We start from the raw sequence: 44,294 nt of genomic DNA, 5'->3' as shown, positions 1-44,294 counted from the left end.
TTAAATTTTTGTTCCATTCTCTAAATCAATTATTCTATATTATTTCACAAAGATAAAAACATAATACCATAAAAAAAGGAAAAAAGAAGAAGAAAATCCTCATTCTGATAAAGAATCTACAATATTTAGGAATACAAATCTTATATGCTTAATCTCTTTAACGGTTAAAGTGTATTGCCTGAAAAATCTTTATGAATAAGTATGATTACCAATAATAGTAAAATTTTCATTTTAATCAGGAAGTCTTTTTAGTCATAGCGTATGATATATTTTTTGAAAAGAACTGGCAATTTCATATTAAAATTTACTTACATTTTAAAGCACTTTGCTTTACTAAATTTTTTACAGTGACAAAGCTTTCACAATAATGTAACCTTTCTAATTTCAATTGAATCCACAAGACTTTTAGACAATATTCCATGAACTATACTTTTTCTTCTGCCAAGAAATCGTATCTTTGTTGAGCCCTTACAATCTGATAGTGAAAAAGATACTAAGACGTAGTCACATCTGCACTTAAAAAAACTTTTCTCACGCAGCAAAAACAAGGAATAGAATATAAAAAATCATTAACATTTTAATATTAAGAGAAACAAGAATGAAGACATTTTATCTCATGGCAATGGGATTTTGCCTGACTTTAAATCTCAATGCTCAGCGAAGTGAATACTTGCTGGAAAAAGGATGGAAGTTTACGAAAGGAGAGGTGAGCGACGCCGAAGCTACCGGGTTTAATGATACCAAGTGGGAAACTGTAACCATTCCGCACGACTGGGCTATTTTCGGACCTTTCGACAAGAATAATGATTTGCAGAATGTAGCTGTTACACAGAATTTTGAAACTCAGGCAAGCCTGAAGACCGGACGTACGGGAGGGCTGCCATACGTGGGTACGGGATGGTATCGTACAACATTCCATTCTACTCCCGGCAAACAGACCACACTGATTTTCGACGGGGCAATGAGTGAGGCACGAGTGTTCGTCAACGGAAAGGAGGCTTGCTTTTGGCCTTATGGCTATAATTCGTTTTATTGTGATGTTACCGGACTGGTAAATGAAGATGGTAAAAATAACGTACTTGCTGTGAGATTGGAGAATCGTCCTCAGTCATCGCGCTGGTATCCGGGTGCAGGACTTTACCGGAATGTGCATGTGGTAACGACGGAAAAAATTCACGTACCGGTATGGGGTACTCAAATTACGACTCCGTTTGTGAAGGATGAATATGCTTCTGTCTGCCTCCATACTACGATTCTGAATGCAGAAAAGACGGAGCTAACTGTGACGACGGACATTGTGGATGCCGATGGACAGGTGGTTTCGACCAAGACTAATAAGGGATACATTAATCACGATCAGCCTTTTACGCAGAATTTTATTGTGGAGCAGCCGAAACTTTGGTCGCCCGAAACTCCAATATTGTATAAAGCGGTGTCGAAAATCTATGCAGGCGATACGTTGCTCGATACGTATACTACACGTTTCGGTATTCGTACCATAGAATATGTGCCCGACAAAGGTTTTTACCTGAACGGGAAACGCCGCAAATTTCAGGGAGTGTGCAATCATCACGACCTGGGGCCTTTGGGAGCGGCTGTCAATGTGGCGGCACTCCGTCATCAGTTGACGTTGCTCAAGGACATGGGATGTGATGCGATCCGTACTTCACATAACATGCCTGCGCCCGAGTTGGTTGAGCTTTGCGATGAAATGGGCTTCATGATGATGCTTGAGCCGTTCGACGAATGGGATATTGCCAAGTGTGACAACGGGTATCACCGCTTCTTTAACGAGTGGGCGGAAAAGGATATGGTGAACATGCTCCGCCAGTACCGGAACAATCCGTGTGTCGTGATGTGGAGTATCGGCAACGAGGTGCCTACACAGTGGAGTCCGGAAGGCTACAAGGTGGCGAAGTTCTTGCAGGATATCTGCCATCGGGAGGATCCGACGCGTCCGGTAACTTGCGGTATGGATCAGGTGAAGAGTGTGCTGGCAAACGGCTTTGCTGCTATGCTGGATATTCCGGGCCTGAATTATCGTGCACACATGTACGACGAGGCTTACGAGCGTTTGCCGCAAAATCTCATTCTTGGGTCGGAAACGTCGTCTACCGTCAGCTCACGCGGCGTATATAAGTTCCCGGTGGAGCGTAAGGCAGGTGCGATGTACGATGACCATCAGTCGTCGTCGTACGATCTGGAGTATTGCAGTTGGTCGAATATTCCTGACATTGATTTTGCTCGTGCTGAAGATCACGACTGGACCATCGGACAGTTTGTATGGACGGGCTTCGATTATTTAGGTGAGCCAAGCCCGTATGATACGAATGCATGGCCGAACCATAGTTCGATGTTCGGCATCATCGATCTGGCATCTATTCCGAAAGATCGTTATTATCTGTATCGTAGTGTATGGAACAAGGAGGCTGAAACGCTGCACATCCTGCCGCACTGGAACTGGGAAGGACGTGAGGGAGAAAAGACTCCGGTGTTTGTATATACAAATTACCCTTCGGCTGAGTTATTCATCAACGGAAAGAGTTACGGGCGGCAGACCAAGCGTAAGGATGGAACGGTGGAAAACCGCTACCGGTTGATGTGGTACGATGCGGTTTACCAGCCGGGAGAGGTGAAGGTGGTGGCTTACGACGAACAGGGTAATCCGGCCGCCGAAAAGACTATCCGCACAGCAGGCAAGCCGCATCACATTGAACTGGTAACGGATCGTACTTCGCTTCAGGCGGATGGTAAGGACTTGGCGTATGTTACGTTACGTATTGTCGACAAGGATGGCAACTTGTGTCCGAACGACGGACGGCTGGTCAGCTTCAAAGTGAAGGGAGCAGGTAAGTACCGTGCTTCGGCAAACGGCGATCCTACCTGTCTCGATTTATTCCACAAGCCGGAAATGCATGCTTTCGGAGGTATGCTTACGGTGATCGTTCAGTCGGGAGAAAAGGTTGGCGATATAGAACTTCAAGCCACGGCCAAGGGCGTGAAGGCCGGAATTATCCGCATTCCGGTAAAATAAGTCTGTTTTAAGAAATTAATTACCCTTTTTGCCCTTCACGTCCTTCACGCTGCTGCTGAAACAATCGGAAATCGGCAGTATCTATGAAGGAGGTGAGGGGTAAATTGTATCTTTGTCATCCTGAATAAACCTACTGAAACAGACAGGCAAAGAAGTTAATCTAAAAATCCTGAAAAGCTGCAAGCTGGATATAAAATTCGAACAGATGTTTGTAAGGAAAAATTTAATAGAATGAGAAGCCGCAGATCTTCTGCAAAAAACGTCAGCACGTTTTGGACAATTTGTCTCGACGTTTTTTTAAAATTTGTACAAAAAATATTTTTTTCTCGGCACGTTTTTCACAACCCCTGCAGAGAGTGCTGTAGAGGCATCCGGAGGAATTTTCCAGCAGAGAAGCCGGATTTGAATCATGTAAAGATATTTTCAATATAAAAGCCGGAATGTATAAATAAGAAAAGAGGGAAATATCCTAAATCTTACAGGATATTTGCCCTCTTTCTTTTATGGAATTTCTAACAATTAATTACAGAATAGATTTTACTGTTTCCAGCATACCTTTAGACTGAATGCTGTCCAGGTCAGCTTTTACGGCAGCGGCCAGTCCCGGGATGTTGTTCAAGTTTTCGCCCCAGATGAATTCTGCTCCCAATACGCCTTCGGTAACTTTCTGAGTATCGCCTGTAGCCCAAAGCTCTTTCAGCAGATCCATAATGTTCTGTGCGTCGTTTGGTACGATTTCTGCTCCATCTTCACGTACGCCACCTTTATAATAAGTGATGATGGCAGCAAGACCCAGTACAAGTCCTTTCGGAAGTTCGCCCTTACGTTCCAGATATACTTTCAATCCCGGCAGATCACGAGTCTGGAATTTCGGGAATGAGTTCAGCATGATAGAAGTAACCTGATGGTCGACAAACGGATTGTTGAAACGTTCCAATACATCGTGAGCAAATTTCTCGAGTTCTTCTTTCGGAAGATTCAGCGTTTCCATCAGCTCGTCGAACATTACTTTGTGGATGTACTTGCCGATAACCGGATGCTGGCAGGCATCGCGGACAATATTCACGCCCGACAGGTAAGCTACCGGTGACAATACGGTGTGAGGACCGTTCAGCAAGGTAACTTTTCTTTCATGGTAAGGAGCTTCAGACGGTACAAACAATACGTTCAGTCCGGCCTTGTCGGCAGGGAATTCTTTGGCAACTTCCTGCGGAGCTTCGATAACCCACAAGTGGAAAATTTCGCCCTGTACAACCAAGTTATCATCGTACTGTAATTTTTCTTTAATCTCAGCAATTTCCTTACGCGGGAATCCCGGTACGATACGGTCTACCAGTGTAGCGTATACGCCGCAGGCTTTTTCGAACCAGTTCTTGAAATCGTCGCCCAGGTTCCACAATTCGATGTACTGGTAGATGGTTTCTTTCAGTTTATGTCCGTTCAGGAAAATCAATTCGCACGGGAAAATGATCAAACCTTTTGACATATCGCCGTTGAAGGTCTTGTAACGGTGATACAATAACTGAGTCAGTTTTCCGGGATAAGAAGAGGCAGGAGCATCGGTCAGCTTGCAAGAAGGATCGAAAGCGATACCGGCTTCGGTTGTATTTGAGATTACGAAACGCATTTCAGGCTGTTCGGCCAGTTTCATGAATTCGTCGTTTTGTGTATAGGGATTCAGTGCGCGGCTGATAACGTCGATAAGTGTCAGGCTGTTTACGGTTTTGCCTTTATCGAGTCCTTGCAGGTTAACGTGGTACAGGCAGTCCTGTGCGTTCAGCATGTCTACCATACCTCTGTCGATAGGCTGTACGACAACTACACTGCTGTTGAAATCTGTCTTCTGGTCCATGTTATAGATAATCCAGTCTACAAATGCACGCAAGAAATTACCTTCACCAAATTGAATGATTCTCTCAGGACGAACTGTCTTGTTTGCAGTTTCTTTGTTTAATGCTTTCATACTTGTATATTTTAAGTTCCGTATTTTTACAATTAAAATTTTCTCTTTATAAGAAAGGTATAAAGACGAAAATATTATTTAATCAGCAGTAAAAAATATTTATAGTTGACGTTTTATTTCTGTTTTTCAGAGATTAATTTTATTAAATAATCGCTGCAAATATACGAAATATTTTGTTATTCCAAATAAAATTTCTACTTTCGTGTTCGATAACGGCAAATAAAACGGAATAGATGTTGAACAACACAAATTCTACTACCGTTATTCGATTTTTATGAAAATACCGAACAAAATACATAAACTCAAAAACAAAGCTTTATGAAAAAATTTATGGATGAAAATTTCCTGCTCAAAACAGAAACAGCGCAGGAATTGTATCACAATCATGCAGCCAAGATGCCTATTATCGATTACCATTGTCACTTGATTCCGAAAATGGTGGCCGACGACTATCAGTTCAAGTCTATTACAGAAATCTGGCTGGGTGGCGATCACTATAAATGGCGTGCAATGCGTAGTAATGGTGTGGACGAACGTTACTGTACAGGAAAAGATACTACCGACTGGGAAAAATTTGAGAAATGGGCTGAAACGGTTCCCTATACTTTCCGTAATCCGCTGTATCACTGGACTCATCTGGAATTGAAAACTTGCTTTGGAATTGAAAAAATATTGAATCCGTCTACTGCCCGCGAAATCTTCGATGAATGTAATGCTAAGCTGGCAACTCCTGAATATTCTGCTCGTAACCTGATGCGCCGTTATCATGTTGAAACAGTATGTACTACCGATGATCCGGTCGACTCGCTGGAATATCATATCGCAACACGCGAAAGTGGTTTTGAAATCAAGATGTTGCCTACATGGCGTCCTGACAAGGCTATGGCTGTGGAAGTTCCGGCAGACTTCCGTGCGTACATGGAAAAATTGTCGGAAGTAAGCGGTGTGACTATTTCTTCATTCGACGATATGGTAGCTGCTTTGCGCAAACGTCATGAATTCTTTGCCGAACAAGGCTGTAAGTTGTCCGATCATGGTATCGAAGAGTTCTATGCTGAGGATTATACTGACGCAGAAATCAGAGCTATCTTTAATAAAGTGTATGGTGGTACGGAACTGTCTAAGGAGGAAATCCTGAAATTCAAGTCGGCTATGCTGATTGTATTTGCTGAAATGGACTGGGAAACTGGATGGACTCAGCAGTACCACTACGGTGCTATCCGTAACAACAATACGAAGATGTTCAAGCTTTTGGGCCCTGATACCGGTTTCGATTCTATCGGTGAGTTCACGACTGCAAAGGCTATGGCGAAGTTCCTGGATAAACTGAATACTGAAGGCAAGCTGACAAAGACTATTTTGTATAACTTGAATCCGTGTGCCAACGAAGTTATTGCTACTATGCTGGGTAACTTCCAGGATGGTTCTATCCCGGGAAAGATTCAGTTCGGTTCAGGATGGTGGTTCCTCGATCAGAAAGATGGTATGGAAAAACAGATGAATGCCTTGTCACTGCTGGGCTTGTTGAGCCGTTTTGTTGGTATGCTGACAGATTCTCGTTCGTTCCTGTCGTATCCGCGTCATGAATATTTCCGCCGTACTTTGTGTAACTTGCTGGGTAATGATGTAGAAAACGGAGAAATTCCGGAATGTGAAATGCCTCGTGTACAGCAGATGGTGGAAGATATCTGCTACAACAATGCGAAAAAATTCTTCGAATTCTGATTATAAAAGAATAGTAATTTGTGGAAGGGGGTCTGCATGGATATTGGCAGGCTCCTTTCTTTTTTGTACTTTTGTGCTTCCAAAAAATAAAGAATACAATAATATATGGAGGTACGATTTCTTAGTCTGGGTAGCGGAAGCAGCGGCAACTGTTATTACCTGGCGACAAAAACATGTGGAATATTGATTGATGCGGGTATTGGCATACGAAATATAAAGAAGATATTCAAGGATTATGCGTTGAATCTGGATACTGTGCGTGCAGTATTTGTAACCCATGATCATGCTGATCACATCAAAGCGGTAGGTCATCTGGCGAAGAAGCATAATATTCCAATCTATTCAACTCCGGAAGTGCATGCCGGTATCAACCGGAGTTATTGCATGACAGAAAAGCTGGATGCCGAACATACTCGTTTCATACGCAAGGGGGAAACTGTTGAGCTGGGGGATTTTAATGTAACGTGTTTCGAGGTGCCTCATGATGGTACGGATAACGTTGGATATTGCATACAGGTGGAAGATAAAATATTCTCTTTCCTGACTGATATCGGTCATATTACAGATACGGCGGCTACATATATTGACCGTTCTGATTATTTGGTACTGGAAGCTAATTATGATGAAGCTATGCTGCAAATGGGACCTTATCCACGGTACCTGAAAGAGCGTATCGCCGGTCCTAACGGACATATGAGTAACCGGGAAATGGCTAATTATCTGGCCGAGCATTTCCCTTCCCGACTGAAATATCTCTGGCTTTGCCACCTGAGTAAGGATAACAATCATCCGGACTTGGCATATAAAACAGTGGAAACGGCATTCAAGCAATATGGTATATCAATAGGAGATGGGGGAGTTCAGGTTATCCCGTTGAAACGAACTACGCCTTCCGAATTATATTGCTTGAAATAATTCTCAGGCCAATCTGCAAAACGGCATTGCATTTTTAATTTTATATGTAAAAATCTCTCTGCTCTTTCTGCTTTTTTATGTAATATCAGATAAGAGCTGGGAGATTTTTCTTTGGATATAGCATGGGAGTTTACCGTTCTTTCTGCTTTTGCCTTGAAACGGCTTACACTTTATAGTACCTTTATTTTCTGTAAAGACTTATCATAAGGTAAATGCTACCTGAAAATCTGAGATAAAAAATATGCAGGTAAACCAGAATTTGTTTTCCCGATTTACCTGCATTCTGATTATTATGCAAGAAAGTATTATTTCTTATTCATACGTTCCTGACGTTCTTTCTGAAGGCGCTCCTGCTCTTTCTGCAGAGCTTCCAGCTTAGCCATCAGTCCGCTTGTCTTTCTCTCTGAAGGAGCTTTCTTATTAGCTTCAAGTTGTGCCAGCAATTTCTTTTCATCGGTCATACGGCGCATAATCCACATGGTAATAATACCGATCAAACCTGAAATGAAATAATAGTAACTCAATCCGGAAGCATACTCATTGAAGATGAAGAAGAACATGACAGGCATGATGTACATCATCCACTTCATGGCAGCCATTTGAGGATTGTTGCCCATATCTTGCTGTTTCATCATGATGATCTGATTCAAAACTGTTGTTATACTAAACAACAGACAGAACAAACTCAGGTGAGTTCCCAGCAAAGGAATATGGGTACTCCAGCTGATTAAGTCATCGTATGCGGAAAGGTCGCTTGCCCACAGGAAGCTCTGCTGACGCAATTCAATAGCGTTAGGCACAAAGAAGAACAGTGCCATGAACACCGGAGTCTGGATAAGCATAGGAAGACATCCTCCCATCGGGCTTACACCATACTGACTGTATAGTGCCATTGTTTCCTGTTGTTTCTTCAACGCATCTTCCTGTTTCGGATATTTAGCATTGATCTTATCGACATACGGCTTCAATGCACGCATCTTTGCCGACGAAATGAATGATTTCCAAGTAGTCGGAAGTACCAGAATCTTAACAATAATGGTCATCAGCAAGATTACGATACCCATACTCAGTCCCCAGCTTGACAGCCAGTCGAAAAGATTGATGGTGAACCAGCGGTTAATCAAACGAATAATCGGCCATCCCAGATAAACCAAATCTTCAAGTTCCTGATCTTTATCCTTGAACGACAAATCATTGGAAGCTAAAAGAGTTTTAAAGTGATTCGGTCCGAAATAGAACTGGAAATGACTGGGCTGTGCTCCTGTCGGATCGAAAGCCGCCTTCATTTCAGCTGAATAGCTCTTCATGTAACCACTTCCTTTTTGTTCCATCTTTGACTCGAGCGTTGCATTTTCAAAATTCTTTTCTGCCATGAAGACACACGAAAAGTACTGATTCTTGAAAGCTACCCAGTCAAGAACTTCTGGAATGGTTTCTTTTTCATCCTTTGTTTCACTCAAGTAGTCGAAACTGTCGTCTACAGGCTTGTAAGTAAGTGAGGTATACCGCTGTTCGAAAGTGTAACCTTTTTCCATCTGACGAGCACGCTGTTTCCAGTCTACGCTCATGGTCTTAACAGAAGGAGAGAAGAAATTCTGCAAGCCGTTTGCTTGAACGGTAAAGTCTACTACATATGAATTCGGGAGCAACTTATAGATGAAATCCAGATGACCGCCATTGGCTGCGTTCAGACGCATGGTAACAGTGCTGTCTGTTACATCTGTAGCCTGAAAATACATTTGGCTGCTCAGTATGTTTTCATTTTTACCATCAAAGCCAAGGCTCAGAGAAGCATCTTTTCCATCGAAAAGAACCAAAGGCTGATGCTGCTGGTCGTTGTATTCCTTTAGCATGGCCTTGCAAACCCGTCCACCTTTGTTCGAGAAGGTAAGTTGAACCAAATCGTTCTCTAACGTAGTAAATTGCTCTGTTCCCTGCGAAGACTGAAAGAACAGAGATGTAGAATCCGGCAATACAGGCTGTGATGCTGCAATTTCTTGAGCTTTACGCATCTGCTCTTGTTTTTGTGCTACAGCCTGAATTGAATCCTGATAATGTTGTGCACGTGTCATTTCCTCCTGACTGGGGCGATTGTAGATTCCGAAACCTACAATAACCGCTCCAATTAAGGCAAATCCCACTAACGTGTTTTTGTCCATTTCTTTCTATTTACAAATTAATACCTATTATTTATCGATAGCCGCTTTGACGAACGATAAGAAAAGAGGATGTGGTTTCAATACCGTACTGCTGTATTCCGGATGGAATTGTGTTCCGATATACCATTTCAAAGTAGGAATTTCTACGATTTCTACCAGATCAGATTCCGGATTGATACCTACACATTTCATGCCAGCTTTCTCGAATTCAGCTTTATAATCATTATTGAATTCATAGCGATGGCGGTGACGTTCCTGGATATGTTCAGTCTTATAAGCCTGATATACCTTTGAGTTCGGATCGAGTACACATTCATAAGCACCCAGACGCATCGTTCCACCCATATTAGTAATAGACTTTTGTTCCTCCATGATATCAATTACATTATGAGGAGTCTTTTCATCCATTTCACGACTGTTTGCATCTGCATATCCCAATACATTACGAGCAAATTCAATAGCCATGCACTGCATACCCAAGCAAATACCGAAGGTCGGAACATCGTGTGTACGACAATATTTCAAGGCAACGAACTTTCCTTCAATTCCACGCTGACCAAATCCCGGACAGATAATAACGCCATCCATATCCTTCAGCATTTCCTCAACATTTTCATCATTCAACTTTTCACTGTTGATGAAGTGGATGTCTGCTTTGCGGTCGTTATATGTTGCTGCCTGTGACAATGCTTCCAAAATAGACTTGTAGGCATCCTGCAAATCATATTTTCCAACCAATCCGATTGTAACCTTTTCAGTTGCATTATGACGGCGGTTAAGGAATTCTTTCCATGGACCAAGTTCTGGAGTTTCACCGACAGGAAGTCCCATCTTTTCAAGGATAGTTACATCCAGCTTCTGTTCCTGCATGCGGAGAGGCACTTCGTAAATTGTCGGCATATCCATTGACTGTACTACAGCATTGTCGTCTACATTACAGAATAAAGCAACTTTTTTCTTCAGATTGGTATTAAGGTTATGCTCCGTACGCAATACCAGAATATCAGGCTGAATACCTACCGATTGAAGTTCCTTTACAGAATGCTGAGTCGGTTTAGTCTTCAGTTCACCAGCAGCAGCCAAATAAGGAACATAAGTAAGGTGTACACACAAGGCATTCTTGCCCAATTCCCATTTCAACTGGCGTATACTTTCCAGATAAGGCAATGATTCGATATCACCTACTGTACCACCAATTTCTGTAATGACAAAATCGAACTTATATTTATTTCCCAGCAATTTGACATTACGCTTAATTTCATCGGTAATATGAGGGATAATCTGAATTGTTTTGCCCAGATAGTCACCACGACGTTCCTTATCGATAACACTCTTGTAGATACGGCCGGTTGTGATATTATTCGCTTTGGTTGTCTGAATACCAAGGAAGCGTTCGTAATGTCCCAAGTCCAGATCGGCTTCATGCCCATCGACTGTCACGTAACACTCTCCGTGTTCATAAGGGTTCAAGGTTCCCGGGTCAATGTTGATATACGGGTCGAACTTTTGTATAGTTACGCTGTAGCCTCTGGCCTGCAGCAATTTACCGATAGATGATGATATAATACCTTTACCTAATGAAGAGGCAACACCACCTGTTACGAAAATGTACTTTGTTTCTGCCACAATATAATTGTTTTAAAGTGATTTATTAATCTAACACTACTATTCAAAGTTGCAAAATTATAAAAAAAAGCCAAATCTCCCACAAGGAAAACAACAAAACATTACAAAGAACTAATTAGTCGACAAGAACTTGAGTAAAAACAAGGACACAATTTGTTATAATATCATTTTATATGACTAAATTTAATTGTATTTTTGCAGGAAAATTGACGAATAAGAATAAGAATAAGAATGAAAACACTAGGTATGTTTATAACTATGTCCTTCCTGATAAATGAAGCGAGTCAGGCTAAGGAATTACAAGACTTAACATTAGCTAACGATACGATTGCAGAAAGTATCAAGCAAGCAGAGGGTCTGAAACAAGCTAGTTCCGCCGATACAGTATACCGTAAGAAGGTTGTAGAAACTGTGAAAGCGAAAATGGCGCAATCAGCGTCTTTACGGATTAACCCTTCCGTAAAAAAATTCCAAGCTTTTTTATACGGTTTCCGTCAAAATTATCAGGATATGCTGGACCGCTGGGATGATATTTTCTTACCGGAGGCTCCATCGTGGATTCGTTCTAATCCAGATTTTTACAAGCTTATTGTGCCGGCTACTTATTATTCAGAACCGATTGAGCAGGCTTTCTCCATAGACGACTGGAAACCTGTTATTCCTTTTGTAAAGGAAGATGCCATAAAAGATTCTGTTTTTCAGGTTCCACGGCTGACACAATCGGCTGATATTAATAAGGAGGTAAACAAACAGTTGCTTACGTTCTATCTACAGTATCCTAATCTGGTGCATAAAAATGAAAATGATTTGAAGGGAATTGAACCTTTATCGGATAAGTTGAAGGTAAGAAAGCCCAAAAAAGAAAAAGTATTTTATCTGGTGGGAGCAGCTTCGCAAACCGGACAGGTGAGAGAAAAGGACTTGCTGGTTGTAAAACCGAACTTCTGGTCTTTCAGCGGAAATGGATATGCACAATTCTCACAGAACTATATTTCAGACAACTGGTACAAAGGAGGTGAAAGTACGGTTTCGTTACTTTCGGGAGCTGTATTGCAGCTTAACTATGACGACAAGCAAAAAATACAATTCGAGAACAAACTGGAGTGGAAACTTGGTTTTATCTCAGCTCCGTCTGATACCGTGCATCAATATAAGACAAGTGAAGACTTGATCCGTTTAAGTTCAAAATTTGGTTATAAAGCCATTACCAACTGGTATTATACGGTTTCGGCAGAATTTAAGACACAGTTCTTTTCCAATTATGAAACGAACTCCGACAACTTGGTTTCTTCTTTATTATCTCCGTCTGAGTTGAATATCGGTATCGGTATGGATTATAAGTATACAAGAGACGCAGTTTGTAATTTGTCTGTACTGATTAATCCGTTCAACTACACACGCTATAGTGTGGCAAGTGATAGAATCGATCCTACAAAGTTTAATATCGATGCGGGAGAGAAAGTAAAGAACCAGTTGGGTTCCCGATTGGAAGCTACGTTGAAATGGATTGTCCTGACTGGTCTGACATGGGAGTCTCGTTTTTCTTATACGACAAACTATGAACAAGTCTTGTCGGAATGGGAAAATACCTTCACCTTTGCTTTCAACAAATACTTCTCTACGAAACTGTTTGTTCATACTCGTTTCGACGATTCAGTTTCTAAAGCCGATCCGGAAGACAGTTACTTCCAGTTACAGGAACTGCTTAGCTTTGGTGTAAGTTATACTTGGTAATTATTAATAAACTCAATATAAAATGCCATCATTTGTTCAGATACTTGATTTTATAGGAACATTTGCTTTCGCCATCAGTGGCATCCGCCTGGCATCAGCTAAACGATTTGACTGGTTTGGCGCATACATTGTAGGTCTGGCAACAGCAATCGGTGGAGGAACCTTGCGTGACGTTATGCTAAACGTCACGCCTGTCTGGATGACAGACCCTATTTACTTGATCTGTACTGCCTTTGCAATGTTCTTTGTTATCATTTTTGGGAAATATCTTATTCACTTGAACAACACCTTCTTTCTTTTCGACAGTATCGGATTGGCCTTGTTCACCGTTGTAGGCTTTGGAAAAAGCATTTCGTTGGGCTATCCTTTCTGGGTAGCTATCATCATGGGTAGTATAACGGGAGCGGCAGGAGGAGTCATTCGTGATGTATTCATCAATGAAATTCCATTGATTTTCCGTAAGGAAATCTACGCAATGGCATGTGTCATAGGAGGACTGGTTTACTGGATTTGCCTGCAGATAGGACTGGAAACGTACATTTCACAAATAATGGGAGGGGTTACGGTTTTCATCGTTCGTATTCTTGCCGTTAAATATCAGATAACCTTACCGATACTGAAAGGCGATGAAACCAGAACAGAAGAGTGAGAAAGATAAATTCTCTTTTTGTAAAGACATAAAAAATCCAACTGAAAATCGTTCCAGATTATTCAGTTGGATTTTTTATTTTCAGGAATAGCTGAGTTTTACTTCAATGTTCCAGCTTCTGCCTGCTGAATCATTTGCTGGCTGGCATACATATATACTTCTACACGACGATTTTCTTTTCGTCCCGCTTCAGTACTATTGTCTGCAACAGGATTGCTTTCTCCCATACCTTCTACACTTTTAATCTGTGAAGTTGCAACGCCGCATCCCAGCAGATAACTTGAAACGCTCTGGGCACGTGCCTGAGACAGCTCCTGATTTTTCTGTACACTTTCGGCAGCTGTACTGTTTTTCCAGCCAGTATTGTCAGTATATCCGTAAATGGCAACGTCCATGTCCGGGTTCTGGTTCAATACATTGTTTGCGAACTTGCTGAGTGATGCCTTGGCAGAAGTACTCAGAGATGAACTGCTTGTACTAAACAAGATACCAGAATCGAAAGTAACTTTTACTGCCTGCAAGCCATTGTTGTCAGTTACCTGTTCTACTTCAGCACCCTGAATCTGGGCAGCCTGTTCTGCAGCCTTGTCCATTTTCTTTCCAATCAGGACACCGGCACCTGTACCGACGGCAGCACCTACTGCAGCACCGATAGCAGCTCCTTTGCCCTGTCCGGCAATACCACCGATAATAGCGCCCAATGCAGCACCACTTCCGCCACCAATCATACCACCTTTGGCAGTATTATTCAAAGAACCGCAACTGCTAAGTACCAAGCATGAGCTCAGTAAAATAGCCATAAAACTCGTTTTTTTCATATATTCATATTTTATTAAGTACCGTCAGAGAAACAATTTATCAGGACATTTGTTTACCTTTTCCTCCACATTCCTGATAAAAAACAGAAACGGACTTTATTAATAAGCAAAAATCGGATAGTTCTTCATCGTATCGTTTACACGTGCACGAACGGAAGCAATAACTTTCTCATCGTCTACGTTCGACAATACGGTTTCTATCATTTCTGCAATTTCGTACATCAAATCTTCTTTAGCACCACGGGTCGTTATAGCCGGAGTTCCCAAACGAATACCTGAAGTCTGGAAAGCAGAACGAGTATCAAACGGAACCATATTCTTGTTTACGGTAATATCGGCCGAAACCAATGCCTTTTCGGCTACCTTACCCGTAAGATCTGGATATTTGCTACGCAAGTCTACCAGCATAGAATGGTTGTCTGTACCGCCGGAAACGATGGTAAAACCACGGTCCATCAAAGCCTGTGCAAGCACAGCTGCATTTTTCTTAACCTGCTTCTGATATTCCTTATATTCAGGTTGCAGACATTCGCCGAATGCTACAGCCTTGGCAGCGATGACATGTTCCAGCGGTCCACCCTGAATGCCCGGGAATACAGCAGAATCGAGCAACTGAGACATCATCTTGATTTCTCCCTTAGGAGTCTTTTTGCCCCATGGGTTAGGGAAGTCCTTACCCATCAGAATTACACCACCACGCGGACCACGCAAAGTCTTGTGAGTAGTAGAAGTAACAATGTGAGCATACTTCAACGGATTATCCAGCAAGCCAGCGGCAATCAAACCTGCGGGATGAGCCATATCTACCATGAAAATAGCACCTACCTTGTCGGCTATTTCACGCATACGCTTGTAATCCCATTCACGCGAGTAAGCAGAACCACCACCGATAATCATCTTAGGATGTTCGCGCAATGCGATTTCTTCCATCTGGTCGTAATCTACACGTCCGGTTTCTTTATTCAGATTATATTCACACGGAGTATAAATGATACCCGAAGTATTGACAGCCGAACCATGAGAAAGATGACCACCATGTGCCAGATTCAGTCCCATGAACTTATCTCCCGGGTTCAATACAGCCAGAAATACGGCAGCATTGGCCTGTGCACCAGAATGAGGCTGTACGTTTGCCCATTCGGCTCCGAAGATTTGTTTCAGACGGTCGATAGCAATCTGTTCGCTCTGGTCTACCACCTCGCAGCCGCCATAATATCGTCTGCCCGGATAACCCTCTGCATATTTATTGGTAAGGCATGAACCCATAGCCTGCATAACCTGATCACTCACAAAGTTTTCGGATGCAATCAATTCGATACCTTTCAGCTGGCGCTGATGTTCTTTTTCAATGATGTCAAAAATCAAATCGTCTCTTTTCATGTTATAGCATTTTAAAAAGGTAATATTATGTTCGTTAAAAAATTACTCCCAATGAAAAACTCAGTACATTCTTTCGTCGCTTGAGAGATATATCCTGGTCGCAATAAGGAGATTCGGTAAGATTCTTGTCGAACGTTACCGCTTTCACCATATTATGCAGGGCTGCTTCGTAACGGAAGTCAAAGAAGATATTCGAAACATTGACCGCAAGTCCCACTACGGCACTGTAACAAAACGGATGGAGTTTTTCTGTTATGTTTTGCTGATAGAAGCCTGAATATTCGTTCTTGCAATGTTTTCTCCAATTATACGACACTTTCGGACCGAGAAAGAATGCCATTCCATACGGGCGTGCATCCACAAATTTATACCCATAAAGCACAGGCAGGTCGATGGAATTTATGGAAGTCTTTACCAGTGCACTATGCTGCAAGATATCCCGGTTGTCGGCCGTACTGGCAACGGAAATACTTCCTTTTGAAACATTGTAAGAAATTTCTGTCTGAAGATAATGATGCTTTTTCAGGTTAAAACGGCAAAAAAATGCCCCGAAATAACCTACTTTGTAGTTGTTTTGGATATCGTTTAGTTCCTGTCCTCCTACCGAGAGGCGGTCTATAAAGAACATCGACGAATTAAAGCCTGCTTTTACCCCCACGTTGACCAGCGGGTCGCGCGAGGCATCCCGTCTGCTCCCTCTCGACTGGCCTTGAAGATTCGTTGCCAGCAGGAGGCTTGCCATGAGGATAAAAGCAGCTTTTTTCATATTAACGCTCTATTTTTTCTTTTCTACCGACCAGCCGAATTTCCCGATTTTACTGCCCATTTCGTAGTAGCCTCCATGCGCATAAACCAGTAAATTCGATTTTGCCAAGTCGAACTTTCCCGTATCGGAGTCCAGGTATTTCTCGTCAGCCTTTACGTTTACCACATCGGCGATAAACATATCGTGCGAGCCTAGTGATACAATTTCCTTTACCCTGCACTCGATGCACAAGGGCGACTCCTCGATGATCGGGGCCCGTACCACAGAAGCCGGTCCCGGGGTAAGATGCATCTCCTCGAACTTGTTGAAGTTCTTGCCCGATCGCACCCCACACCAGTCTGTTGCGTAAGCCATATCTTTAGTCGTCAGGTTAATCACGAACTCCATATTCTTCTTCAGAATAGGATAGGAGTGCCGTTCCGGCCTGACAGATATATAACACATTGGCGGATTGGTACAGATGGTTCCTACCCACGCCACAGTGATGATGTTATATTCTTCTTTACAACTACCGCAGCTGACCAGCACGGCTGGCAACGGATAAATCATTGTTCCTGGCTTCCAGTCTTGCTTCATACGGTTATCAGATCAGTTTGATATTATCCTTCTGTTGCTCTTTTTCGCAATAGTGGCATTTCAAGATACCCTGTTCCTTATCGATAACATGGAACCACGTCTGCATCGGCTCGTTATTGGTAATACATTTCGGATTGTTGCATTTCACGATACCCTTCAGCTCGTCGGGCATCAGCACCTGCTTTTTCTCCACTACTTCGTAATGGCGGATAATGTTCAGCTTTACGTTGGGGGCAACAACCGACAGGCGGCTCACTTCTTCGTCAGTAAAATATCTGTCGGCCACCTTGATAATGCCTTTCTTTCCCAGCTTCTTGCTTTCGAAATTATTTCCGATAGTGATGTTGCTGTCCGTGTTTTCCAATCCGAGCAGTGCAACAACTGTAAATACTTTATCCGAGGGTATATGGTCGATAACCGTTCCATTCTCAAGGGCGGCTACCTGCAGTTCTTTCTTTTCGTTCATAATCTTTCTTGATTAATTTGTTTAAAAAGTTTATTTATCTTTCGGTGTCCGCCTTAACTTCGTCCAGTGTAATGCCCAGTACGTCGCACAAAATAGCTTCGCGGGCATAAAGTCCGTTCTGAGCCTGCTGGAAATAGTATGCTTTTTCGTTGTCGTCTACATCGTAAGCAATCTCGTTTACACGAGGCAGCGGATGAAGAATACGGAGGTTGGGGCGAGTATGTTCCAGCATCTTATTGCGGAGGATATACACATCTTTCACCCGTTCGTATTCCATCAGGTCGGTAAAACGTTCCCGCTGTACGCGTGTCATGTACAAGATGTCCGCATCGGCAATGGTTTCTTCCGTGAAATCCGTATGCTCGATATATTTAATGTTGTGCTCCTTGCAGTACAGTTTGTATTCTTCCGGCATTTTCAGTTCTTCGGGTGCGATGAAATGGAAGGTCGGATTAAAGTGGCGCATGGCCATCAGCAGGGAATGTACCGTACGACCATACTTCAGGTCGCCCACCAGATAAATGTTCAGGTTCTCCAGTGTGCCCTGTGTTTTATATATGGAATAGAGGTCGAGCATTGTCTGAGAAGGATGCTGGTTGGCTCCATCGCCGGCGTTGACAATAGGCACCGGAGCAATTTCACTGGCATAACGTGCCGCTCCTTCCAGATAATGACGCATTACGATGATGTCGGCATAGTTGCTTACCATCATAATGGTATCTTTCAGTGTTTCACCTTTTGAAGAACTTGTCACCTTCGGGTCTGTAAATCCGATAACCTTGGCACCCAGTCTGTTTGCCGCAGTCTCAAAACTTAAACGAGTACGCGTGGAAGGTTCAAAGAAAAGGGTTGCAACGATTTTTTCATCCAGTAAGTGACGGTTGGGTTTCTTTTCAAACTCTCTTGCCATTTCCAAAAGATAAAGGATACGTTCTTTAGAATGATTGGCAATGGTTACTAAACTTCTATTTTCCATATTTTCGGTTTTATGAATTGTTTTTATAATACCGGAGTTCAAAGGTAGGCAAAAAAAATAAAAGCGCCACTCTTTTTTCATATAAATTCACTGAAGTTTTTATTTCCCCGTCATTGTGTTTTCTTATTTTTTGTACGAAAAATTTTATCTTTTGTACAAATCATTCTATTTTTTGTACAAAAACTCAGTAACTTCTCATATTGTTTTATTCGTTTATTCCAGTGAATTTCCTTATTTTTGCACGTTTTCTTAATTCATTCTGCCGGGAACAAATTTATTTCCGCAGAAATTGTTGTAAATTAAATAGGTATAGCATATTAATTTATCATGAGGAAGAAATTTATATACGTGTTGTGGGCATTGCTCGCATTAGGAGTATTATCGGTAACTGTAGTCTTTACAGCTATCGCAAAAGGGTGGATTGGTTATGTGCCTCCGGTGGAGGAACTGGAAAACCCGAATCTGAAATTTGCAACCCAGATTATATCCGACGACGGTCAGTTGCTGGGTACCTGGTCTTACAGTAAGGAAAATCGTGTATATGTAGGCTACAATGATCTGTCGCCTAATCTGGTACATGCACTTGTTGCAACAGAGGATGTACGTTTCAGCGAACATTCCGGCATAGACATCCGTGCGTTTATGCGTGCTGTTATCAAACGTGGTATCTTTATGCAGAAACATGCAGGAGGTGGCAGTACCATTACACAGCAGCTGGCTAAGCAGTTTTATTCGCCTACTGCAGATAATGTAATGGAACGTTTGCTGCAAAAGCCGATAGAATGGGTGATTGCCGTAAAACTGGAACGTTATTACACCAAGGAAGAAATCCTGACTATGTACCTCAACAAGTTCGACTTTCTGAACAATGCAGTAGGTATCAAGACTGCCGCCAAGACTTATTTCTCGAAAGACCCGAAGGATCTTACAATAGAGGAAGCTGCTACGCTGATAGGTATGTGCAAGAATCCGTCGCTGTATAATCCTCGCCGGTACAACGAGCGCTCGCGCGGACGCCGTAACACGGTGCTCGACCAGATGTACAAGGCCGATTATATTACCAAAGCCGAACGGGATTCACTGCAGGCATTGCCGCTGACACTGAAATTCCAGCCTGTTGACCATAAAGACGGACTGGCAACTTATTTCCGCGAGTATTTGCGTAGAATTATGACTGCAAAGAAACCTGAGCGCTCAAACTACAGAGGCTGGCAAAAGCAGCAGTATTATGAGGATTCTCTGGCGTGGAAAAACAATCCGCTGTACGGATGGTGTGCAAAGAACAAGAAAAAGGATGGAACAAACTATAACATCTATACCGACGGACTGAAAATTTATACAACTATCAACTCGCACATGCAGCAGTATGCCGAAGAGGCTGTGTACGAACATGTAGCGAAATACTTGCAACCGCGCTTCTTCAAGGAAAAATACGGACGTAAGACTGCTCCGTATACCAACGAACTTACTCAGGAAGAGGTCGACAAGATTTTGGAACGTTCCGTTCGTCAGTCCGACCGTTACCGTGAGATGAAGGAAGCGGGCTGTTCGGAGGCAGAGATTCGCAGGGCATTCAATACCAAACATGAAATGACAGTCTTTTCATGGGACGGAGAAAAGGATACTATTATGACTCCGCTGGATTCTATCCGCTATTACAAACATTTCTTGCGTGCGGGATTCATGTCGATGGATCCGATTACCGGTTATGTAAAGGCTTACGTGGGTGGTCTTAACTATAATTATTTCCAGTACGATATGGCTATGGTCGGACGCCGTCAGGTTGGTTCAACCATTAAACCTTATCTATATACGCTGGCTATGGAAAACGGTTTCTCGCCATGCGACGAGGTAAGAAATGTTGAACAGACCTTGTTCGATGAAAATGGAAAAGCGTGGACTCCGAGAAACAGTTCCAAGTCGCATTACGGCGAAATGGTTACGTTGAAGTGGGGACTGGCCAACTCCAATAACTGGATCTCTGCTTACCTGATGAGTAAGCTTAACCCGTATGCTCTGGTTCGCCTGATCCATTCGTTTGGTGTCCTGAACAGAGATATTCAGCCTACAGTATCTTTGTGTCTGGGACCATGCGAAATTTCAGTAGGCGAAATGGTCAGTGCTTATACGGCTTTTGCCAACCGGGGTATTCGCACTGCGCCGCTCTTTGTTTCTCGTATAGAAGATAACGAAGGCAACATTATTGCAACATTTACACCGCAGGTAGAAGAAGTTATCAGCGAATCGAGTGCTTACAAGATGCTCGTCATGTTGCGTGCTGTAATCAACGAAGGAACCGGTGGACGTGTTCGCCGTCTGTATGGAATAAAAGCAGATATGGGTGGTAAGACAGGTACAACGAACCGTAATTCGGACGGTTGGTTTATGGGATTCACTCCTTCATTGGTTTCGGGTTGCTGGGTAGGCGGTGAAGAACGTGATATCCACTTCGATACGATGCGCGATGGACAAGGTGCTTCAATGGCACTGCCGGTATGGGGCTTATACATGCAGAAAGTTTATGCCGACAAGTCATTGGGGTATTCTCAAGATGAATATTTCGATATTCCTCAGGATTTTGACCCGTGCAAGGATAAGCTTACTGAAATGGAAGAGGACAATAATAGCCAACTGGATGATGTATTCTTCCAATAAAAATTCCAACTAAGCAAACTTGTCGGCATAGGACTCCAAAAACGTGCCGATGTTTTAATACAAACGTGCTGACGTTCTTTCTGAAATGTCAGCACGTTTTTTTATGTTTCCGCCGTTGGATATTCGGATAATTTTCTTTATCTTGCAGAAACCTATAAAAAAGAAGGAGGATTGTAATGGATCGTAATCTTACCTTATACCAGCTATCTCCTGAACTTGCAGCCAAAGTTTTCGACCGAATCGAAGTGTTTAATCGTGGAAGAATATTGAATAATGGCAAATATATTATCAGCATGCCGACTCCTTACCGCCCTTATTACGGCTTTTGGCGGGTATTTGCCGACGATAAGACTCCGCTGTTTGTACGGACACTGGCCGTAACATTCGATGCAGCAGCCGAAAGAGCCTTTGCGTTACTCCAGAATTGCAACGTTTTCCTCGATGTGCAGGATAATGCTGCGTTCGAAGATTGTTATGGGCAGTCGGACGATATCATTCCTTTTGGTAAATACAGAGGCAAGCGCCTGGCCGAGATTTTTTATGTAGATCCCTCGTATGTGCTTTGGCTGGCAAATAAATTTGTTGTCGAAACCAAGCGCTATGAACCATTGGTTGCTCTTGCCAAAAAGTTTGCCAAGGTACATTTCGAACTGACAATCCAGAAAAGGCATATATCGTCTGTAAGCCGTTATATCGGTGAAGTGGGAGAAAAGTTGAAAGATATGTTTCTCACTGTACTGAATGTCCGTCTGCAAGTAGATACTTACAAAGCCGATTTCTATGTGGATCAGAATGTGCTGGCAGCCGATCGTGACGGGAACCGCTATACCTTTTTCGTAAAAGCCGCTGCACGAAGTCAGACGCCCAATGTGCTAAGCTGCCATAGCCGCAAAATCAACCTTCACGAAGTACTGCATTTGTCGTCGGCAAAAGTCATGTCACACTATGAAAGCAATGGCGTGCATTATACACGTTTAGGTTACATAAAACTGGTCTGATGTCATGATTCTCTGATTGAAGCCAGAGCCTGTCGGACATAGTTCTTCTCCATGTCTGCGGGTTTCAGAAGGATTGTGTCATACACCAATAAATCAATATCCAGCGGAATAATTCCTCTCAGTTTCCCGTCAGGAGTTCTTCCGCATTTTTTTTCTATTTCCTTGAAAAAAGAATTCAAGTCTTCGGCAGACATGTCGGTTTTCATTACAGCAGCCTGGTTCAGATAAGGAGAAGGATTGTTTGTACCCTCAGGAGGCGTTTCTATAATCTGCCCCCACGATATGCAGGGAAAAGTATTGTCTAATATTTTCCTTGCTGCAGACAAATGATATTCACCTTCTAAGTTCGATCCCAAGCAAATGACACAACGATATGCAGTTTTCATATTTATGAAGTTTTGAATACAAAAATAGATTTTTTTTGTAAATTTGCATACCAATAAAAAGTATGAATGCCATGAAATTTATCGGAATAATTCCAGCAAGATATGCTTCCACACGCTTTCCGGCAAAGCCACTGGCGATGCTGGGCGGGAAGACCGTTATTCAAAGAGTATATGAACAAGTATCCGGAATCTTGGATGAAGCATACGTAGCGACCGACGATGTACGTATAGAAGAAGCTGTCAAGGCTTTTGGAGGAAAGGTCGTAATGACCTCAGTAAACCATAAAAGTGGTACAGATCGCTGCTACGAAGCATTTTGCAAAGTAGGTGAAGGATACGATGTTATTGTCAATATTCAGGGTGATGAGCCGTTTATCCAGCAATCTCAGCTGGAGGCTATTAAAGCTTGTTTCGATGATGAATCGACTCAGATTGCAACATTGGTGAAACCTTTTACCCCGGCTGACGGCTTTGATGCGCTGGAGAATGTAAACTCTCCGAAAGTAGTGGTCAGTAAAAATATGAATGCCTTGTATTTCAGTCGCTCCATCATTCCTTATCAGCGTAACAAGGATAAGTCGGAATGGCTGAAGGAACATACATATTATAAACATATCGGACTATATGCTTACCGCGCCGGTGTATTGAAAGAAATCACTTCTTTACCACAGTCTTCTTTGGAACTGGCAGAATCACTGGAACAATTGCGCTGGCTGGAAAATGGATATACCATAAAAGTCGGTATCAGTGAAGTAGAAACGATTGGAATAGATACTCCGCAGGATTTGGCTCGTGCGGAAAAATTTTTGCACGAACATAAAGAAATGAAGTAATGGCCTTAGACAGAACAAAAGCTCCGAAAATACGTCAAATAGACCATTTTTCTATTGCCGCTCCTGAGCGCAGGGTAATGCCGAATGGAATGCCGCTGAATGTCATCCAGGTAGGAAGTGAAGATGTAGTACGATTCGACCTGCTGGTTAAAGGAGGACAGTGGAATCAGACACAACCGTTGCTGGCAATGTTTACAAACCGTATGTTACGTGAAGGCACTCGGTCATTCTCTTCATCGCAGATTGCCGAGAAGCTGGATTATTACGGCGCGTGGCTGGATTTGTCTTCATCATTGAATTACGGCTTTATTACATTATATTCTTTAGGAAAATATTTTCCTAAAACAATTGAAATTTTAGCTTCGATGATCAAGGAACCGGCGTTTCCGGAGAAAGAATTGTCGGTTGTGGTAGATGTCAACAAACAGCAGTTCTTGGTTAATGCCCAACGTGTAGATGTCATGGCAAGAAAGCGTTTAAACCGTGCTTTGTTCGGCTTGTCACATCCCTTGGGACGCTATGCGGAGCTGGAAGACTATGACCGTATCAACAGTCAGGTCTTAAAAGATTTTTATCACCAGTACTATCATTCTGATAATTGTTCGGTATATGTTTCAGGAAAGGTCACTCCCGAAATTATACACTGTATTGAGCATCATTTCGGAGAATCAAAATGGGGTGATACTTCCCGCAAGATTGATCATAAGGCTTTTAAGCCTGAAACTGAAGAAAATAAGCGTATCTTCGTAGAAAAAGCAGATGCTTTGCAAAGTTCTATTAAAATAGGTGCTTTTTCTATCGGGCAGAAACATCCGGATTACCAAAAGTTACGTGTTCTTGTTACATTGTTTGGCGGTTATTTTGGAAGCCGGCTAATGTCAAACATTCGCGAAGATAAGGGATATACATATGGAATCGGTGCCGGACTGGTCAACTATCCTGGCATCGGAGTTCTAGGTATCAGTACAGAAGCTGCAAATGAATATGTAGAACCTCTCATATCCGAAGTCTATAAGGAAATGGATATTTTATGCACGGAAAAGGTTTCGGACAAAGAATTGGAAATGGTTCGTAATTATATGCTGGGAGATATGTGCCGTTCGTATGAGAGTGCCTTTTCTCTTTCGGATGCTTGGATTTTTATCGAAACATCCGGTCTGGAAAATGATTTCTTCGAACATACGCTAAAAGCTATTCGTGAAGTAACTTCCGATGAGCTTCAGATATTGGCGCAACGGTATTTCTGTAAAGAAAACTTAATAGCGGTCGTTGCGGGTAAAAAAGTGTAATGATTTTATAATCTCTCTGTTAAAAACACTATTTTTGAACATCTAAATAAAAACGAAAGAGGAAATAATGACAAGACATACATTTTTATTATTTGCACTGATGGCATTTGGAGGCTTGTCGGCTTCTGCACAGATGTCGTTAGGGTATTATAAATTTAAAGACGGAGCAGAGTATACAGGTGAATTGAAAGGAAAGCGTCCAAACGGAAAGGGAAAAACGGTTTTCAAAAATGGAGATGTATACGAAGGTGAATATGTTAAAGGAAAACGTGAAGGAGAAGGTACCTATATATTTAGCGACGGAGAAAAATATGTAGGACACTGGTATCAAGATCAGCAACACGGACAGGGTACTTATTATTTTATGAATAATAACCGTTATGAGGGTATGTGGTATGCCGACTTTCAGGAAGGTGAAGGTACGATGTTCTATTATAATGGAGACTTGTATATTGGCATGTGGCACGAAGATAAGCGAAATGGCCACGGCACATATACCTGGAAGGGTGGGGCCAAGTACGAAGGTGAATGGACTAATGACCTGAAAAACGGAAAAGGTATCATGACGTGGGAGGACGGCTCGAAATATGAAGGCGAGTGGAAAAATGGTGAACGACACGGTAAAGGTACTTTTTATTATACTAATGGTGATAAGTATATTGGCGACTGGGTTCGGGATGTACAGCACGGAAAAGGTATTTATTACTTCCAGAACGGTGAACGTTACGAAGGCGACTATGCTGACGGAGAACGTACAGGAAAGGGAATTTATGTCTATCCAAATGGCGACAAATATGTCGGTCAGTTTAAAAACGGATGGCAGGAAGGAATCGGTACTTTTACATGGCAGAACGGAGCTGTATACGAAGGTGAATGGGTGAAAAACCAACGTTCAGGAAAAGGACACTATAAATGGGGAAACGGTGACGAATACGAAGGTCAATGGAAGAATAACATGGCCGAAGGAGAAGGAGTTCTGCGCATGCAGGATGGCTCTGTTTATACCGGACATTTCTCAAAAGGCAAAGAGGATGGTAAAGGTACTATCGTTACAAAGGACGGAATTCGTTTTGAAGGCTTTTTCAAACAGGGAAAGAAAGACGGTCCATTTATAGAAACAGACAGCAACGGAAAAATTATCCGTCAGGGTACATTCCGATATGGCAGACTTTTAGAGGAGAAAAAATAATGTTAGATTTATCAGAACTCACAGATAAAGTACGTGCTCTTGCGGTAGAAGCCGGAAGTTTCATCCGCGATGAAAGGAAGAAATTTCATCGCGAAGCGGTAGAGAAAAAGCATGCACACGACTATGTGTCGTATGTAGATAAGGAATCTGAGAAAAGAATTGTAACCTGCTTGAAGGGATTTCTCCCTGAAGCAGGTTTTATTGCAGAAGAGGGTAGCGGTAGTCTCTCCGATGAAGAATATTGCTGGCTGGTCGATCCGCTGGACGGAACCACAAACTTTATTCACGATAATGCTCCTTACTGCGTAAGCATTGCCTTAAGAAGTAAAAAAGAATTATTGATAGGCGTGGTATACGAGATTTGCCGGGATGAATGTTTTTGGACTTATAAAGGTGCTCCATCCTATCTTAACGGCAGAGAAATACATGTATCATCAGTATCGTGCCTCGATGATTCGTTTATAGCACTTGGCTTCCCGTATGCTTCCGATGCATACAAGCCTATGGCATTGCATCTGGTAAACAATCTTTATGGGAATGTTGCAGGATTGCGATTGCTTGGAGCTGCCGCCGCAGAATTGTGTTACGTGGCAGCCGGTCGGTTCGAAGCCCGTATTGAAGCTTTCATCGGACCATGGGATATTGCAGCGGGTACCATCATTCTGCAAAACGCTGGAGGCAAGGTTACCGATTTCGAGGGAGGAGATTCTTTTTACTCCGGCTCACAGGTACTGGCTTCCAATGGAAAGATACATCAGAATTTGTTGAATATAATTGATAACCTATAAAATACTTACGTTTTATTCGGTTTATCAAAATATATTTTGTATGTTTGTGTTACAAAAAGGGATAAGGACATGAATATACCAGAAATTTTAGATTTTCTGAAACGCTTGTCAGAGAATAATACCCGTGAATGGTTTCAGGAACACAAAGCCGAATATCAACATGTGCAAAGCTGCTTTGAAGATCTGCTTGCCACCATTATAGCACGTATCTCGTTATTCGATGAAAGTGTTTCGCATGTTCGTCCCCATGACTGTACCTACCGAATCTATCGGGATATCCGTTTCTCGGCGGATAAATCTCCCTACAAAAATCATATGGGGGGATATATAAACTCCCGGGGAAAGAAATCAAACCATTGCGGATACTATATACATCTGGAGCCGGGTCACTGTATGCTGGCAGGAGGAAGCTGGTGTATGCCGTCGAATATGCTGAAAGCTGTCCGCCAGTCGGTAGTCGACAATATTGATGAATACCGTTCAATCGTGGAAGATCCTGCTTTCAAAAAGTATTTTCCCATAATAGGAGAGAGTCACCTGAAGACCTTACCCAAAGGCTTCCCAAAGGATTTTCCATATCCGGACTATATAAAATGTAAAGACTATACAGTCGCTTATTACATTCCTGATTCATTTTTCGACAATCCTCATTTTATGGACGAAATCACAACTGTTTTCATGCAACTGAAACGTTTTGCAGATTTCACGAATTATACAATTGACGACTTCGAATAATAAGATGATATAAAAAAACAAAATCACAAATAAATATTACTACTATGGTTGTAGATAAATTAGAAAATCTTGAGAAATATGTTTCTCTGAATCCTTTGTTTGCACAAGCCGTAGAATTTCTGAAAGCTACCGACTTAGATGCACATGAAATCGGTAAGATTACGTTAAAGGAAGGTGAGCTGATGGTTAACTTCTCACAGACAAAACCAAAGACCAAAGAAGAAGCCAAACTGGAAACTCATAATCATTTTATTGATATTCAGATTCCATTGTCTGGAGTTGAGGTTATGGGATATACTCCTCGCACTGACCTGCCGGAGGAAGCATATAATGCAGAAAAGGACATCACTTTCTATAAAGGATTGGCTAAAGATTATCTGACTATAACTCCGGGCATGTTTGCTATATTTTTCCCACAAGACGGACACGCTCCTGGCGTGACACCCGACGGGGTAAAAAAAGTCATAGTAAAAGTTCGGGTACATTAATAAAACTCTAATACTATGGATGAAGTATTGAACATCATTAAAAATGATCCTTGGCTGGAGCCCTATAAAGAGGCTATCACTGGCAGACATCAGCATGCCATCGATAAGGAAAAAGAATTAATCGGAAAAAAGACATTGTCCGACTTCGCTACAGGACACCTTTATTTCGGTCTGCACCGGACTGAAAAAGGATGGACATTCCGTGAATGGGCGCCCAATGCCACAGAAATTTATCTGATTGGTGATTTCAACGGCTGGCAAGAACAGGCCAAGTACAAGCTGAAAAGAGTAAAAAATACCGGAAACTGGGAAATCAACTTGCGGGAAAATGCCATGAAACATGGTGATTTATATAAGTTGAAAGTCTATTGGGAAGGTGGATGCGGAGAACGTATTCCTGCATGGGCAACACGTGTTGTTCAAGATGACCAGACCAAGATTTTCAGCGCGCAGGTATGGAACCCTGGAAAACCTTATAAATTCAAGAAAAAGGTATTCGTACCAAATGTTTCTCCTCTGATGATTTATGAATGCCACATCGGTATGGCACAAGATGCAGAGAAAGTTGGTACATACAACGAGTTCCGCGAAAATATTCTTCCGCGTGTGGCCAAAGATGGCTATAACTGCATTCAGATTATGGCTATTCAGGAACATCCATATTACGGCAGCTTCGGATATCATGTTTCAAGTTTCTTTGCTCCGTCATCCCGATTCGGAACGCCCGAAGAACTGAAACAGCTTATCGATACCGCACACCAGATGGGTATTGCCGTCATTATGGATATCGTTCATTCACATGCCGTAAAGAACGAAATAGAAGGATTGGGCAACTTTGCCGGTGATCCTTGCCAGTATTTCTATCAGGGAGAACGCCGCGAACATCCGGCATGGGACTCTTTGTGCTTCGATTATGGAAAGAACGAGGTCATTCATTTCCTGCTTTCCAACTGCAAATACTGGCTGGAAGAATTCCATTTCGATGGATTCCGCTTCGACGGTGTGACTTCCATGCTTTATTACAGTCACGGACTGGGAGAGGCTTTCTGTAATTATGGCGACTATTTCAACGGGCATGAAGACGACAATGCAATCTGCTATCTGACACTTGCCAACAAGCTGATTCATCAGGTCAATCCTCGTGCCATTACCATTGCCGAAGAAGTTTCCGGTATGCCGGGACTTGCAGCTCCATTCAACGACGGTGGATACGGCTTCGACTACCGTATGGCAATGAACATTCCGGATTATTGGATTAAGATTATCAAGGAACGCCGCGATGAAGACTGGAAACCGTCCAGCATGTTCTGGGAAGTAACCAACCGCCGCAAGGATGAAAAGACCATTTCTTACTGCGAAAGCCATGACCAGGCTCTGGTAGGCGACAAGACCATTATTTTCCGTCTGATAGATGCCGATATGTACTGGCACTTCAAGAAAGGAGATGAAAACGGCGTTGTACAGCGTGGTATAGCCCTGCATAAGATGATCCGTCTGCTTACGGCTTCTACCATCAACGGTGGTTACCTGAACTTCATGGGAAATGAATTCGGACATCCTGAATGGATTGACTTCCCGCGTGAAGGCAACGGATGGTCGTACAAATACGCTCGTCGTCAGTGGCATCTGGTAGATGATAAGGACTTATGTTATCACTATTTAGGTGATTTCGACAATGCAATGGTACACCTGATCGAGGGAGTCAAGAATATACAAAAGACCGATGTGGTAGAAATCTGGCACAACGACGGCGACCAGGTATTGGCATATCGCCGGAAAGACCTGATTTTTGTATTTAACTTCAGCCCGACCCGTTCGTTTACCGATTACGGATTCCTTGTTCCGCGCGGCGAATACCGTGTTGTTCTGAATACAGACAATAAAGCATTCGGCGGATTCGGATTTGCAGACGATACCATAGCCCATTTCACATGTGCCGATCCGTTGTATGCAAAGGAAAAGAAAGAATGGCTTAAATTGTATATACCTGCCCGTTCGGCAGTAGTGTTGAAACGCCAGAAGTAATATTTATGAATGAATATATCCATAAAAACTACAAGAAAGCCGCACGCATACAGACCGTCGTGTGCGGCTTTCTTTTTTCCATTTTCAGTTTTATCTATCTTTATGTATTTCAGTGCGATGTACTGGAAGCCTTACATTTTTCGCTGGCCCATGGCAAGACTCATTTTGCCCCTCTGCCAAGCGCCATTATCATTACCCTGATACTGGTTCTTTTGCGCTGGGGAGTAAACAGCCTGCTCGGATTGAAAGGAGAGGTACGTGCTCTGTCATACTTCCCGTCCTGCCTTATTCTGGGGGTACTTACCGCTGTAGGCAGAACCATCTATATGCACGATTATCACACTCCATGGGGATGGCTGCTGCCCGTTGTGCTGCTGGTTTATTTCCTGCTTGCCTTTTGGTTAAGAAGAGTGTTTCGCGTACAGTTGAATGTGGAAAGCAGTCCGACTGCTTTGATGAACAGTAATCTTATTATATTACTGCTGCTCATTATCATGACTGTTTTGATAGGCAACAGCAATCGTACTTTTCACCGGGAACTGCAAGCCGAGCATTATCTGCGCACCCACCAGTACAATGAGGTACTGAATATAGGAAAACACTCCGTCGAGGCAAGTCGTACGCTTACCGTGCTGCGTAGCATAGCCATGTCACACGCCGGAACTTTAGGTGAAAAACTTTTCGAATATCCACAATATTACAAGACCGACGGGTTGTTTTTTGCCAACGATTCGTCTACAGTTCTCCGCTATACCAACGACTCAATTTACTATCTGCTGGGAGCTCGTCCGTATAACGGGGAAGACCGTATGGTATTCCTGCGTAACATCTGCTACAAAGGAACCGGAAAATCGACCTCGCTCGATTATTACCTCTCAGCCTTACTGCTCGAAAAGCAAGTCGATGCATTTGCCGGAGCGATAACAGACCTTTGTGAGCCCGATGAAGATTTCGCACGTTACTATAAGGAAGCGATGCTGATATATCGTGACCGTCATCCCGATTATCCCATTCAGATAACGGACAGTGCAATGATTCAGCGCTATGCCGACTACAAGATCCGTCGTAAAGACTTCACATCGGAAATAGAAGAGCGCAACAAAATGCGTAGGGAATTTGGCGATACTTACTGGTGGTATTTCGATTATCAGCACTAAAAACGTAGTTTGCTGCTGAAATGAATGCCACATTTGTAGGCTATCAACGGCTTTTTTACTAATTTTGCAACTTCGAACAAACGATTATAAAGACAATAACAACATAAATTATGGCAAAAGAATTAAAAGAACTCACCAAAAGAAGTGAGAACTATTCACAGTGGTATAATGACCTGGTAGTAAAAGCCGACCTGGCTGAGCAGTCACCGGTACGTGGATGTATGGTTATCAAACCTTACGGATACGCTATCTGGGAAAAGATGCAACGCATACTGGACGATATGTTCAAGGCAACCGGACACGTAAACGCATACTTTCCGTTGCTGATTCCGAAATCATACCTGAGCCGTGAGGCAGAACATGTTGAAGGTTTTGCCAAGGAATGTGCCGTAGTTACTCACTACCGTTTGAAAAATGCAGAAGACGGTTCGGGAGTTATCGTCGACCCTGCCGCTAAACTGGAAGAAGAACTGATTATCCGCCCTACTTCTGAAACTATTATCTGGAGTACATATAAAAACTGGATCAACTCATACCGTGATCTGCCTATCTTGTGTAACCAGTGGGCTAACGTAGTACGTTGGGAAATGCGTACACGTCTGTTCCTGCGTACGGCCGAATTCTTGTGGCAGGAGGGACATACTGCACACGCTACTCGCGAAGAAGCTGAAGCTGAAGCTCAGAAGATGCTGCACGTATATGGCGACTTTGCTGAAAAGTACATGGCAGTACCTGTTGTAAAAGGTGTAAAATCGCCGAACGAACGTTTTGCCGGAGCACTCGATACATATACTATCGAAGGACTGATGCAGGACGGAAAAGCACTGCAGTGCGGTACTTCTCACTTCCTGGGACAGAACTTTGCCAAGGCATTCAACGTACAGTTTGTCGACAAGAACAACAAATTGGATTATGTATGGGCTACTTCATGGGGTGTTTCTACTCGTCTGATGGGTGCGCTTATCATGACTCACTCCGACGACAACGGTCTGGTTCTTCCTCCACACTTGGCTCCTATACAGGTAGTTATCGTTCCGATTTACAAGAACGACGAACAGTTGAAACAAATCGACGCAAAGGTAGAAGGAATTGTTGCCAAGTTGCGCGGAATGGGTATCTCTGTAAAATATGACAATGCCGACAACAAACGTCCGGGATTCAAGTTCGCCGATTACGAACTGAAGGGTGTTCCTGTACGTCTGGTAATGGGAGGACGCGACCTGGAAAACAATACCATGGAAATCATGCGCCGCGATACACTGGAAAAGGAAACCCGTTCTTGCGAAGGCATCGAAGAATATGTAAAGAATCTGCTTGAAGAAATACAGGCAAATATCTATCAGAAAGCATTGAAGTACCGCAACGAACATATCGTGAAGGTTGATACTTACGATGAATTCAAGGAACAGATTGAAAAAGGTGGATTTATCCTGGCTCACTGGGACGGAACAACCGAAACAGAAGAACGTATCAAGGAAGAAACAAAGGCTACTATCCGCTGTATTCCGTTCGAAGCAGACGAGGAAAGTCTTACTCCGGGCGTAGATATGGTAACTGGTAAACCGTCGGCTCGCCGCGTATTGTTTGCACGCGCATATTAATACTGGGTAAATCGATTTTATCATAATTCGGAGCAACAAGTATTGCGCCAACCGGAAGGGGCCGATAGTTGTTGCTCTTTTTTTGTCGCAATCATTCAATGAAGAACTTATGAAACCAAACGAAACTACAGAACTTGTCATGCTGGGAACCGGCAATGCAGCGGTTACCCGATGCTATAATACCTGCTTCGCCCTGAGATGTCAGGATAAGACACTGCTGGTAGATGCCGGAGGAGGAAATGGTATACTGGTACAACTCGAGAAGGCAGGCATACCGTTGACCGATATTCATGCCATGTTCCTTACCCATGCACACACCGATCATATACTGGGAGCGATATGGGTAGTGCGTGTCATTGCGCAACTCATGCAGGCCGGAAAGTACGAAGGTACCTTTCATGTATATGGACACGACAAGGCGATACAGGTACTCGACTGGATCTGTCGCATGACGCTGCCTGCCAAAATTGTGGCACGACTGGGAAAGGGTATCGAACTGCACACCGTAACCGACGGCATGTGCTTCGAAGCCGGAGGATTCAGCTTGCAGTGTTTCGACATAGCCTCAACAAAAGAAAAACAATATGGGTTTCGCACGACACTGCCCGACGGAAAAAAGCTGGTTTGTCTGGGCGACGAGCCGTACAATGAACTGAACCACGACTATGTGGCAGGAGCCGACTGGCTGCTGTGCGAGGCTTTCTGTCTGTACGACGACCGTGAACGCTTCAAGCCTTACGAAAAGCATCACAGCACTGCCCTCGATGCCGGACGACTTGCTTCATCACTCGATGTAAAGAATCTGCTGCTGTATCACACCGAAGACAAGACACTCGCTACACGTAAAGAGCGCTATACTGCCGAAGCCCGACAGGAGTTTTCGGGAAATGTGTACGTCCCCGATGATCTGGAAAAGATCATGCTTTAACTTCGTGTCCTTCGGCTCCAGATACAGAAGAATAATCATTCATTAAAAGTCCTGTAACTTTTCTTGCCCTTGCCGGAAAACCTCATCGTTTCCCGGCAAGTTCGTCTAAAAACGTCGGCATCTTTTTTTATTTTTTGTACAAAAACCAAAACAGTTTGTACAAAAACATCAGGCGATATCCCGACACCTTTTTATCTGTATGCCCGCCTTACGATGAGATTCTGCTCCGGAACGAAAATCCTTTTCCTGCACCTTAAAAACAATAAAAAGTAAAGCATTGTAGTGTATGTATCACAGAAAATTCGTATCTTTGCATGAAAATTTTCGCGAAACATGAAAATTAAGGAAGTAGTAGATGCCCTTGAGATGTTCGCGCCTCTGCCTTTGCAGGACGGATTCGACAATGCCGGACTGCAAATCGGATTGACAGACGCGGAAGCTGCAGGGGCTTTGTTGTGTCTGGACGTAACCGAAGCGGTGGTAGACGAAGCCATTTCGCTGGGGTACAACCTGATTGTATCACATCATCCCTTGATTTTTAAGGGATATAAGTCGATAACCGGAAAGGATTATGTGGAACGCTGCATCATGAAGGCTATCAAGCACGATATCGTAATCTTCTCGATGCATACCAATCTGGACAATGCTCCTCAGGGAGTGAACTATAAAATAGCCGAAAAGATAGGCTTGAAGAACTTGCAGATACTGGAGCCCAAGGACAATGCTCTGCTGAAACTGGTGACGTTTGTCCCCGTAAAGCAGGCAGAAGAAGTCCGTCGGGCACTGTTCAAAGCAGGGTGCGGGTGTATAGGTAACTACGACTCTTGCAGCTATAATCTGGAAGGAAAGGGGACTTTCCGCGCAGGCGAGGGTACACATCCGTTCTGCGGCAAGCAGGGAGAACTGCACGAAGAAGCAGAAGTGCGCATCGAAACCATTCTTCCGGCCTTCCGGAAAGGAGCTGTGGTGCGTGCATTGCTGGCTGCCCACCCGTACGAAGAACCGGCATACGACTTGTATCCGCTGCAGAATGCCTGGACACAAGCAGGTTCGGGCGTAGTGGGAGAACTCCCCACACCGGAAGCTGAAACCGATTTTCTGCTACGTATCAAGCAGACGTTCGAGGTGGGCTGTGTGAAGCATTCGCATACCAGCGGACGGATGATACGGAAGGTGGCACTTTGCGGAGGAGCAGGCGCTTTTCTGCTGCCCAAGGCTGTGGCGAGCGGCGCCGATGTGTTTATCACCGGTGAAGTGAAATACCACGACTATTTCAGCTACGAAAACGACATTCTCGTGGCGGAGATAGGACATTATGAAAGCGAACAATATACAAAAGAAATATTTTATTCAATCATACGGGAAATGTTTCCGTCACTTAACGTCAGCATGACGAGTGTCAACACAAATCCCATCAAATATTTATAATAACTATGGCTAAAGAAGCAAAAAAAGATCCCAGCGAACTGAGCGTTGAAGAAAAGCTGAAAGCACTGTATCAGTTGCAGACAATGCTGTCTGAAATCGACAAGATCAAGACCTTGAGAGGAGAGTTGCCTCTTGAAGTACAGGACCTTGAAGACGAAGTGACAGGTTTGAGCACACGCATCGAAAAAATCAAGACCGAAATCGAGGAACTGAAGTCAAACATTGCCAGCAAGAAGATTGAAATCGAAACCGCCAAGGCTTCTGTAGAAAAGTATAAAGCTCAGCAGGACAACGTACGCAACAACCGTGAATACGATGTATTGACGAAGGAAATCGAATTCCAGAGCCTGGAAATTGAATTGTGCGAAAAGCGTATCAAAGAATACACTGCTTCAATCAAGGCTAAGGAAGAAGAAATCGAAAAGAGCAATACAGCTCTGGAAGAGAGAAAGAAAGACCTGGAAGTTAAGAAAAACGACCTGGAAGAAATCATTTCTGAAACTAAGCAGGAAGAAGAAAAGCTGAGAGAAAAAGCCAAAAATCTGGAAACAACTATCGAACCGCGTTTGCTTCAGGCATTCAAACGTATCCGTAAGAACTCTCGCAACGGATTGGGTATCACTTACGTTCAGCGTGATGCTTGTGGTGGTTGCTTCAATAAGATTCCGCCTCAGAAACAGTTGGATATCCGTATGCGCAAGAAAATCATCGTATGCGAATACTGTGGTCGTATCATGATCGACCCGGAACTGGCTGGTGTAGTTCCTGAAAGACATCTGGAAACAAAAGTCAAATAATATCGGTCTGCCGACTGATTGAGAATATTCAATCCGACTCTCTTCTGCCATCATGCAGAAAGGAGTCGGATTTTTTTTATTCCTTTTCAGAATGGATATCCTGCCGCTTTTTCTTTATTTTTATGGTAATTTTTACGCACATTTACCAGTCGGATTATCAAAAGAAAACTACATGAATATCAATATAAAACAGATTTGTATATTTTAAACGATATGGTAATATTCATACACTATAAAACATTTGGGAAATATTACAGAGAAGCGTAATCCGGAATCTCAGGCAGAAACACGTACGAATTGGTTGCATAATCTATCCGACAGCAATAATGATTAATGCCGTTCGTTACAATCAGATACTCTACCCGAAGCACCATGTTATAACGCGTTATCTGGTCGAAGACAGCCTGAGTAATAACTACATCGGGAGCCTTGTATTCCACAATCATCCGTGCGGTCAAATCACGGTTATACAGCACGGTATCACAACGTTTTTTAGTACCGTTCAGGTTAATCTGTATCTCGTTTGCCAGTAAGCCCGACGGATAGCCCTTATGTACCAGCAGATAATTGGTAAAGTGCTGCCGGACCCATTCTTCAGGTGTCAAGGCTACGTATTTCTTACGCAGCACGTCGAAAATATACTTTTTCCCTTCTTTATTAGAGATTTTAAACGAGTAAGGTGGTAAGTTTAATGCCAACATTTCGTAAATTTGCAATAATAGACAATATTGTTTTTCATACAAAAATAGTGAAATATCATGAAAACTAAAGCGGAAATCGTGGCAAACTGGTTGCCGCGATACACAAAAAGAAAACTAGAAGACTTCGGAGAATATATTCTGTTGACAAACTTCAATAAGTATGTAGAGATATTTGCAGACCGTTTTAACGTGCCTATTCTGGGACGCGATGCTAACATGATTTCGGCACATGCAGAAGGTATGACCATCATCAACTTTGGAATGGGAAGTCCGAATGCGGCTATTATCATGGATTTGCTGAGTGCCATTCATCCCAAAGCATGTCTTTTTCTGGGCAAGTGTGGGGGAATAGACAAGAAAAATCAGATAGGCGACTTAATCCTTCCGATTGCGGCCATACGCGGGGAAGGAACGTCGAACGATTATTATCCGCCCGAGGTTCCTGCTTTGCCTGCGTTTATGCTTCAACGTGCTGTTTCGTCTGCTATCCGTGACCATTCACGCGACTATTGGACAGGTACGGTTTATACGACCAACCGCCGTATCTGGGAGCATGACGAGAATTTCAAACAGTATCTTCTGAAGACGCGCGCCATGGCGGTGGATATGGAAACGGCAACCTTGTTCACAACCGGGTTTGCAAACCATATTCCGACCGGTGCCTTGCTACTGGTTTCCGACCAGCCAATGATACCGGAAGGCGTTAAAACAGAAAAGAGTGATTCACTCGTTACACAGCAATTCGTAGACGAACATGTGGAAATCGGTATCGATGCCCTGCGTATGATTATCGATGAAAAGAAGACTGTGAAACATCTGAAATTTGACTGGTAATTTTACTATCATGGCAAAAGAAGTAACATACGAAGAGATAGTCAGAAACGTCAAGAATAAGGTCTATTCTCCCATCTATTTTCTGATGGGAGAAGAAGACTATTATATCGATCGCATCTCCGATTACATTATGGACAGCGTGCTGACCGATACTGAAAAGGAGTTTAACCAAACGGTTCTGTATGGTGCAGACACAGATATCGCCACCGTCATCAACGGCGCAAAGCGTTATCCGATGATGTCGAAATATCAGGTGCTGGTAGTAAAGGAAGCTCAAAACTTAAAGAATCTGGATGAGCTGGTCTACTACCTGCAAAAGCCTATGCCGTCTACTATTTTGGTCATCTGTTACAAACATGGAGCGCTTGACCGAAGAAAAAAACTTACAGCTGAAATTGAAAAGGCGGGTGTGCTGTTCGAATCAAAAAAGCTGAAAGATGCACAACTCCCCGGATTCATCTCCTCGTATCTGAAGCGCAAGCAAGTAGAAATAGAACCGAAAGCTGCGGAGATGATGGCCGAATTTGTAGGTACTGACTTGAACCGGATGGCGGGTGAATTGGAAAAATTAATTATCACTCTACCATCGGGACAAAAACGTATTACACCGGAACAGATCGAGCGGAATATCGGAATCAGTAAAGACTACAACAACTTCGAATTGCGAAATGCACTAATCGCCAAAGATATTCTGAAGGCAAATCAAATAGTAAATTATTTTGAAGAAAATCCGAAAAGCAATCCGCTCCAAGTCACCTTGGCCGTTCTCTTCAATTTCTATGCAAACCTGATGCTGGCGTACTATGCGCCCGAAAAAACGGAGCAAGGAATCGCCGCACAACTGGGTCTGCGTTCTGCCTGGCAAGCCAAAGACTACATGCTTGCCATGAGAAAATATACGGGCGTGAAAGTGATGCAGATCATCGGAGCAATCCGCATGTGTGATGCCAAGTCGAAAGGAATAGGAAATGCATCGATACCGGACGGCGAACTGCTGAGGGAACTTATCTTTATGATTCTCCATTGACGTTGATCGCTGCTTGCGGGAAAGCCTCGGTTCTGTACGTTTGACAACCAAACATACAGAACCGAGGTTTTTTTTATGCCTTTGCGAGATTTTAAAATTTGGGAGCAAACGACTCATCGGTCATGATTTTTAAAATCTGAGAGCTTTGAGGTATTTGGATTGTTTGGGGGAGAAAAACAAATTTATAGTATATCAAAGGAGCAATGTGACGATAGCATCAAAATCCATAAATACCTTCTGGCAAAATGTGCGAGTGATTCTTAAATATTCCCTTTACGAATGTATAATGCACACTGGTCATTAAGCAATCTTCAACAGATGATAAAAGCTCTTTGTTTACAATTGTTGGAGTATATTTGTGCACAAATGTATTGAATACATTTGTAAAGCAGTCCAAAGAAGTACATAAATATAAAAACGAGGCGGCTAACTACTTGAATAGGAGAGGGGATGGCCATTTGTTTTGTATACAATTCTATATGTAAATAAGGTTTTATTCGGTTAATAATTATAGGATAAAAGAGTCTTATAACCAGTGATTTTTTATCATTATAATAAGAAAAGCTTTAACAAATTTACATTTGTTTCCTCAAAAAGGGCATATTCGCGTATAACAAATGTATTTTACACCAATAAATACGTCTATATCAGATAGATATAATAATATGTTAAAGTAGAAACTTCATAATATCTTCTATAATTTACATAAGTAAAGATTCGGAATGTTATTTGCGGTTTACATTTATAAAGTCCAATTGTCTTAAACTTTTATACATGTAAATTTGCAAAAGAAAACATTAAATATTACCTTTGTAAACAGATAAATAACCTATTCCATTTGTTAATGAAGGACCGTATTATACAAATAATGCAGAAAGAAGGCTTGAGTAATGCCGAATTTGCCGAAAAGATTGGAATCTCAACCTCTTCGTTATCTCATATATTCAATGGTAGAAACAAACCGAGTCTTGATGTAGTGATGCGTATCCATAAAGCCTGTCCTTATGTCAACATCGAATGGTTGCTCTATGGAGAAGGCGAAATGGAAGGCGGAGAAACTTTTAATACCCCAACAGCGCAGCTTACACAAGACCATGAGAATCCAGAAAAATCGACCGGAAGTCCGATTCTTTTTGATTTTCGCAAGGAAAATGCACCAGAAACGCCTGTATATACACCTAAAGAAACTGTACGTGAGGAAATTAGATACATAGAAAAGCCTCACCCGAAAATTACTGAAATAAGAATTTTCTTCGACAATGGTACGTATCAGGTGTTTAAACCTGAAAAAATGTAATATGGGAAATTACTTTGCAGCATAAGGCTGAAATGAAAAGGAAGATGCTAGGTATCAAGAAGACATCTTTCACACAAAAGTTTTTGATTTCAGTATGAGTTAAGCAAACGTCTGGATGTCTTTTCTAACATCCGGACGTTTTTTCATTTCTATCAGGGAGTTTCCCACAGACAAAGGGAAAGATACTGAGTAAATTCGTTATCTTTGCATCACGAAACGAATTTACTATAGTTTTATGAAGAAATACATATTAGATTTGACAGTAACAAAGAACATTCGTTTGCATACAAACTATGTTCTGATCAAGCTGACTCAGTCAACCCCGTTGCCGGAAATGCTTCCGGGGCAGTTCGCCGAAATCCGTATAGACGGCTCAAATACGACATTCTTACGGCGCCCTATTTCCATTAATTATGTAGACAGAAAGACCAATGAGGTATGGTTTCTTGTACAGTTGGTAGGTGACGGTACACGCAAGCTGGCAACTGTAAAAGAAGGTGACACAGTAAATGTGGTACTGCCTTTGGGTAATGGCTTTACCTTGCCGGAAACTCCCGACAAGAAAGTTCTTCTGGTAGGTGGTGGCGTAGGTACTGCCCCAATGCTATATTTGGGTGAAGCATTGTTGAAGATGGGATGCAAGCCGACTTTCCTGCTGGGTGCACGCTCCAAAAACGATCTGCTGCAACTGGAACAATTCGAGCAGTTTGGTGATGTATACACCACTACCGAAGACGGAAGCATGGGAGAAAAAGGCTATGTAACTATGCACAGCGTATTGAAAGACCATAAGTTCAACATGATTTACACTTGTGGTCCCAAACCGATGATGGTAGCAGTTGCCAAATATGCTAAAGCAAACGGCATCGAGTGTGAAGTATCGCTGGAAAATACGATGGCATGTGGTGTCGGAGCTTGCTTATGTTGCGTAGAAAAGACCGACGAAGGTCATGTGTGTGTTTGTAAAGAAGGTCCTGTATTTAATATAAAGAAATTATTATGGCAGATTTAAGTGTAAACATCGGTAAATTAGAAATGTCGAATCCGGTGATGACTGCATCGGGTACATTTGGATATGGACTGGAATTTCAGGACTTTGTAGACCTGGAAAAGATTGGCGGTATCATTGTAAAGGGTACCACTCTCCATCATCGTGAAGGTAATCCATATCCACGTATGGCAGAAACTCCTATGGGTATGCTGAATGCCGTAGGATTGCAGAACAAGGGTGTACATTACTTTGTAGACCATATCTATCCGCAGATTAAAGACATCCGTACAAATATGATTGTAAACGTTTCGGGTTCACAAGTGGAAGACTATGCCGAAACGGCAAGCATCATCAACGAACTGGAAAACATTCCGGCTATTGAACTGAACATTTCCTGTCCAAACGTGAAACAAGGCGGTATGGCCTTTGGCGTTTCGGCACATGGAGCTGCTGAAGTAGTAAGTGCCGTACGTAAGGTATACCATAAGACACTGATCGTAAAACTCTCGCCGAACGTAACCGACATCACCGAAATTGCACGGGCGGCAGAAGGTGCAGGAGCCGACAGTGTATCGCTCATCAATACCTTGTTGGGAATGGCTATCGATGCTGAAAAGCGCAAGCCTATCCTGTCGACCGTAACCGGCGGTATGAGCGGTGCAGCCGTAAAACCGATTGCCTTGAGAATGGTTTGGCAGGTAGCCAAAGCCGTAAAGATTCCGGTAATAGGACTGGGTGGTATCATGAACTGGAAGGATGCCGTTGAGTTCCTGTTGGCAGGTGCTACTGCCATCCAGATAGGAACCGCCAACTTCATCGACCCGGCTATCACAATGAAGGTCGCTGATGGTATCAACGACTATCTGGATCGCCATGGCTATTCATCTGTACGCGACATTATAGGAGCGCTGGAAGTTTAAAATATTTTGACAGAAAGATTCTATAGAATCCCATAGCCAATCAAGAAGAGGTGCATATATCAGAAAGGATGATCTAAGTACCTCTTCTTTATTATACAGAGATATGAATTATTACTCCATTCTCTTTTCCGTATAAATTATAAAATATTTTCCTCACTGACAAATTCAGTTGTAAATGACCTGTACCGATCATTAGCTCATATCAAGAGGAAACAAACACATGCCTATAGCTCACCTGACAATTCAGACCTTTATTCCATCTACTCATTACAGTCACTAAAATCATATAGTAGAATCCGTGTCTTATAAAGGATCTCTCAGCAATAAAAAATCTTTAATTCATATTTCTAACCAGCAAACTATTTCCAACCAACAAATAAGACTTTGGATTCTCCTGAATACCCCTTTAACCCATCTCTTCGGACATAAGTTTAAAAGCAATTGAAAACGTAAACTTTTCATACCTGCTCTTTATAGATTACCCAAGCGGTATTTATTTTTCCATTGACCTGATACTATGGGATACACTTCTTCGTCCCATATCTCGTTCCATATCGAATCTACACCGTACAACTCGCAATGATACAAACGCTCCCTGTTCATCGTATAGAGTCCTCTTCGACAAGAGCCATATAGATTCGTTTCGTTCGTATACAAGCTATTGAAGTAATCCTTTATAAGGCATTTCATTTGTCAGCAATTTTATACATAAATTTCTATATCTGTTGTAGGAAAAATAAACATTGTTTTATCCCCTCTGAAAGCTGCTCAATTATCTCATAGCCCAACGATATATTAGAATTTTAGAAGAAGATTTCTAAGCTGAGTATACCCCTAAATAAATCGCATTTCTCTATTTGTAATCAGGCAAGTTTTGGATAAAAAAAAGCCGGACTGTTCCGAACCGCTATATTTCTCATGCTTTCAAACAACTCATTATTTCATTTGCAAAGAGAACATTTCTTTCTGAAAAGGCCGAATAAAAAGGCCATAATCTCACCACACAAACATACCTCAAAAGAGAAGTCATACCGCGGCTGAGTTCCCATAACCACAGGCAAAGGTAATTCGTGTTCTTCTCGTACAAGCAAGGCAGCCCTTCGGGTTCATGGAAAAAATCATCCTCGCCCCAGAGGGCTTGCAGTATTTTTTCCCGAAGCCTTGCATGTTCGGAACACGACCTTTTTAAGCCTGTAGTTATGGGAACTCCGGCCCCTGTAAGCCGGACTAACAAAAAATCAAATGTCATGTTACAGAAAGCGAAGAAGAAGTACACGGTGAAAACACTCAAGCCATTGAATGTACTACGAACACTGGCTGACACTGCAGAACGTGGATCTTTCTTTTTTCCTTAACGGTTTTCTTAAAAGAAATATATACTTTTGTATCAAAAGGGACAAGTATGAGAAATATACTATATATCATTATATTAGCAGTGGCGTTATGTGCATGTAACAATTCCACACAAAAAGAGAGGATTTTGGATACGGCAGAATCAATGGTCGTTGAGCATCCCGATTCTGCCCAAACAATACTGGAAACATTATATCCATATTCAAAATTGACCCAGCAACAAAGAGCACGATGCGGAATATTGCTTGCTACTGTAAAACTTCAACAAAACAAAGCCTTTGCTTCCGATAGCCTTTTGGACAACAGTGTATCCTATTTCAAGCAGAATTGTGACAGCATAGAGCTATTCAAAGCCTATCAACTCAAAGCCTATCAGTCTATGTGGCGTGGACAACAAGATTCAATGTTCTATTATTTGCAGCAGTCAATCAATATGATAGGTGAGGGAAATAAAACCCAATTATATTCTTTGAATATGAAACTGGCAGATATTTATTGTGAACCGTCTGCTGAAAAAGATTACAATAAAGCAATAGTATATGCAAGGAAAGCATTAACTTATGCGGAAACAGAACAACAAAAGGCCTATACTCTGCACCAAATTGGGGCCTGCTATGGCTTTATCAATGAAAATGACTCCGCATTGGTTTATATCGCCCGTGCCATTGATTTTTCACAACAAAATAAAGGAGAATCTAATTATACAACCTATGTGCTGAACTATGCAAATACACCAGGCGTAAATTACGAAAAAGCCAAAAGCTATTTAACGGAATTACCTGAAAACAGTTTGGGAAGGTTAATTACTTTAGGTTTTCTCAATCTAAACAACAGGCATACAGGCATTGCAAAATATTTTTGCGACAAAGCTGATTCGTTATATAGTAGTACTCCCGATAAGTATTCAATCAATACATACAACAGTCTTAGAATACTCAATGCATGTGTAAAATACACCTTGGGTGAAGAAGTTTCTGCAAGTGAAGGAATTTCAAGGAACGATTCAATTTCACAAGTCATTTCAAGAAAAGAAGCTCTGAATAGTGAGATTTCAAGCAACAACTTACTATTACAGAAACACATTCAT

The 44,294-nt window shown here is 42.4% G+C and carries 37 protein-coding genes; 25 read left to right on the top strand and 12 right to left on the bottom strand.

What is annotated here, in order from left to right:
• Positions 1–598 precede the first annotated feature (598 nt).
• Positions 599–3,034 (top strand): glycoside hydrolase family 2 TIM barrel-domain containing protein, encoded by a 2,436-nt coding sequence (locus tag ACZM60_RS06695; RefSeq protein WP_489521102.1) that lies wholly within the window; start codon positions 599–601, stop codon positions 3,032–3,034.
• A 523-nt stretch (positions 3,035–3,557) separates the two neighbouring features.
• Here ACZM60_RS06695 and ACZM60_RS06690 read toward each other — a convergent pair.
• Positions 3,558–4,997 (bottom strand): tagaturonate reductase, encoded by a 1,440-nt coding sequence (locus ACZM60_RS06690; protein ID WP_489521101.1) that lies wholly within the window; start codon positions 4,995–4,997, stop codon positions 3,558–3,560.
• A 318-nt stretch (positions 4,998–5,315) separates the two neighbouring features.
• On the opposite strand from ACZM60_RS06690, the gene uxaC reads away from it, so the two are divergent.
• Together uxaC and ACZM60_RS06680 are read left to right on the top strand one after the other, a co-directional pair.
• On the top strand, positions 5,316–6,722 hold the full coding sequence (uxaC, locus tag ACZM60_RS06685) for a glucuronate isomerase (RefSeq protein WP_340318491.1): 1,407 nt from the start codon (positions 5,316–5,318) through the stop codon (positions 6,720–6,722).
• Between the two features lie 105 nt (positions 6,723–6,827).
• A complete protein-coding gene (locus ACZM60_RS06680) occupies positions 6,828–7,637 on the top strand; it encodes an MBL fold metallo-hydrolase (RefSeq protein WP_021971877.1) in 810 nt (269 codons plus the stop codon).
• Positions 7,638–7,942: 305 nt separating this feature from the next.
• Here ACZM60_RS06680 and yidC read toward each other — a convergent pair whose 3' ends face one another.
• Both yidC and pyrG read right to left on the bottom strand, forming a co-directional pair.
• Positions 7,943–9,796: a membrane protein insertase YidC gene (gene yidC, locus ACZM60_RS06675; protein ID WP_021971876.1), complete on the bottom strand. Its 1,854-nt coding sequence runs from the start codon at positions 9,794–9,796 to the stop codon at positions 7,943–7,945.
• Between the two features lie 27 nt (positions 9,797–9,823).
• On the bottom strand, positions 9,824–11,422 hold the full coding sequence (gene pyrG, locus ACZM60_RS06670; protein ID WP_021971875.1) for a CTP synthase: 1,599 nt from the start codon (positions 11,420–11,422) through the stop codon (positions 9,824–9,826).
• A gap of 231 nt (positions 11,423–11,653) precedes the next feature.
• Here pyrG and ACZM60_RS06665 point away from each other — a divergent pair, with 231 nt between their 5' ends.
• A complete protein-coding gene (locus tag ACZM60_RS06665) occupies positions 11,654–13,156 on the top strand; it encodes a DUF3078 domain-containing protein (protein ID WP_489521100.1) in 1,503 nt (500 codons plus the stop codon).
• Positions 13,157–13,178: 22 nt separating this feature from the next.
• The gene (locus ACZM60_RS06660) at positions 13,179–13,805 is read left to right on the top strand and encodes a trimeric intracellular cation channel family protein (RefSeq protein ID WP_489521099.1); all 627 of its coding nucleotides are present in this window, start codon (positions 13,179–13,181) and stop codon (positions 13,803–13,805) included.
• Between the two features lie 98 nt (positions 13,806–13,903).
• Here the strand turns inward: ACZM60_RS06660 and ACZM60_RS06655 are convergent, their stop codons facing one another.
• From ACZM60_RS06655 to pyrB, 6 genes are all read right to left on the bottom strand, one after another.
• A complete protein-coding gene (locus ACZM60_RS06655; RefSeq protein ID WP_489521098.1) occupies positions 13,904–14,623 on the bottom strand; it encodes a YiaD family glycine zipper/OmpA-like lipoprotein in 720 nt (239 codons plus the stop codon).
• Between the two features lie 99 nt (positions 14,624–14,722).
• Complete coding sequence (gene glyA, locus ACZM60_RS06650; RefSeq protein ID WP_021971870.1) at positions 14,723–16,003, bottom strand: serine hydroxymethyltransferase; 1,281 nt, start codon at positions 16,001–16,003, stop codon at positions 14,723–14,725.
• 34 nt (positions 16,004–16,037) lie between these two features.
• Complete coding sequence (locus tag ACZM60_RS06645) at positions 16,038–16,769, bottom strand: porin family protein (protein ID WP_021971869.1); 732 nt, start codon at positions 16,767–16,769, stop codon at positions 16,038–16,040.
• A 9-nt stretch (positions 16,770–16,778) separates the two neighbouring features.
• The gene (locus ACZM60_RS06640) at positions 16,779–17,345 is read right to left on the bottom strand and encodes a flavin reductase family protein (protein WP_021971868.1); all 567 of its coding nucleotides are present in this window, start codon (positions 17,343–17,345) and stop codon (positions 16,779–16,781) included.
• 7 nt (positions 17,346–17,352) lie between these two features.
• Positions 17,353–17,811, bottom strand: a complete 459-nt coding sequence (gene pyrI / locus ACZM60_RS06635) for an aspartate carbamoyltransferase regulatory subunit (RefSeq protein WP_021971867.1) — start codon at positions 17,809–17,811, stop codon at positions 17,353–17,355.
• Positions 17,812–17,845: 34 nt separating this feature from the next.
• Positions 17,846–18,787, bottom strand: a complete 942-nt coding sequence (gene pyrB, locus ACZM60_RS06630; RefSeq protein ID WP_340318496.1) for an aspartate carbamoyltransferase — start codon at positions 18,785–18,787, stop codon at positions 17,846–17,848.
• 327 nt (positions 18,788–19,114) lie between these two features.
• Here pyrB and ACZM60_RS06625 point away from each other — a divergent pair, with 327 nt between their 5' ends.
• Positions 19,115–21,442 carry a transglycosylase domain-containing protein gene (locus ACZM60_RS06625; RefSeq protein WP_021971865.1) on the top strand — a complete coding sequence of 776 codons (2,328 nt, stop codon included), beginning with the start codon at positions 19,115–19,117 and terminating at the stop codon, positions 21,440–21,442.
• 176 nt (positions 21,443–21,618) lie between these two features.
• Positions 21,619–22,440, top strand: a complete 822-nt coding sequence (locus tag ACZM60_RS06620; RefSeq protein ID WP_021971864.1) for an exodeoxyribonuclease X C-terminal domain-containing protein — start codon at positions 21,619–21,621, stop codon at positions 22,438–22,440.
• A 2-nt stretch (positions 22,441–22,442) separates the two neighbouring features.
• On the opposite strand, the gene ACZM60_RS06615 is transcribed toward ACZM60_RS06620, so the two are convergent.
• Positions 22,443–22,826, bottom strand: a complete 384-nt coding sequence (locus ACZM60_RS06615) for a 2-amino-4-hydroxy-6-hydroxymethyldihydropteridine diphosphokinase (RefSeq protein ID WP_489521097.1) — start codon at positions 22,824–22,826, stop codon at positions 22,443–22,445.
• 71 nt (positions 22,827–22,897) lie between these two features.
• Here ACZM60_RS06615 and kdsB point away from each other — a divergent pair, with 71 nt between their 5' ends.
• The 12 genes from kdsB (at position 22,898) to ACZM60_RS06555 (ending at position 36,084) form a co-directional block, all read left to right on the top strand.
• On the top strand, positions 22,898–23,659 hold the full coding sequence (gene kdsB / locus ACZM60_RS06610; RefSeq protein ID WP_021971862.1) for a 3-deoxy-manno-octulosonate cytidylyltransferase: 762 nt from the start codon (positions 22,898–22,900) through the stop codon (positions 23,657–23,659).
• Positions 23,659–24,948, top strand: coding sequence for a M16 family metallopeptidase (locus ACZM60_RS06605; RefSeq protein ID WP_021971861.1), 1,290 nt, complete (start codon positions 23,659–23,661; stop codon positions 24,946–24,948). The genes kdsB and ACZM60_RS06605 overlap by 1 nt, the downstream gene beginning before the upstream one ends.
• Positions 24,949–25,015: 67 nt before the next feature.
• A complete protein-coding gene (locus ACZM60_RS06600) occupies positions 25,016–26,137 on the top strand; it encodes an MORN repeat-containing protein (RefSeq protein ID WP_021971860.1) in 1,122 nt (373 codons plus the stop codon).
• A complete protein-coding gene (locus ACZM60_RS06595) occupies positions 26,137–26,925 on the top strand; it encodes an inositol monophosphatase family protein (RefSeq protein WP_489521096.1) in 789 nt (262 codons plus the stop codon). Before ACZM60_RS06600 ends, ACZM60_RS06595 begins: the two co-directional genes overlap by 1 nt.
• A gap of 69 nt (positions 26,926–26,994) precedes the next feature.
• Complete coding sequence (locus ACZM60_RS06590) at positions 26,995–27,660, top strand: DUF2461 domain-containing protein (protein WP_021971858.1); 666 nt, start codon at positions 26,995–26,997, stop codon at positions 27,658–27,660.
• Positions 27,661–27,704: 44 nt separating this feature from the next.
• The gene (locus tag ACZM60_RS06585; RefSeq protein WP_489521095.1) at positions 27,705–28,148 is read left to right on the top strand and encodes a NanQ anomerase/TabA/YiaL family protein; all 444 of its coding nucleotides are present in this window, start codon (positions 27,705–27,707) and stop codon (positions 28,146–28,148) included.
• A gap of 15 nt (positions 28,149–28,163) precedes the next feature.
• Complete coding sequence (locus ACZM60_RS06580; protein ID WP_021971856.1) at positions 28,164–30,173, top strand: alpha amylase C-terminal domain-containing protein; 2,010 nt, start codon at positions 28,164–28,166, stop codon at positions 30,171–30,173.
• A 5-nt stretch (positions 30,174–30,178) separates the two neighbouring features.
• Positions 30,179–31,330: a DUF6057 family protein gene (locus tag ACZM60_RS06575; RefSeq protein WP_340318500.1), complete on the top strand. Its 1,152-nt coding sequence runs from the start codon at positions 30,179–30,181 to the stop codon at positions 31,328–31,330.
• Positions 31,331–31,440: 110 nt separating this feature from the next.
• Positions 31,441–32,931, top strand: a complete 1,491-nt coding sequence (gene proS, locus ACZM60_RS06570) for a proline--tRNA ligase (RefSeq protein ID WP_021971854.1) — start codon at positions 31,441–31,443, stop codon at positions 32,929–32,931.
• Positions 32,932–33,040: 109 nt separating this feature from the next.
• Positions 33,041–33,859 (top strand): MBL fold metallo-hydrolase, encoded by an 819-nt coding sequence (locus ACZM60_RS06565; protein WP_021971853.1) that lies wholly within the window; start codon positions 33,041–33,043, stop codon positions 33,857–33,859.
• Positions 33,860–34,192: 333 nt separating this feature from the next.
• The gene (locus ACZM60_RS06560; protein ID WP_021971852.1) at positions 34,193–35,287 is read left to right on the top strand and encodes a Nif3-like dinuclear metal center hexameric protein; all 1,095 of its coding nucleotides are present in this window, start codon (positions 34,193–34,195) and stop codon (positions 35,285–35,287) included.
• Positions 35,288–35,292: 5 nt separating this feature from the next.
• On the top strand, positions 35,293–36,084 hold the full coding sequence (locus ACZM60_RS06555; RefSeq protein WP_489521094.1) for a zinc ribbon domain-containing protein: 792 nt from the start codon (positions 35,293–35,295) through the stop codon (positions 36,082–36,084).
• A 251-nt stretch (positions 36,085–36,335) separates the two neighbouring features.
• On the opposite strand, the gene ACZM60_RS06550 is transcribed toward ACZM60_RS06555, so the two are convergent.
• The gene (locus tag ACZM60_RS06550) at positions 36,336–36,785 is read right to left on the bottom strand and encodes a type I restriction enzyme HsdR N-terminal domain-containing protein (protein WP_021971850.1); all 450 of its coding nucleotides are present in this window, start codon (positions 36,783–36,785) and stop codon (positions 36,336–36,338) included.
• A 57-nt stretch (positions 36,786–36,842) separates the two neighbouring features.
• Between ACZM60_RS06550 and ACZM60_RS06545 the strand changes: the two genes are divergently transcribed.
• From ACZM60_RS06545 to ACZM60_RS06525, 5 genes are all read left to right on the top strand, one after another.
• Positions 36,843–37,619 (top strand): AMP nucleosidase, encoded by a 777-nt coding sequence (locus ACZM60_RS06545; protein ID WP_021971849.1) that lies wholly within the window; start codon positions 36,843–36,845, stop codon positions 37,617–37,619.
• 10 nt (positions 37,620–37,629) lie between these two features.
• Complete coding sequence (holA, locus tag ACZM60_RS06540; RefSeq protein ID WP_021971848.1) at positions 37,630–38,646, top strand: DNA polymerase III subunit delta; 1,017 nt, start codon at positions 37,630–37,632, stop codon at positions 38,644–38,646.
• 844 nt (positions 38,647–39,490) lie between these two features.
• Positions 39,491–39,943: a helix-turn-helix domain-containing protein gene (locus tag ACZM60_RS06535; protein ID WP_489521093.1), complete on the top strand. Its 453-nt coding sequence runs from the start codon at positions 39,491–39,493 to the stop codon at positions 39,941–39,943.
• Positions 39,944–40,178: 235 nt separating this feature from the next.
• Positions 40,179–40,955: a dihydroorotate dehydrogenase electron transfer subunit gene (locus ACZM60_RS06530; RefSeq protein WP_340318503.1), complete on the top strand. Its 777-nt coding sequence runs from the start codon at positions 40,179–40,181 to the stop codon at positions 40,953–40,955.
• On the top strand, positions 40,943–41,854 hold the full coding sequence (locus ACZM60_RS06525; protein WP_489521092.1) for a dihydroorotate dehydrogenase: 912 nt from the start codon (positions 40,943–40,945) through the stop codon (positions 41,852–41,854). Before ACZM60_RS06530 ends, ACZM60_RS06525 begins: the two co-directional genes overlap by 13 nt.
• A gap of 471 nt (positions 41,855–42,325) precedes the next feature.
• On the opposite strand, the gene ACZM60_RS06520 is transcribed toward ACZM60_RS06525, so the two are convergent.
• Positions 42,326–42,544 (bottom strand): hypothetical protein, encoded by a 219-nt coding sequence (locus tag ACZM60_RS06520; protein ID WP_418587060.1) that lies wholly within the window; start codon positions 42,542–42,544, stop codon positions 42,326–42,328.
• A gap of 712 nt (positions 42,545–43,256) precedes the next feature.
• Between ACZM60_RS06520 and ACZM60_RS06515 the strand changes: the two genes are divergently transcribed.
• On the top strand, positions 43,257–44,294 hold a 1,038-nt coding region (locus tag ACZM60_RS06515; protein ID WP_489521091.1), incomplete at its 3' end, for a hypothetical protein.

Source organism: Phocaeicola sp., from assembly GCF_057861905.1.
This window is presented reverse-complemented; position numbering and strand designations above follow the sequence as displayed.

Coding starts and splice junctions, on each gene's coding strand:
- ACZM60_RS06695 (WP_489521102.1), top strand. CDS start 599: ATGAAGACATTTTATCTCATGGCAATGGGATTTTGCCTGACTTTAAAT.
- yidC (WP_021971876.1), bottom strand. CDS start 9,796: ATGGACAAAAACACGTTAGTGGGATTTGCCTTAATTGGAGCGGTTATT.
- ACZM60_RS06590 (WP_021971858.1), top strand. CDS start 26,995: ATGAATATACCAGAAATTTTAGATTTTCTGAAACGCTTGTCAGAGAAT.
- pyrI (WP_021971867.1), bottom strand. CDS start 17,811: ATGAACGAAAAGAAAGAACTGCAGGTAGCCGCCCTTGAGAATGGAACG.
- ACZM60_RS06530 (WP_340318503.1), top strand. CDS start 40,179: ATGAAGAAATACATATTAGATTTGACAGTAACAAAGAACATTCGTTTG.
- ACZM60_RS06625 (WP_021971865.1), top strand. CDS start 19,115: ATGAGGAAGAAATTTATATACGTGTTGTGGGCATTGCTCGCATTAGGA.
- holA (WP_021971848.1), top strand. CDS start 37,630: ATGGCAAAAGAAGTAACATACGAAGAGATAGTCAGAAACGTCAAGAAT.
- ACZM60_RS06680 (WP_021971877.1), top strand. CDS start 6,828: ATGGAGGTACGATTTCTTAGTCTGGGTAGCGGAAGCAGCGGCAACTGT.
- ACZM60_RS06565 (WP_021971853.1), top strand. CDS start 33,041: ATGAAACCAAACGAAACTACAGAACTTGTCATGCTGGGAACCGGCAAT.
- ACZM60_RS06535 (WP_489521093.1), top strand. CDS start 39,491: ATGAAGGACCGTATTATACAAATAATGCAGAAAGAAGGCTTGAGTAAT.
- proS (WP_021971854.1), top strand. CDS start 31,441: ATGGCAAAAGAATTAAAAGAACTCACCAAAAGAAGTGAGAACTATTCA.
- ACZM60_RS06580 (WP_021971856.1), top strand. CDS start 28,164: ATGGATGAAGTATTGAACATCATTAAAAATGATCCTTGGCTGGAGCCC.
- ACZM60_RS06620 (WP_021971864.1), top strand. CDS start 21,619: ATGGATCGTAATCTTACCTTATACCAGCTATCTCCTGAACTTGCAGCC.
- ACZM60_RS06690 (WP_489521101.1), bottom strand. CDS start 4,997: ATGAAAGCATTAAACAAAGAAACTGCAAACAAGACAGTTCGTCCTGAG.
- ACZM60_RS06560 (WP_021971852.1), top strand. CDS start 34,193: ATGAAAATTAAGGAAGTAGTAGATGCCCTTGAGATGTTCGCGCCTCTG.
- uxaC (WP_340318491.1), top strand. CDS start 5,316: ATGAAAAAATTTATGGATGAAAATTTCCTGCTCAAAACAGAAACAGCG.
- ACZM60_RS06595 (WP_489521096.1), top strand. CDS start 26,137: ATGTTAGATTTATCAGAACTCACAGATAAAGTACGTGCTCTTGCGGTA.
- ACZM60_RS06605 (WP_021971861.1), top strand. CDS start 23,659: ATGGCCTTAGACAGAACAAAAGCTCCGAAAATACGTCAAATAGACCAT.
- kdsB (WP_021971862.1), top strand. CDS start 22,898: ATGAAATTTATCGGAATAATTCCAGCAAGATATGCTTCCACACGCTTT.
- ACZM60_RS06645 (WP_021971869.1), bottom strand. CDS start 16,769: ATGAAAAAAGCTGCTTTTATCCTCATGGCAAGCCTCCTGCTGGCAACG.
- ACZM60_RS06655 (WP_489521098.1), bottom strand. CDS start 14,623: ATGAAAAAAACGAGTTTTATGGCTATTTTACTGAGCTCATGCTTGGTA.
- ACZM60_RS06520 (WP_418587060.1), bottom strand. CDS start 42,544: ATGAAATGCCTTATAAAGGATTACTTCAATAGCTTGTATACGAACGAA.
- ACZM60_RS06555 (WP_489521094.1), top strand. CDS start 35,293: ATGGCTAAAGAAGCAAAAAAAGATCCCAGCGAACTGAGCGTTGAAGAA.
- ACZM60_RS06545 (WP_021971849.1), top strand. CDS start 36,843: ATGAAAACTAAAGCGGAAATCGTGGCAAACTGGTTGCCGCGATACACA.
- ACZM60_RS06665 (WP_489521100.1), top strand. CDS start 11,654: ATGAAAACACTAGGTATGTTTATAACTATGTCCTTCCTGATAAATGAA.
- ACZM60_RS06550 (WP_021971850.1), bottom strand. CDS start 36,785: ATGTTGGCATTAAACTTACCACCTTACTCGTTTAAAATCTCTAATAAA.
- ACZM60_RS06660 (WP_489521099.1), top strand. CDS start 13,179: ATGCCATCATTTGTTCAGATACTTGATTTTATAGGAACATTTGCTTTC.
- ACZM60_RS06615 (WP_489521097.1), bottom strand. CDS start 22,826: ATGAAAACTGCATATCGTTGTGTCATTTGCTTGGGATCGAACTTAGAA.
- glyA (WP_021971870.1), bottom strand. CDS start 16,003: ATGAAAAGAGACGATTTGATTTTTGACATCATTGAAAAAGAACATCAG.
- ACZM60_RS06600 (WP_021971860.1), top strand. CDS start 25,016: ATGACAAGACATACATTTTTATTATTTGCACTGATGGCATTTGGAGGC.
- ACZM60_RS06525 (WP_489521092.1), top strand. CDS start 40,943: ATGGCAGATTTAAGTGTAAACATCGGTAAATTAGAAATGTCGAATCCG.
- ACZM60_RS06575 (WP_340318500.1), top strand. CDS start 30,179: ATGAATGAATATATCCATAAAAACTACAAGAAAGCCGCACGCATACAG.
- pyrB (WP_340318496.1), bottom strand. CDS start 18,787: ATGGAAAATAGAAGTTTAGTAACCATTGCCAATCATTCTAAAGAACGT.
- ACZM60_RS06585 (WP_489521095.1), top strand. CDS start 27,705: ATGGTTGTAGATAAATTAGAAAATCTTGAGAAATATGTTTCTCTGAAT.
- ACZM60_RS06640 (WP_021971868.1), bottom strand. CDS start 17,345: ATGAAGCAAGACTGGAAGCCAGGAACAATGATTTATCCGTTGCCAGCC.